Source organism: Streptomyces cavernae (assembly GCF_004023625.1).
GTDB lineage: Bacteria > Actinomycetota > Actinomycetes > Streptomycetales > Streptomycetaceae > Streptomyces > Streptomyces cavernae.
Map to the genome: position 1 here is coordinate 1 of NZ_RPDJ01000049.1, position 57,671 is coordinate 57,671.

General features: G+C 71.1%; 40 protein-coding genes and 1 rRNA gene (1 of these 41 running past the window's edge). 20 read left to right on the forward strand and 21 right to left on the reverse strand.

The window, feature by feature from the left end; genetic code table 11:
- Positions 1 to 116 (forward strand): 5S ribosomal RNA (gene rrf / locus EF387_RS40465).
- Between the two features lie 103 nt (positions 117 to 219).
- Here the strand turns inward: rrf and EF387_RS40470 are convergent.
- From EF387_RS40470 to EF387_RS40490, 5 genes are read right to left on the reverse strand one after another with little or no spacing between them, the layout of a single operon-like run.
- A complete protein-coding gene (locus tag EF387_RS40470; RefSeq protein WP_128381604.1) occupies positions 220 to 1,530 on the reverse strand; it encodes a DUF58 domain-containing protein in 1,311 nt (436 codons plus the stop codon).
- Complete coding sequence (locus EF387_RS40475; RefSeq protein ID WP_128381640.1) at positions 1,530 to 2,519, reverse strand: AAA family ATPase; 990 nt, start codon at positions 2,517 to 2,519, stop codon at positions 1,530 to 1,532. The genes EF387_RS40470 and EF387_RS40475 overlap by 1 nt, the downstream gene beginning before the upstream one ends.
- Positions 2,519 to 3,718: a DUF4350 domain-containing protein gene (locus EF387_RS40480; RefSeq protein WP_128381605.1), complete on the reverse strand. Its 1,200-nt coding sequence runs from the start codon at positions 3,716 to 3,718 to the stop codon at positions 2,519 to 2,521. The genes EF387_RS40475 and EF387_RS40480 overlap by 1 nt, the downstream gene beginning before the upstream one ends.
- Positions 3,715 to 4,434, reverse strand: coding sequence for a DUF4129 domain-containing protein (locus tag EF387_RS40485; RefSeq protein WP_128381606.1), 720 nt, complete (start codon positions 4,432 to 4,434; stop codon positions 3,715 to 3,717). Before EF387_RS40485 ends, EF387_RS40480 begins: the two co-directional genes overlap by 4 nt.
- A 4-nt stretch (positions 4,435 to 4,438) precedes the next feature.
- The gene (locus EF387_RS40490) at positions 4,439 to 5,797 is read right to left on the reverse strand and encodes a glycerophosphoryl diester phosphodiesterase membrane domain-containing protein (RefSeq protein WP_128381607.1); all 1,359 of its coding nucleotides are present in this window, start codon (positions 5,795 to 5,797) and stop codon (positions 4,439 to 4,441) included.
- Between the two features lie 162 nt (positions 5,798 to 5,959).
- Between EF387_RS40490 and mtnA the strand changes: the two genes are divergently transcribed.
- The 7 genes from mtnA (at position 5,960) to EF387_RS40525 (ending at position 15,202) form a co-directional block, all read left to right on the forward strand.
- Positions 5,960 to 7,105, forward strand: a complete 1,146-nt coding sequence (gene mtnA / locus EF387_RS40495; RefSeq protein WP_128381608.1) for an S-methyl-5-thioribose-1-phosphate isomerase — start codon at positions 5,960 to 5,962, stop codon at positions 7,103 to 7,105.
- Between the two features lie 8 nt (positions 7,106 to 7,113).
- The gene (gene mtrA / locus EF387_RS40500) at positions 7,114 to 7,803 is read left to right on the forward strand and encodes a two-component system response regulator MtrA (protein ID WP_187283109.1); all 690 of its coding nucleotides are present in this window, start codon (positions 7,114 to 7,116) and stop codon (positions 7,801 to 7,803) included.
- Position 7,804: 1 nt separating this feature from the next.
- On the forward strand, positions 7,805 to 10,258 hold the full coding sequence (mtrB, locus tag EF387_RS40505; RefSeq protein ID WP_238431978.1) for an MtrAB system histidine kinase MtrB: 2,454 nt from the start codon (positions 7,805 to 7,807) through the stop codon (positions 10,256 to 10,258).
- On the forward strand, positions 10,248 to 12,092 hold the full coding sequence (locus EF387_RS40510; RefSeq protein WP_238431979.1) for an LpqB family beta-propeller domain-containing protein: 1,845 nt from the start codon (positions 10,248 to 10,250) through the stop codon (positions 12,090 to 12,092). The genes mtrB and EF387_RS40510 overlap by 11 nt, the downstream gene beginning before the upstream one ends.
- 133 nt (positions 12,093 to 12,225) lie before the next feature.
- The gene (locus EF387_RS40515) at positions 12,226 to 13,239 is read left to right on the forward strand and encodes a ComF family protein (protein ID WP_128381609.1); all 1,014 of its coding nucleotides are present in this window, start codon (positions 12,226 to 12,228) and stop codon (positions 13,237 to 13,239) included.
- Between the two features lie 314 nt (positions 13,240 to 13,553).
- Positions 13,554 to 14,246, forward strand: coding sequence for a ribosome hibernation-promoting factor, HPF/YfiA family (hpf, locus tag EF387_RS40520; protein WP_420802684.1), 693 nt, complete (start codon positions 13,554 to 13,556; stop codon positions 14,244 to 14,246).
- 209 nt (positions 14,247 to 14,455) lie between these two features.
- Entirely contained in the window at positions 14,456 to 15,202 is a 747-nt protein-coding gene (locus tag EF387_RS40525; protein WP_128381611.1) for a response regulator, read from the forward strand.
- 62 nt (positions 15,203 to 15,264) lie between these two features.
- On the opposite strand, the gene EF387_RS40530 is transcribed toward EF387_RS40525, so the two are convergent.
- Both EF387_RS40530 and EF387_RS40535 read right to left on the reverse strand, forming a co-directional pair.
- Positions 15,265 to 16,455, reverse strand: coding sequence for a winged helix-turn-helix domain-containing protein (locus EF387_RS40530; protein ID WP_128381612.1), 1,191 nt, complete (start codon positions 16,453 to 16,455; stop codon positions 15,265 to 15,267).
- A 417-nt stretch (positions 16,456 to 16,872) separates the two neighbouring features.
- Complete coding sequence (locus EF387_RS40535; protein WP_128381613.1) at positions 16,873 to 17,457, reverse strand: GNAT family N-acetyltransferase; 585 nt, start codon at positions 17,455 to 17,457, stop codon at positions 16,873 to 16,875.
- Positions 17,458 to 17,693: 236 nt separating this feature from the next.
- On the opposite strand from EF387_RS40535, the gene secA reads away from it, so the two are divergent.
- Positions 17,694 to 20,510, forward strand: a complete 2,817-nt coding sequence (gene secA, locus EF387_RS40540; RefSeq protein ID WP_128381614.1) for a preprotein translocase subunit SecA — start codon at positions 17,694 to 17,696, stop codon at positions 20,508 to 20,510.
- A gap of 671 nt (positions 20,511 to 21,181) precedes the next feature.
- On the opposite strand, the gene EF387_RS40545 is transcribed toward secA, so the two are convergent.
- Positions 21,182 to 21,841: an Rv3235 family protein gene (locus EF387_RS40545; RefSeq protein ID WP_420802685.1), complete on the reverse strand. Its 660-nt coding sequence runs from the start codon at positions 21,839 to 21,841 to the stop codon at positions 21,182 to 21,184.
- Between the two features lie 275 nt (positions 21,842 to 22,116).
- Between EF387_RS40545 and EF387_RS40550 the strand changes: the two genes are divergently transcribed.
- Positions 22,117 to 22,632 carry a DUF6912 family protein gene (locus EF387_RS40550; protein ID WP_128381615.1) on the forward strand — a complete coding sequence of 172 codons (516 nt, stop codon included), beginning with the start codon at positions 22,117 to 22,119 and terminating at the stop codon, positions 22,630 to 22,632.
- Between the two features lie 159 nt (positions 22,633 to 22,791).
- The gene (locus EF387_RS40560; RefSeq protein ID WP_128381616.1) at positions 22,792 to 23,457 is read left to right on the forward strand and encodes an HAD family hydrolase; all 666 of its coding nucleotides are present in this window, start codon (positions 22,792 to 22,794) and stop codon (positions 23,455 to 23,457) included.
- A gap of 243 nt (positions 23,458 to 23,700) precedes the next feature.
- On the opposite strand, the gene EF387_RS40565 is transcribed toward EF387_RS40560, so the two are convergent.
- Positions 23,701 to 24,267: a DJ-1/PfpI family protein gene (locus tag EF387_RS40565; RefSeq protein WP_128381617.1), complete on the reverse strand. Its 567-nt coding sequence runs from the start codon at positions 24,265 to 24,267 to the stop codon at positions 23,701 to 23,703.
- 633 nt (positions 24,268 to 24,900) lie between these two features.
- Between EF387_RS40565 and EF387_RS40570 the strand changes: the two genes are divergently transcribed.
- Positions 24,901 to 29,844, forward strand: a complete 4,944-nt coding sequence (locus tag EF387_RS40570; RefSeq protein ID WP_128381618.1) for an NAD-glutamate dehydrogenase — start codon at positions 24,901 to 24,903, stop codon at positions 29,842 to 29,844.
- 231 nt (positions 29,845 to 30,075) lie between these two features.
- Positions 30,076 to 30,621 carry a GtrA family protein gene (locus EF387_RS40575; protein WP_128381619.1) on the forward strand — a complete coding sequence of 182 codons (546 nt, stop codon included), beginning with the start codon at positions 30,076 to 30,078 and terminating at the stop codon, positions 30,619 to 30,621.
- Positions 30,622 to 30,679: 58 nt separating this feature from the next.
- Here the strand turns inward: EF387_RS40575 and EF387_RS40580 are convergent, their stop codons facing one another.
- On the reverse strand, positions 30,680 to 31,435 hold the full coding sequence (locus EF387_RS40580; protein WP_128381644.1) for an ABC transporter ATP-binding protein: 756 nt from the start codon (positions 31,433 to 31,435) through the stop codon (positions 30,680 to 30,682).
- 127 nt (positions 31,436 to 31,562) lie between these two features.
- Complete coding sequence (locus EF387_RS40585; RefSeq protein ID WP_128381620.1) at positions 31,563 to 32,477, reverse strand: ABC transporter permease; 915 nt, start codon at positions 32,475 to 32,477, stop codon at positions 31,563 to 31,565.
- A gap of 260 nt (positions 32,478 to 32,737) precedes the next feature.
- On the opposite strand from EF387_RS40585, the gene EF387_RS40590 reads away from it, so the two are divergent.
- On the forward strand, positions 32,738 to 33,364 hold the full coding sequence (locus tag EF387_RS40590; RefSeq protein WP_128381621.1) for a TetR/AcrR family transcriptional regulator: 627 nt from the start codon (positions 32,738 to 32,740) through the stop codon (positions 33,362 to 33,364).
- A 225-nt stretch (positions 33,365 to 33,589) separates the two neighbouring features.
- Here the strand turns inward: EF387_RS40590 and EF387_RS40595 are convergent, their stop codons facing one another.
- The 3 genes from EF387_RS40595 to EF387_RS40605 all read right to left on the reverse strand — a co-directional run bounded on the left by EF387_RS40595 (position 33,590) and on the right by EF387_RS40605 (position 36,816).
- Positions 33,590 to 33,982: a hypothetical protein gene (locus tag EF387_RS40595; RefSeq protein WP_128381622.1), complete on the reverse strand. Its 393-nt coding sequence runs from the start codon at positions 33,980 to 33,982 to the stop codon at positions 33,590 to 33,592.
- Between the two features lie 340 nt (positions 33,983 to 34,322).
- The gene (gene galE, locus EF387_RS40600) at positions 34,323 to 35,327 is read right to left on the reverse strand and encodes a UDP-glucose 4-epimerase GalE (RefSeq protein ID WP_128381623.1); all 1,005 of its coding nucleotides are present in this window, start codon (positions 35,325 to 35,327) and stop codon (positions 34,323 to 34,325) included.
- A gap of 163 nt (positions 35,328 to 35,490) precedes the next feature.
- Entirely contained in the window at positions 35,491 to 36,816 is a 1,326-nt protein-coding gene (locus EF387_RS40605) for a glycosyltransferase 87 family protein (RefSeq protein ID WP_420802686.1), read from the reverse strand.
- Positions 36,817 to 37,049: 233 nt separating this feature from the next.
- Here EF387_RS40605 and EF387_RS40610 point away from each other — a divergent pair, with 233 nt between their 5' ends.
- Complete coding sequence (locus EF387_RS40610; protein WP_238431981.1) at positions 37,050 to 38,858, forward strand: glycosyltransferase family 39 protein; 1,809 nt, start codon at positions 37,050 to 37,052, stop codon at positions 38,856 to 38,858.
- Positions 38,859 to 38,923: 65 nt separating this feature from the next.
- On the opposite strand, the gene EF387_RS40615 is transcribed toward EF387_RS40610, so the two are convergent.
- On the reverse strand, positions 38,924 to 39,829 hold the full coding sequence (locus EF387_RS40615) for a class I SAM-dependent methyltransferase (RefSeq protein ID WP_420802687.1): 906 nt from the start codon (positions 39,827 to 39,829) through the stop codon (positions 38,924 to 38,926).
- Between the two features lie 538 nt (positions 39,830 to 40,367).
- Positions 40,368 to 40,841: a MarR family winged helix-turn-helix transcriptional regulator gene (locus EF387_RS40620; protein WP_420802688.1), complete on the reverse strand. Its 474-nt coding sequence runs from the start codon at positions 40,839 to 40,841 to the stop codon at positions 40,368 to 40,370.
- 116 nt (positions 40,842 to 40,957) lie between these two features.
- Between EF387_RS40620 and EF387_RS40625 the strand changes: the two genes are divergently transcribed.
- A complete protein-coding gene (locus EF387_RS40625) occupies positions 40,958 to 41,371 on the forward strand; it encodes an organic hydroperoxide resistance protein (RefSeq protein WP_128381625.1) in 414 nt (137 codons plus the stop codon).
- 96 nt (positions 41,372 to 41,467) lie between these two features.
- On the opposite strand, the gene EF387_RS40630 is transcribed toward EF387_RS40625, so the two are convergent.
- The 5 genes from EF387_RS40630 to EF387_RS40650 form a co-directional block, all read right to left on the reverse strand.
- Positions 41,468 to 43,693 carry a bifunctional glycosyltransferase/CDP-glycerol:glycerophosphate glycerophosphotransferase gene (locus EF387_RS40630; protein ID WP_128381626.1) on the reverse strand — a complete coding sequence of 742 codons (2,226 nt, stop codon included), beginning with the start codon at positions 43,691 to 43,693 and terminating at the stop codon, positions 41,468 to 41,470.
- 149 nt (positions 43,694 to 43,842) lie between these two features.
- A complete protein-coding gene (locus EF387_RS40635; RefSeq protein ID WP_128381627.1) occupies positions 43,843 to 44,763 on the reverse strand; it encodes a carbohydrate ABC transporter permease in 921 nt (306 codons plus the stop codon).
- Positions 44,760 to 46,130, reverse strand: a complete 1,371-nt coding sequence (locus EF387_RS40640; RefSeq protein WP_202918529.1) for a carbohydrate ABC transporter permease — start codon at positions 46,128 to 46,130, stop codon at positions 44,760 to 44,762. The genes EF387_RS40635 and EF387_RS40640 overlap by 4 nt, the downstream gene beginning before the upstream one ends.
- 6 nt (positions 46,131 to 46,136) lie before the next feature.
- Positions 46,137 to 47,573 (reverse strand): ABC transporter substrate-binding protein, encoded by a 1,437-nt coding sequence (locus EF387_RS40645; protein WP_128381648.1) that lies wholly within the window; start codon positions 47,571 to 47,573, stop codon positions 46,137 to 46,139.
- A gap of 207 nt (positions 47,574 to 47,780) precedes the next feature.
- A complete protein-coding gene (locus EF387_RS40650) occupies positions 47,781 to 51,419 on the reverse strand; it encodes an FHA domain-containing protein (protein ID WP_128381629.1) in 3,639 nt (1,212 codons plus the stop codon).
- Between the two features lie 472 nt (positions 51,420 to 51,891).
- Here EF387_RS40650 and EF387_RS40655 point away from each other — a divergent pair, with 472 nt between their 5' ends.
- The 4 genes from EF387_RS40655 to EF387_RS40670 form a co-directional block, all read left to right on the forward strand.
- Positions 51,892 to 53,691, forward strand: coding sequence for a serine/threonine-protein kinase (locus EF387_RS40655; RefSeq protein WP_128381630.1), 1,800 nt, complete (start codon positions 51,892 to 51,894; stop codon positions 53,689 to 53,691).
- Between the two features lie 412 nt (positions 53,692 to 54,103).
- Positions 54,104 to 55,408: a serine/threonine-protein kinase gene (locus EF387_RS40660; RefSeq protein ID WP_128381631.1), complete on the forward strand. Its 1,305-nt coding sequence runs from the start codon at positions 54,104 to 54,106 to the stop codon at positions 55,406 to 55,408.
- A gap of 398 nt (positions 55,409 to 55,806) precedes the next feature.
- Positions 55,807 to 56,913, forward strand: a complete 1,107-nt coding sequence (gene prfB / locus EF387_RS40665) for a peptide chain release factor 2 (protein WP_128381632.1) — start codon at positions 55,807 to 55,809, stop codon at positions 56,911 to 56,913.
- Between the two features lie 290 nt (positions 56,914 to 57,203).
- Positions 57,204 to 57,671 carry the 5' portion of a hypothetical protein gene (locus tag EF387_RS40670; protein ID WP_128381633.1) on the forward strand. It continues 150 nt past the right edge of the window, so only the first 468 of its 618 coding nucleotides appear in the window; it begins with the start codon at positions 57,204 to 57,206; the stop codon falls past the right edge of the window.

Genomic DNA, 57,671 nt, shown 5'->3' on the forward strand with positions numbered 1-57,671 from the left:
TCGGTGGCCATAGCGTGAGGGAAACGCCCGGTTACATTCCGAACCCGGAAGCTAAGCCTTACAGCGCCGATGGTACTGCAGGGGGGACCCTGTGGGAGAGTAGGACGCCGCCGAACAAATATTGAGAAAGGCCCCGCACCCTTTACGGTGCGGGGCCTTTCTGCGTTTTACCGCCTGCCTTTGCGGCCTTTTCCAGGACCCTCGCGGGCCCTGGCTCGTTCACAGACGTCCTGCGGCCTTCAACGCCAGATACGCGTCCGCCAGTGCCGGCGCCAGATCCTCCGGGGTGGCATCGACGACGGTGACGCCGTGACGGCGGAGCTGCTCGGAGGTGCGTTGGCGTTCCGTCTGGGCCTGCGCCGCGGCAGCGGCTTCATACACGGCATCCGGGGTGCCCCTGGCCGTCGCCATACGGGCGATGTGGGGATCGGCGACGGAGGCCAGCAGCACCGTATGGCGTTGCGTGAGCCGGGCCAGTACGGGCAGCAGGCCCTCCTCCACGGGAGCTGCGTCGAGGGTTGTGAGCAACACGATCAAGGAGCGGCGCGGAGCCGTGCGGAGTGCTGTGGCGGTGAGGCCGCGGGCATCCGTCTCGACGAGTGCCGGCTCGAGCGGTGCCATCGCATTGACCAGGGAAGGCAGGACGTCGCCCGCCGCGCGGCCCTGGACCCGGGCTCGTACACGGCGGTCGTAGGCCAGCAGGTCCACGCGGTCGCCGGCCCGGGAGGCGAGGGCGGCCAGGAGCAGGGCCGCGTCCATGGAGGCGTCGAGGCGGGGGATGTCACCGACCCGTCCGGCCGACGTTCGGCCGGTGTCCAGGACGAGGAGGATGTGCCGATCGCGTTCCGGGCGCCAGGTGCGGACGGCCACCGATGACTGGCGGGCGGTGGCGCGCCAGTCGATCGAGCGGGTGTCGTCACCCGGGACGTACTCGCGGAGACTGTCGAACTCGGTGCCCTCGCCGCGGGTGAGGACACTGGTGCGCCCGTCGAGTTCGCGGAGGCGCGCCAGCTTGGAGGGGAGGTGCTTGCGGCTGGTGAACGGCGGCAGGACGCGTACCGTCCAGGGGACCTTGTGGGTGCCTTGCCTGGCGAACAGGCCGAGTGGGCCGAAGGAGCGGATGGTGACGCGGTCCGCCTCCCGGTCGCCGCGGCGGGTGGGGCGCAGCCGGGTCGTGACGCGTCGGCGTTCCCCGGGCGGAACGGTGAGGCGGTGGCGGGAGGCCACGACTTCGGTGCCGGGCTGCCAGCTGCTCGGCGGCCAGGCGTCGCGGAGGTGAGCCCTCAGCGGTCGGGTGGTGGGGTTGGCGACGGTGAGCGTGACGTCCGCGGCTTCGCCGAGGCGTACGGAGGTGTCGCCGGAGCGGGTCAGGCCGAGACGGCGCACGGGCGCGGCCAGCGCGACGTCGCAGGCGCAGGCCAGAGCCAGCGGTGCGTTCACGGCGAGGATGCCCGTCCAACTGGGTTCCCAGATGCCGACGGGGAGGGTGCCGAGTGCCGCGAGGAGCGCGGCGCGTCCGGTGAATGCCATCAGCGGGGTACAGGGACGTGGGCGAGGATCGCGTTGATGACGGAGTCGGCCGTGACGCCCTCCATCTCCGCTTCGGCCCGCAGCTGCACGCGGTGACGGAGCGTCGGCAGGGCGAGGTTCTTCACGTCGTCGGGGATGACGTAGTCACGGCCCGTCAGCCAGGCCCAGGCGCGGGACGTCGCGAGGAGCGCCGTGGCGCCGCGCGGTGAGACACCCAGGCTGAGGGACGGGGACTCACGGGTGGCGCGGCAGATGTCGACGACGTAGCCGGTGATCTCGGGAGAGACGGTGGTCTTGGCGACGGCGGCGCGGGCGGCCTCGAGGTCGGCCGGGCCGGCCACGGGGCGCAGGCCGGCGGCGCGCAGGTCTCGCGGGTTGAAGCCTTCCGCGTGACGGGTGAGGACGTCGATCTCGTGCTGGCGAGACGGCAGAGGGATCGTCAGTTTGAGGAGGAACCGGTCCAGTTGGGCCTCGGGGAGGGGGTATGTGCCCTCGTACTCGACCGGGTTCTGGGTCGCGGCGACGAGGAACGGCTCGGGGAGCGGTCGCGGGGTGCCGTCGACGGTGACCTGGCGTTCCTCCATGGCTTCGAGGAGGGACGACTGGGTCTTGGGCGGGGTGCGGTTGATTTCGTCGGCGAGGAGCAGGTTGGTGAAGACCGGGCCGGGCTGGAAGGAGAACTCGGCGGTGCGGGCGTCGTAGACGAGGGAGCCGGTGATGTCGCTCGGCATCAGGTCCGGGGTGAACTGGACGCGCTTGGTCTGGAGTTCGAGTGCGGATGCGAGGGCGCGGACGAGCAACGTCTTGGCAACCCCGGGGACTCCTTCCAGCAGTACGTGTCCGCGGCAGAGGAGGGCGACGACGAGACCGGTGACTGCGGCGTCCTGGCCGACCACGGCTTTGGCGATCTCGGTGCGCAGGGCTTCCAGGGCGGTGTGGGCGGTGCCCGGATCCCCGGAATGTCCGGCGTTGTCAGTGGTCGGGTCCATCATGAACGGCGTACCTCTCCTTCGAGGGCGTCGAGTTGGTCGGCGAGGGCGATCAGTGCCGCGTCGTCGTGGGGCGGCGGTCCGAAGAGGAGGGAGTGCAGAGCTTGTCCGTCCTGGTGGCCGGTGAGTCCGGCGGGCAGGGCGGGCAGCAGGGCCTCGGGCGCGTGTGCCTGGGCCGGGGGGACGCCGACGAGGGGGGCGAGACGGGTGCGGGTGGTGGAGCGCAGGGCCGCTGCGGCGCGGTCGCGGGCGGTGGCCTTGCGATAGAGGCGGGCGCGGCCTTCGACGGTTTCGGAGGCGCGGATCGCCACGGGAAGCCGTTCGGGTACGAGGGGACCGAGGCGGCGTGCCCGCCAGAGGGCGACCAGGGCGACGGCGATGGTGAGTTGGAGGGTGCCCCAGAGCCAGCCGGACGGGATGAGGTCGAAGAAGCTGCGGTCGCCGGAGCCGGTGACGGCCGAGTCGGAGAGCGTGGGGAGGTACCAGACCAGATGGGGGCGGGAGCCGAGCAGTTGGAGGGCGAGCGAGGCGTTGCCCTCCTCCTCGAGGCGGTTGTTGAGCAGGATGTCGGGTGCGCCGAGCAGTACGGTGTCGCCGCCCTCGGAGGCGTCGGGGATCCGCACCAGGGTGGGCAGCCCGTCGCTGGGGTAGCAGGTGTCGGCGCCCGGGGCGCTGGTGCGGTAGCGGATGCCGCCGGTGTCGGCCCGGCCGGCGCGCTCGGCGGCGGGCAGCGAACAGCCCGGGGAGAGCGTGGAGTTGAAGCTCGTCGTGGGGTCGGCGGTGACTCCGGGCGCGAGGGTGCTGATGGACGGGGGGCCGGGCGCGACGAGGACGGTGCGGCCGCCGGAGCGGCGGGTCGCCGTGTGGAGGAGGGACTGCTGACGGTCGGTCAGCAGGTCGGGTACGGCGACCAGGAGGGTGCTGTCGGGGCCGGCGGCGGCGCGCGCCTCGTCGACGGTGGTGACCACGCGTGTGGACACGCCCCGGTCGCCGAGGAGTTCGGCGACGGCGCGGCTGCCGTAGGGGTCGGCGGAGCGCGGGTCGAGGTTGCCGTGCTGGGCGCCGGAGCGGACCACGGCGATGACGACGGCGGCGGCCAGCAGGAACACGAGGGCGAGCAGGAGGCCGCGGGTGCGGGTCCACAGCAGGCGGGCGGTGGGCGAGACCGAGGTGGTCGGGAGCGTGGCCTCCGTGGTCATTCGGCGGCTCCCTGGCGGGAGTTGTGGGCCGTGCTGTGGGCGTTGGCGGTCACGAGCACGGGTTTGGTGCGTTCCAGGTCGCGGTCGAGATCGGTGAGGCGTTGGTATGTGGCTTCGGTGGAGGTGCGGCCACCGTATGTGACGTCGTCGAAATCCCGGGCGGCGGCGCGTAGTCGGTCGGTGTGCGCGGGCAGTGAGCGGCCCGCTTCGGCGGCGGCCTCGTCGGCGGTGCGGCCTGGGCGTGGGTCGAGGAGGGCCCGTTCTTCGAGGGAGCGCACGATGGCGCGCATGCGTTCCTGGACGGCCTGGTTCCAGTGGCCCTGGGCCGCGTGGGCTTCGGCGGCTGAGCGGTGCTCCGCGGCGGTGCGCGGCCGGTCGTCGAAGAGCGGGGCGGCCGAGGTGGGGGTGCGGCGGGGGGTGCCCATGCGCCACCACAGGGCGGCCAGGACCGCGATGACGGCCAGCGCGATCACGACGAGGCCGAAGGTGCCGCCGGGGGCGGCGCCCGAAGCGGCCGTGAACAGCTTGTCGACCCAGTCCCAGAACGCGTCGAGGGCGCGTTGGAAGAGGCTGGGGTCGTTCTCGTGGTACATCCGCTTGGACAGTTCACGTCTGGCGGCCTCCCGCGCGGGGTCGCGCGGGATCGTCACCGGCGGTTCGTCGCCGGAGCGCAGCAGCGCCGGAAGCGCCGAGCGGACTCCCCCCGTCACCCCCACCCCGTCAGCCCCCCGCGGTGGTGCCGGGGGCTCCGCCGTAGCCCTGGATACCGGCGGCGCGGGCCAGGTCGAGGTCGAGTGCCTCGCGGCGGATGCGCTGGTCGATGTAGAGCAGCACGGTGACGCCGGCGTTGATGGGGAACGTGAGCATGGACCCGACCACCGAGCCGATCCCGCTGACGATGAGGAAGGTCCATCCGACGTTGCCGGTGCCGCTGGAGAGGAAGCCGGTCATGGTGTCACCGCTGAGCGCGGCGGCGGCGAAGGTGAAGGGGATGACGATGATCGACGCCACCACGTTCGCGATGATCGCCGCGAGCAGCTGGATGCCGCAGACCCGCCACCAGGAGCCGCGGACGAGTTTGGCGGAGCGGGCCATCGACTTGAAGACGCCCTGTTTTTCCAGCATCAGGGCGGGCGATGCGAGCGAGAAGCGGATCATCAGCCAGACGGCGACGATGAAGGTGACGAGGGCGCCGAGGACGGCGATGGGTACGCCCGCGTCGCCGTTGCCGGCGACGGCGATGATCACGCCGGGAACGGCGCCGACGCCGACGATCAGCCCGGCGATGAGCGGCAGCAGCAGGGTCAGGCCGAACAGCCCGGGCAGTTGTGGCCGCGCGTCGCGCCAGGCCTCGGCGGTGGTGACCGATCTGCCGAGCACGGCGCGGCTGGTCACGGTCGTGAGGAGGGCCGTGGCCACGATGGTGCCGAGCAGGGTGATCAGCAGGACGACGGCCGAGCTGACCAGGGTGCTGCCGAGGGCTCGGGAGACCTCCTCGAAGGAGGCGCTCGGGTCGTTGAGGGTGTCCACGGTGCCCGTGTCGTTCAGGACGAGGCCCTGGAGCAGGATGACGGCGATCTGCGTGACGACGGCGACGGTCAGCGAGATGCCGAGGACGGTGCGCCAGTGGGTGCGCATGGTGGAGACGGCGCCGTCGAGGATCTCGCCGACGCCGAGGGGGCGCAGGGGGATCACACCGGGCTTGGCCGCGGGCGGGGGACCGCCCCAGGGGCCGCCCCAGCCGGCGGTACCGCCGGGTCCGCCGTAACCGCCGCCCCAGCCCCCGGGGCCGCCGCCCTGACCGCCGGGTGCGCCGTAACCGCCGCCGGGACCTCCGTAGCCGCCCGGGGGTTGGCTTCCCCAGCCCGGGCCGGGGGGAGGCGGCGGGGCCTGGCCGGGGCCTTGAGGGCCCGGCGCGGACCACTGGCTGGGCGGGGGCTGCTCCTTGGACCACTTCGACGGGGGCTCGCCCTGGCCCGTGCCCGGCTGGTCGGACGGCTGAGTGGGACCGGGGCTGTCCGGTTCCTGTCCGTCGGACGGGGCAGATCCGGGCGAGGCCCAGCCCGGAGTGTCGTTCATCGTCGCTCCTTCACGGTGCCCGTCCGCGGTCGCGGCGGCAGGTTGGCTGCCATCGTGCCACGGTGTGCCGGTGGAGTGACCGGCCGCCGTAGGGCGTATGGACTGCACACCTTTGGCCTGCACTCCTTCAATTGTCCGCCCGGCACGGGGCAGACTGGTCGAATGGCTGATCAGTACGCGCAAGCCCGCGACGACAGTGCGCCGGCGGAGACTCCCGCGATCCGTTGGGACGAGCCTCCCGAAGGGCCGGTGCTGGTCCTTCTCGACCAGACGAGGCTGCCGGCGGAGGAGGTGGAGCTGGTGTGCACGGACGCACCGGCGCTGGTGGAGGCGATCCGTACGCTCGCGGTCCGCGGTGCGCCGTTGCTGGGGATCGCCGGGGCGTACGGGGTGGCGCTGGCGGCCGCGCGGGGGTTCGACGTGGATGACGCCGCGCGGGCGCTGGAGCATGCCAGGCCGACCGCTGTGAACCTCTCCGTGGGGGTGCGCAGGGCGCGGGCTGCGTACCGGGCGGCGATCGCCGGGGGTGCCGGGCCGCAGCGGGCGGCCGAGGCCGCGCTGGCCGCGGCGCGGGCGCTGCACCGGGAGGACGCGGAGGCGAGCGCGCGGATGGCCGCGCACGGGCTGGCGCTGCTCGACGAGCTGCTGCCGGGTGGTGGGCACCGGGTGCTCACGCACTGCAACACCGGGGCGCTGGTGTCCGGTGGTGAGGGCACGGCCTTCGCGGTGGCGCTGGCGGCGCACCGGAACGGGCGGCTGCGCAGACTGTGGGTGGATGAGACGCGGCCGTTGCTGCAGGGTGCCCGGCTGACGGCGTACGAGGCGGCGCGCGGCGGGATGCCGTACACGCTGCTGACGGACAACGCGGCGGGTTCGTTGTTCGCGGCGGGTGAGGTGGACGCCGTGCTGGTGGGGGCGGACCGGATCGCGGCCGACGGTTCGGTGGCGAACAAGGTGGGGACGTATCCGCTCGCGGTGCTGGCCCGGTACCACCATGTGCCGTTCGTGGTGGTGGCTCCGGTGACGACGGTGGATCCGGACACCCCGGACGGTTCGGCCATCGAGGTCGAGCAGCGGGCCGGTCATGAGGTGACCGACATCGCGGTGCCGCAGGCGCCGGTGGTGGGCCCGGAAGCGGGCGCAGGGATTCCCGTGGCACCGCTGGGGACCCAGGCGTACAACCCGGCGTTCGACGTGACGCCGCCGGAACTGGTGACCGCGATTGTCACAGAAGAAGGTGTTGTGTCTCCGGTGACTGCCGAGGCTCTCGAGGAGCTGTGTGCCAGTTCACGCCAAGTAACGATTTAGCTAATGGGATGATGTCGTTTATGAAGGGACGAGTCCTTGTCGTCGATGACGACACCGCACTTGCCGAGATGTTGGGCATCGTGCTGCGTGGTGAAGGTTTCGAGCCGTCTTTCGTGGCCGACGGCGACAAGGCGCTGGCTGCATTCCGGGAGGCCAAACCCGATCTGGTGCTGCTGGACCTGATGTTGCCCGGCCGGGACGGCATCGAGGTGTGCCGGCTGATCCGGGCCGAGTCCGGGGTGCCGATCGTGATGCTCACCGCCAAGAGCGACACCGTCGACGTGGTCGTCGGCCTGGAGTCGGGGGCGGATGACTACATCGTCAAGCCGTTCAAGCCGAAGGAGCTGGTGGCCCGGATCCGGGCGCGGCTGCGCAGGTCCGAGGAGCCGGCGCCGGAGCAGCTCGCCATCGGCGATCTGGTGATCGACGTGGCCGGTCATTCGGTGAAGCGGGACGGTCAGTCGATCGCGCTGACGCCGCTGGAGTTCGATCTGCTGGTGGCGCTGGCACGCAAGCCGTGGCAGGTGTTCACCCGTGAGGTGCTGCTCGAGCAGGTGTGGGGCTATCGGCACGCCGCGGACACCCGGCTGGTGAACGTGCATGTGCAGCGGCTGCGCTCGAAGGTCGAGAAGGACCCGGAGCGGCCGGAGATCGTGGTGACCGTACGTGGCGTCGGTTACAAGGCGGGACCGAGCTGACGTGACCCGGGACAGTGCCGCTTCGGCGCCCGGCCGGCCCGGGGACCGCGCGGGGCGGCCTGTCGGCCGTGAGACGACAGGCTCGCGCTGGGCGCGGTTCCTGGACGGCGGGCTGCTGCAGGGCGGGGTGCAGGGCAGCCCCGTCCTGAGGCTCTTCGTGCGCTGGGCGCGGCGGCCCGTGCTGCCGGTCGTGCGGCTGTGGCGGCGCAACATCCAGCTCAAGGTCGTCGTCACCACGCTGCTGATGTCGCTGGGCGTGGTCCTGCTGCTGGGCATCGTGGTGATCGGCCAGGTGCGCAACGGTCTGCTGGACGCCAAAGTGAAGGCCTCGCAGAGTCAGGCCACCGGCGGGTTCGCGGTGGCCAAGCAGCGGGCGGACGACGATGCCGTCTCCCGCGGCGGCGATGCCGCGGGCGAGGACGGGCCGCCGTCGCGGAACGTGAGTGTCTGGCTGAACGACCTCGTGTCCTCGCTGTCCAGTGGCGGCCAGGGTGCGTTCGACGTGGTGACGCTGAGCTCCGTCGCGGCCGAGGACAACAGCGGCAATCGCGGGCCGCGTGCTTCGGGTGGCGTGGACGCGGTGGCGAGCGTGCCGGAGGATCTGCGCCGCCGGATCGACCGGAGCATCGTGCCCGCACAGAGTTACACCCGCGTCTTCTACAAGGACGACGAGAAGGCCTCCCAGCCGGCGCTGGTCATCGGCAAGAAGGTCAATGACCCGCACAGCAACCCCTACCAGCTGTACTACATCTTCCCGCTCACCCAGGAGGAGAAGTCGCTCAGCCTGGTGAAGGGCACGTTGGCGACGGCGGGGTTGTTCGTGGTGGTGCTGCTCGGGGCCATCGCCTGGCTCGTGGTGCGCCAGGTCGTCACGCCGGTGCGGATGGCCGCGGGGATCGCGGAGCGGCTGTCCGCGGGGCATCTGCAGGAGCGGATGAAGGTCACCGGGGAGGACGACATCGCCCGGCTCGGTGAGGCCTTCAACAAGATGGCGCAGAACCTCCAGCTGAAGATCCAGCAGTTGGAGGAGCTGTCGCGGATGCAGCGGCGGTTCGTGTCGGACGTGTCGCACGAGCTGCGCACACCGCTGACGACCGTGCGGATGGCCGCCGACGTCATCCATGAGGCGCGCGAGGACTTCGATCCGGTGACCGCGCGTTCCGCGGAGCTGCTGGCCGACCAGCTCGACCGTTTCGAGTCGCTGCTCGCGGATCTGCTGGAGATCAGCCGGTTCGACGCGGGCGCGGCCGCGCTGGAGGCCGAGCCGATAGACATCAGGGAAGTCGTACGACGGGTGGTCAGCGGCGCCGAGCCGCTCGCCGAGCGCAAGGGCACGACCATTCGCGTCGTCGGCGACCAGCAGCCGGTCGTGGCCGAGGCGGACGCCCGGCGCGTGGAGCGGGTGCTGCGCAATCTCGTCGTCAACGCCGTGGAGCACGGCGAGGGCAAGGACGTCATCGTCAAGCTCGCCGCGGCGGGTGGTGCGGTCGCGGTCGCCGTGCGCGACTACGGTGTGGGGCTCAAGCCGGGCGAGGCCACCCGGGTGTTCAGCCGTTTCTGGCGGGCGGACCCGGCACGCGCGCGTACCACGGGCGGGACGGGGCTCGGTCTGTCCATCGCCCTGGAGGACGCGCGGCTGCACGGCGGCTGGCTGCAGGCGTGGGGTGAGCCGGGCGGCGGTTCGCAGTTCCGGCTGACGCTGCCGCGGACGGCGGACGAGCCGCTGCGAGGTTCGCCGATACCCCTGGAGCCCAAGGACTCGCGGCGCAACCGCGGCCTCAACGACGCCGGTCTGCCGCTCGGCGGGTCGGACAAGGTCGCGACGGTGCCGGCGTCGTCGATCGCGGGCCGGGGGGTTCCGCCGTTGCTGCCGCCGACGGCCGGGCCGGTCGATCCGGCGGCGCTGCCGGGCAACGGGGCACGCGTGGTGCCGCGTTCGGTGACCCGGCCGGCGAGTGGCACGTCCGAGCCGTCCACGGCCGAGTCCGGACCCTCCGCGGCCCGGACCGCCCCGAGCGGGCAGCCGGGCGGGCCGGAGCGGGCCGAATCGGCCACTTCGCGAGACGACGGTGGCGGAGACGGAGACGGCGGGGCGTCGCCCGGACCGGCCGGACGCGGCGAACCCGACGGACTTGGGCAACCCGCCGGACGGGGCGAACTCGCCGGACGGGGCGAACTCGCCGGACGGGGCGAACTCGCCGGACGGGGCGAACTCGCCGGACGGGGCGAACTCGCCGGACGGGGCGAACCCGCCGGACGGGGCGAACCCGCCGGACGGGGCGAACCCGCCGGACCCGTCGGGCCGGATGGCCGGGGGCCGGCCGCCGAAAGCGGGGGGACCCGTGGGAGAGGGCAGGAGTCGTCGGACGTGGCGGCGGAATCGACCGGGAACGGCCGTGTGACCGGCGCGGAGCCGGAGCAGGTGAAGCAAGGGGAGGCATTCCGTGGGCGCTGAACAGGGCCGCCGTCGGCGAACCCTGCGCGCGGCGGCGTACATCGGCTGCGGCGCCCTGTTGTTGGGCGGATGCGCGTCGATGCCCGACAACGGTGATCTGCGCGACGTCGACGCCTCGCAGCGGCCGGACCCGCAGGTGCGGGTCGTCGCGGTACCGCCGCGCGACAAGGCGGGCCCGACGGAGATCGTGCAGGGTTTCCTGGAGGCGCTGGTCAGCGACGAGCCGCGGTACGAGACGGCACGCAAGTACCTGACGAAGAAGGCCTCGGCCGGCTGGCGTCCGGACGACTCCGTCACGGTGCTCGCGGACGGGCCGAACACCGTGGCGCAGCCGGGGGGTGCCCGCGACGGCGACAACGAGAACACCTACGAACTCCGGGGCACCAAGGTCGCGCGGGTGGACGCGCAGAACGCGTACTCACCGGACGACAGCTCCTACAAGCAGGCGGTGCACCTCAGCCTGCAGGACGTGCCCGGAATGAGCGGCAAGCAGTGGCGGATCGATGTGGTGCCCCAGGGTGTGGTGATGGGGAAGTCCGACTTCGAGCGCATCTATGTGTCGGTCAACAAGTACTACTTCACCTCCGACACCACGGACGCCACGAGCGGGCAGCTGGCCACCGTCGCCGACCCCGTCTATGTGCGTGATCAGGTGGACCCGTTGACGGAGATGGTCCGCTCGCTGCTGGAGGGGCCCACGAAGTGGCTGCGGCCGGTGGCACGCTCCAGCTTCCCCGAGGGCACCACGCTGAAGAGCGGCGTCACCTCGCTGACCCCTGATGACCAGGGCAAGCTGAAGGTGCAGCTGAACTCGAAGGCGGACGGCGTCGTCTCGCGCAAGTGCGACCGGATGGCGGCCCAGCTGCTGTTCACCCTGCAGAACCTCACGCCCACCGGGGTCGACGAGGTGGAACTGCAGCGCTCGAACGGCACCCAGCTGTGCGTGCTCACCAACGAGCGGGCCGCGGTCATCGCGTCCCACGGCACGGGCAGGGAACCCAACTACCAGTACTTCCTCGACCCCAAGGGCCAGCTCGTCCGGGTCCCGGGCGGCGGCAACGACACCGATCCCGAGCCGGTGCCGGGCGCACTGGGCGAGGGCAGCAAGCCGCTGCGGTCGGCGGCGGTCGCGCTGGACGAGGACAGTGCCGCCGGCGTGTCCGTCGACGGGCACGAGCTGTACGTGGGGTCGCTGGTGTCGGGGAGTTCCCTGGGCGAACCGGTGCTGGAAAGCAAGTCCAAGTCGGAGAAGGACGGCCTGGCGACGCCCAGCTGGGACGTGCGCGGTGATCTGTGGGTGGCCGACCGGGATCCCGAGGATCCCCGGCTGTTGCTGCTGGAGAAGGGCGCCGGGGAGCCGATACAGGTCCGCACGCCGGGGCTCGAGGGACGCGTCCAGGCCGTGCGGGTGGCCGCGGACGGCATTCGGATCGCACTGATCGTGAACGACGGTGGCAGGACCTCGTTGCAGATCGGGCGGATCCAGCGGCAGACCTCCCAGACGGGTGGGAGCCCAGTGGTCACCGTTCACGATCCGCGGCCCGCGGCACCGCATATGGAGGAGGTCACGGCCATGTCCTGGGCGGGGGACAGCCGTCTGGTCGTGGTCGGGCGCGAGTCCGGCGGGGTCCAGCAGATGCGGTACGTGCAGTGCGACGGCTCCACGCCGGACACCCAGCCGCCGTCCGCTCTCACGGGGGTGAAGGAGATCGCCGCGTCCGATGACGAGGGCATGCCGCTGGTGGCGCACTCGGAGGACGGGATCGTACGGCTGTCCTCCGGAGCGCAGTGGCAGAAGATGGTCGACGGGACGGCGCCGGTCTACCCGGGGTGAGTGGTCCGCTCTGGGTCGGCGCACCGCTCCGTCACCCGTGTGGGGGATGACCTGCCGCCGGTGCCCGGAGTTGTCCACAGGCGGTTTTCCACAGGCCTGGCCGGGCCGCCCGCGTGTTGGCACAGTGGTGCGCATGCGGGGGTGGTGGCGGGACCTCACCGACCTGGTCCTGCCGGCCGAGTGCTCGGGCTGCGGAGAGCCGCGCACGGCGCTGTGCACGCGATGCCGTGGCGCGTTGTACGGCGCCGCGCCGCGCCGGGCGCGACCGGCACCGGGGGCGACGGGCCTGCCCACGGTTCATGCGGCCGCCGTGTACGAGGACGAGGTGCGGGCGATCGTGCTTGCGCACAAGGAACGGGGGGTACTGGGTCTGGCGCGGCCGCTGGGGCGTGCGCTGGCGGGCGCGGTCTGGGCCGGTGTATGCGCGGAGCCCGGACGGACGGCAGGGGACTGGCCGGCGCAGGGCATGGTGGCGCACCGGACCGCACACGACATGGTGCTGGAGGGGACGGCGCAGGACACGATGCCGAAGGGGACGGTGCACAGCCGGACGGCGCGGGGCCGGGCCGCGCCGCTGGTGCTCGTGCCGGTGCCCTCGGCGCGCAGTGCCGTACGGGCCCGGGGGCACGACCCGGTGCGCCGGATCGCGCTCTGTGCGGCGGGGGAGCTCCGGCGGGCCGGAGTGGCGGCCCGGGTGCTCGGGGTGCTGCGGCAGCGCCGGCTCGTCGCCGACCAGGCGGGGCTCGACGCAGGACAGCGACTGGCGAACCTCGCGGGTGCCCTTGAGGTGCCGGCCGGAGCCGGTCGGCTGCTGGCCGACGGTGGGCGGATCGTCGTGGTCGACGACGTGATGACGACCGGGGCCTCGCTGGCGGAGGCCGTGCGGGCGGTGCGTGCCGTATTCACCGATCGGGGCGCGGACGGCGGTACGGGATGGCGCCGGGACACGGGTTCTTACGCCGGTGCCGATACCTACGGCGAAGTAACCGGATGCGCGGCTCGGGAAGGGACGGTAGAAGCGGCCGGACTGTGGGAAGGTCGGACAGCAGCGAACGCTGCAAATGCGGAGGTGAACGGCCTCGGGGACCAGATCGGAGCAGCCGTGGTCGCCGCCCCGCCGGATTCTTCGGAAATGAATCGGAACTGACTACGAACTTGCGTCGTTGCAGGTAGCGAGAGGGTCAATTCACCTGAACGGAGGTACGCCGCAGTAGAGGGTGACGACATCCGTCCGGGCGAGATATGTTCGGTTGTGAGGGAAAGGCGCAGGCCGTACCTCGCAAATCGGAATGCCGTGCCATGGGTTTCTGCAATCACCCGGGCCGGCGGGGTGGAGATCTTGCCCATGGGGGAGGAGGAGGTGGAAGTCACCGAGTCCGAGGCTCCGGGGCGTACCGGGGCCTGGTGCACAAGGGAGATGCTCCGCCGTCGAAGCGGAGCGATCCGGGAACGGAGTTCTGCGTGGACATCGTCGTCAAGGGCCGCAAGACCGAGGTGCCGGAGCGGTTCCGTAAGCACGTGGCCGAGAAGCTGAAGCTGGAGAAGATCCAGAGGCTCGACGCCAAGGTGATCAGCCTCGACGTCGAGGTGTCCAAGGAGCCCAACCCCCGACAGGCCGACCGCTCAGACCGAGTGGAGATCACGCTCCGCTCCCGCGGTCCGGTGATCCGGGCGGAGGCCGCGGCCAGCGATCCGTACGCGGCGCTCGACTTGGCGACCGACAAGCTGGAGGCGCGACTGCGCAGGCAGCACGACAAACGGCACACCCGGCGCGGCGCCCGCAGGCTCACGGCCGCGGAGGTCGCCGACCACGTACCGGACGCGGCGACGCTGAACGGCAACGGGAAAGCGGTCCGGGAGGAGGAGCCGGACGGCGTTCCGACGAGGAGGATCGGCTCGCTCGAAGTGAAAGGCGAAGGCCCCCTCGTAGTCCGTGAGAAGACACATGTCGCATCCCCGATGACCCTCGACCAGGCCCTCTACGAGATGGAGCTGGTCGGACACGACTTCTATCTGTTCATCGACTCCGAGACCAAGGAACCGAGTGTCGTCTACCGGCGGCACGCCTATGACTACGGCGTGATTCACCTCAGTACGGACCCGATGGTCGCCCAGGCGCAGTCACCCGGCGGGGGCGGCGCACTCGGCGGCTGACGACCTCTTCGATGACCGCTGGACCGGTGCCCCTGGAGTGCGCGTGCGCCCCCAGGGGCACCGGCGTGCGACCACTTCTCGTGGCGCTCTGTCACCATGGCGACGGCCAGGCATGGAATCATGGCCGCACCGGCCCCAACCGGCGGGCCACCGCTCCGCGTTGGGTGCGGCACGCGACCCAGGGCCGACGGCCTTCAGGGGGAGGAACGATGGCGGACAGCTTCGGACCGATGCATGACGAGGATGCCGACGACGGCGTCGTCGGCATGGGCCCGGACGCGGGCTCCCCGCGCAAGGAGCCCATCAGGGTCCTCGTCGTGGACGACCACGCCCTCTTCCGCCGGGGCCTGGAGATCGTGCTCGCCGCCGAGGAGGACATCCAGGTCGTGGGCGAGGCCGGAGACGGGGCCGAGGCGGTCGACAAGGCGGCCGACCTGCTGCCCGACATCGTGCTGATGGATGTGCGGATGCCCAAACGCGGTGGGATCGAGGCGTGCACCTCCATCAAGGAAGTCGCCCCCAGCGCCAAGATCATCATGCTGACGATCAGTGACGAGGAGGCTGATCTCTACGACGCGATCAAGGCGGGTGCGACCGGTTATCTCCTGAAGGAGATCTCCACCGACGAAGTGGCCACCGCGATTCGCGCCGTGGCCGACGGGCAGTCGCAGATCAGCCCTTCCATGGCGTCGAAGCTGCTCACCGAATTCAAGTCGATGATCCAGCGCACGGACGAGCGCCGGCTCGTGCCGGCGCCCCGGCTCACCGACCGTGAACTCGAAGTCCTCAAGCTGGTGGCCACCGGGATGAACAACCGCGATATCGCCAAGGAGTTGTTCATCTCGGAGAACACCGTGAAGAACCACGTGCGCAACATCCTGGAGAAACTGCAACTGCACTCCAGGATGGAGGCCGTTGTGTACGCGATGCGGGAGAAGATCCTCGAAATCCGGTAGGGATCGGCCGGGGTAGGGGGACAGCCGAGGGGCACCAGCCGAAGGGCATCAGTCGAGCGGCCTCAGGCGAGGGCCAGGGCCAATTCCCTTGTGAGGGGCTCACGGAGCTCCGGTGGGTCCACCCGGTCCACGCGTACGGCCGTGCAGTCCACCCAGCCCGCCGCCTCCACCAGGGCCCGGGCCACCGCCGGAGCGGACTTGGCGCCGTCCAGAGTCACCTGCTTCGCCACCAGGGTGCGGCCCTCACGGGCCGGGTCCACGCGGCCGACCAGCCGGCCACCGGCCAGGACGGGCATCGCGAAGTAGCCGTACACCCGCTTCGGCTTGGGGACGTAGGCCTCCAGGCGGTGGGTGAAGCCGAACATCCGCTCCGTACGCGCCCGTTCCCAGATCAGCGAGTCGAACGGCGACAGCAGCGTCGTACGGTGTCGGCCGCGCGGGGGAGACGCCAGTGCCGCCGGATCGGCCCAGGCGGGCTTGCCCCAGCCCTCGACCGTCACCGGAACCAGGCCCGAGTCCGCGATCACCGCGTCCACCTGTTCGCCCTTGAGCCGGTGGTAGTCGGCGATGTCCGCGCGGGTGCCGACACCCAGTGACCGGCCGGCGAGCAGGACCAGTCGGCGCAGACACTCCGTGTCGTCCAGTTCGTCGTGGAGCAGTGTCTCGGGGACGGCGCGCTCGGCGAGGTCGTACACCCGCTTCCAGCCGCGCCGTTCGACGCACACCACCTCGCCGTGCATCAGCGCGCGTTCGACGGCCACCTTCGCACCCGACCAGTCCCACCACTCGCTGGTCCGCTTCGCACCGCCCAACTCCGTGGCGGTGAGCGGGCCCTCGGCGCGCAACTGCTTGATCACCTGCTCGTACGCGCCGTCCGGCAGCTCGTGGTTCCAGTGCGGACGGGCACGGTAGGCGCGGCGGCGGAAGGCGAAGTGGGGCCACTCCTCGATGGGGAGGATGCACGCGGCATGCGACCAGTACTCGAAGGCGTGCGGGGCTCCGCCGGGGCCCGGTGTCCAGTATGCGCGGTCCACCGTGGCGCGGCCCACCGCGCCCAGGCGGGCGTAGGGGACGAGTTCGTGGGAGCGGGCCAGGACCGAGATCGTGTCGAGCTGGACCGCACCCAGGTGTCGCAGGACTCCACGCACACCGCCCTTGCGGTCGGGAGCGCCCAGGAAGCCCTGCGCCCGCAGCGCTATGCGGCGGGCCTCGTCGGCGGAGAGTTCGGTGGTCGGCGGCGGGAGACTCGTCATGGCCGCACGATAGGCGGTGGCACTGACAACGCGGTGTGAACTGCGCTTTGGCCGCCCGCATTCCGGCCGCCCCGCGTCCGGCCCCCGGCGGGGTGCGCGCCCGGCATTCCGGCCCGCCCGGCGTCCGGTCGTCCCGTGTCGGGGTTTCCGCCCGCATTCCGGCCGCCCCGCGTCCGGCCCCCGGCGGGGTGCCGGCCCGGCATTCCGGCCCGCCCGGCGTCCGGTCGTCCCGTGTCGGGGTTTCCGCCCGCATTCCGGCCGCCCCGCGTCCGGCCCCCGGCGGGGTGCGCGCCCGGCATTCCGGCCCGCCCGGCGTCCGGTCGTCCCGTGTCGGGGTTTCCGCCCGCGCCCGGCCGCCCCGGCGGCAGGGCGCTCGCCCGCGGCAGGGTGCCCGCCCCGTGTCGGAGTGCGGGGCTGCTACCGGCGGGCCGGCAGGTACGGTGCCGTGGATGGCAGACCCAGATCGGACGGGAGCAGCGAGCCCACCCAGCAGTCGCGGCGTACGCCCTTGTTGTTGATGCCGGAGCGCAGGACGCCCTCCACGGTGAAGCCCGCGCGTTCGGCCACCGCGCGGGAGCCTTGGTTGCCCACCTCGGCCAGCCACTCCACCCGGTCCAGGCCGACCTCGGTGAACGCCCAGCGCGCGGCGAGGACCGCGGCCTCGGTCACGTAGCCGTTGCCCCGGTGTTCCTTCGCCGCCCAGAAGCCGATCTCACCGGTCCCCAGGGAGCGCATGGAGATGCCCAGCATCGCCACCAGGTCGCCGCCGCGGGCAGTGCCGTCGTGGAGGAAGACGCCGAAGTTCAGCATGGAGCCGTCGGCCCAGCCGTCCGGGGCCAGTTGCCCGGTGAAGCTCTCCGCGTGCTCGCGCAGATAGGGCGACGGGATGGTGGTCCAGCGCTGGATGTCCGGATCCTGGCAGGCGTCGTACACGGCGTCGGCGTCGGACGGATCCACGGTGCGCAGCAGCAGCCGCCGGGAGGTGAGGGTTACGGGTTCCATCGCCTGATTCTCCTCGGGGGCCCGACTGGGGTGCCATCCGTTTGGCGCTCCGTGAGAGGACGATTACATTTCGCGGCCGGAACGCGGCACCAACCGTGAGGCCCGTCCGTTCTCCTATTGACTGTCGTGCGGGCGCATCTCCCGGCGTGCCGGGGTCCTCGCTTACGATGGCCGTTGCTCAGTAAGTCAAAGGAAACCGACCGTCCCAGGCCCGACCGCCAAGGAGACCAACCCCCGTGTCCGTCCTCTCGAAGATCATGCGTGCAGGCGAAGGCAAGATCCTGCGCAAGCTGCACCGCATCGCGGACCAGGTCAACTCCATCGAAGAGGACTTCGTCGACCTCTCCGACGCCGAGCTGCGGGCCCTCACCGATGAGTACAAGCAGCGGTACGCAGACGGCGAGAGCCTCGACGACCTGCTTCCCGAGGCGTTCGCGACCGTGCGCGAGGCGGCCAAACGCGTGCTCGGCCAGCGGCACTACGACGTGCAGATCATGGGCGGTGCCGCGCTCCACCTCGGCTATGTCGCCGAGATGAAGACCGGTGAGGGCAAGACGCTGGTCGGCACGCTGCCCGCGTATCTGAACGCCCTCTCGGGTGACGGCGTCCACCTGATCACGGTCAACGACTACCTGGCCGAGCGCGACTCGGAGATGATGGGCCGCGTCCACCGGTTCCTCGGCCTGAGCGTGGGCTGCATCCTCGCGAACATGACGCCGTCCCAGCGCCGCGACCAGTACAACTGCGACATCACGTACGGCACGAACAACGAGTTCGGTTTCGACTACCTGCGCGACAACATGGCCTGGTCGAAGGACGAACTGGTCCAGCGGGGCCACAACTTCGCGATCGTCGACGAGGTCGACTCCATCCTCGTCGACGAGGCGCGTACGCCGCTGATCATCTCCGGCCCGGCCGACCAGGCCACCAAGTGGTACGGCGACTTCGCCAAGCTGGTCACCCGTCTGAAGCGGGGCGAGCCCGGCAACCCCCTCAAGGGCATCGAGGAGACCGGCGACTACGAGGTCGACGAGAAGAAGCGCACCGTCGCCATCCACGAGTCCGGTGTCACCAAGGTCGAGGACTGGCTGGGCATCGACAACCTGTACGAGTCGGTGAACACCCCGCTGGTGGGTTATCTGAACAACGCCATCAAGGCCAAGGAGCTCTTCAAGAAGGACAAGGACTACGTCGTCCTGGACGGCGAAGTCATGATCGTCGACGAGCACACCGGCCGTATCCTCGCCGGCCGCCGCTACAACGAGGGCATGCACCAGGCGATCGAGGCGAAGGAAGGGGTTGACATCAAGGACGAGAACCAGACCCTCGCCACGATCACCCTGCAGAACTTCTTCCGCCTCTACAAGAAGCTGTCCGGCATGACCGGTACGGCGATGACCGAGGCCGCCGAGTTCCACCAGATCTACAAGCTCGGCGTCGTCCCGATCCCGACCAACAAGCCGATGATCCGCAAGGACCAGTCGGACCTGATCTACCGCACCGAGGTCGCGAAGTTCGAGGCGGTGGTCGACGACATCGCCGAGAAGCACGAGAAGGGCCAGCCGATCCTCGTCGGTACGACGTCGGTCGAGAAGTCCGAGTACCTCTCGCAGCAGCTGAGCAAGCGCGGCATCCAGCACGAGGTGCTCAACGCCAAGCAGCACGACCGTGAGGCGACGATCGTCGCCCAGGCCGGCCGCAAGGGCGCCGTCACCGTGGCGACCAACATGGCCGGCCGTGGTACGGACATCAAGCTCGGCGGCAACCCCGAGGATCTCGCCGAGGCGGAGCTGCGTCAGCGCGGCCTCGACCCCGAGGAGCACATCGAGGAGTGGGCCCACGCCCTGCCCGCCGCCCTGGAGAAGGCCGAGCAGGCGGTCAAGGCCGAGAAGGACGAGGTCGAGTCGCTCGGCGGGCTCTACGTGCTCGGCACCGAGCGGCACGAGTCGCGGCGTATCGACAACCAGCTGCGCGGTCGTTCCGGACGTCAGGGCGACCCCGGCGAGTCCCGCTTCTACCTCTCGCTCGGCGACGACCTGATGCGGCTGTTCAAGGCGCAGATGGTCGAGCGCGTGATGTCCATGGCCAACGTGCCCGACGACGTGCCGATCGAGAACCGCATGGTCACGAAGGCGATCGCCTCCGCCCAGTCGCAGGTCGAGACGCAGAACTTCGAGACACGCAAGAACGTCCTGAAGTACGACGAGGTGCTCAACCGGCAGCGTGAGGTCATCTACGGCGAGCGCCGCCGTGTGCTGGAGGGCGAGGACCTGCAGGAGCAGATCCAGCACTTCATGGACGACACGATCGACGCGTACATCGCGGCCGAGACCGCGGAGGGCTTCGCCGAGGAGTGGGACCTGGACCGGCTGTGGGGCGCCTTCAAGCAGCTCTACCCGGTGCGGGTGACCATCGAGGAGCTGGAGGAGGCGGCCGGTGACCGGGCCGGTCTGACGGCCGAGTTCATCGCGGAGTCGATCAAGGACGACATCCACGAGCAGTACCAGGCCCGTGAGGCGCAGCTCGGCTCGGAGATCATGCGTGAGCTGGAGCGCCGCGTGGTGCTGTCCGTGCTGGACCGCAAGTGGCGCGAGCACCTCTACGAGATGGACTACCTCCAGGAGGGCATCGGCCTGCGCGCGATGGCGCAGAAGGACCCGCTGGTCGAGTACCAGCGCGAGGGCTTCGACATGTTCACCGCCATGATGGACGGCATCAAGGAGGAGTCCGTCGGCTATCTGTTCAACCTGGAGGTCCAGGTCGAGCAGCAGGTCGAGGAGGTCCCGGTTGAGGACGCCAAGCCCGTGCTGGAGAAGAAGGAAGACACCGTGCCGGCGCAGGCCAGCGTCCGGCCGGAGATCCGCGCCAAGGGTCTCGAGGCACCGCGCCGCCCGGACCGCCTGCACTTCTCCGCGCCGAAGGTGGACGGCGAGGGTGACATCGTCGAGGGCGACTTCGACAACGGCGGCGAGCGGGTGCGGTCCGAGGCCGATGGGCTCACCCGTGCGGAGCGGCGCAAGCAGCAGAAGAGCCGGGGGCGGCGCAAGAAGTAGCGCTGCGCTCGCTTGAGCGGATTCGAGGGGCCGGGCGCCTTGGGCGCCCGGCCCTTCGCGTGCCGCGTGCCGCGTGCCGCGTGCCGGCCCGACCGGACGGGGTCGGGACTCGGCGGACGGCTCGCCGGACTCCGCTGCACACGGCTGTCCCGGAGGCGGGAGCCGCCGTGCGCGGAGGCCTGCGGGTTGCTCCGTGCGGCGGTTCGCGTGCCGGCGGGCTGCTTTGGGTGGCCCGTCGGGTGGTCGCGGTGTGGCCTGGCGTGGCCGGCCCGCCCGAGAGGACTGGCTGTTCCTGGGGAGTCTCCTGCTCGTCGGCGAAGGGTTTGCTCCGTTCGGCGTGGCATGGTCGTGGTGCTCTGTGTGTCCGTCGGGTGGTCGCGGTCTGGTCTGTGCGGTCCGTGGGGTGGTCGCGGTTTGGTCCGTGTGGTCCGTCGGGTGGTCGCTGTGTGTGCCTCGCGTGGCCGTGGTTTGCTCCATGCGGCTTCGCGTGGTCGGGGTTGCTTCGTTGTGGCCCTTCTCGTGCCCTCAGGTTTGCTCCCTCCGGCCCTGGTGGGCCTCCTGGGGGTTGTCGCTCAGGCCGGCCGTTGTCGGCCTTGTGAGGCCTTGTCGGCCTCGTCGTCGAGCGTCGGACGGCTTGTGCGTGTCCGCAGGTGCTGGACGTCTGATCGGCCTCAGTCGTCCTTCGGGCGCGGCATGCGTTCGCCGCCGAGTTCCACCGCTGTGCAGCGCCAGCGCAGGTCCTGGCCGCGTTCCAGGCGGAAGGCCATGGCGCGCAGGCGGTCCCCCGCCGCGATGCGGGCGAAGACCTCCAGGGCGCCCTTGCGGGGGACGTAGTAGCCGATGTCGTGGACGACCGGGCGGGCGCCGTGGGTGCGCAGCGGGCTGCGCTCCGCCAGCCAGGCCAGCTCGTCGTAGGCGCGGCCCACGGTGTGGCGGAGCATGCAGTGGACGGGGCGCTGACCGCTGAGGACCGCCAGGAGGCGCTCGGCGAAGACGTCGGTGGGGCGGGCGGGGACGGGTGGGGCGGTCGCGGGCGCCGCTCCTGCCCCACCGACCGGGGCTGCGTCCGCGGTCGCGGACGACGGCGGGGCCGGGGACGCCGCTGGGCCTGCGGCTGGGGCGGGGGCCGAGGGCAAGGCCGGGGCCGAGGACCGGGCCGGGGTTCGGCGGGACGGGCCCGGGCGTCGAGGGTCGCGGCGGTTCGGCGGGCGGGTGCCCGCGCCCGGTGCGCCGGCTGTCGGCCGTGGGCGGGGATTCGTCCTGGTCATGACCTTGTTCATGGTGGTGTGGCCCCGTGTCTCGCCCGGTTCTCTACCGGGAAGTAACTTCATGTCGGGGATCTTGTACGAGGCGGGAGGCGCGGAATGCAAGGACCTCGGGGACGCGGGGAAGCGCGGTGGGGGTTCACCTATCAGGGTGGTCCGCTGGAGTGGAATCGTTGGGGGACCTGGGCGGGGGTGGGTGACAACCGGGCGTGGGGTGGACGGTGCCCGGGGGTGTGGGTACGGGCCCGATGGGGGACCTCCCGCACGTATCCTGAAGGCCCTCTCGACCACTGAAGGCCCTCTTCGGACCAGAAGGCTCTCGACGACGAAAGCGATCGGTCATGCGCGTGTACGTTCCCCTGACCCTCCCCGGGCTCGCCGAGGCGTACAAGGCCGGAGAGATCGGTCCGGCACCGCTGGTCGCCTACGCCGTCACGCCCGGTATGCGCGAGTGGTACCTGTCCGACGACATCGAGGAACTCGAGTACGCGGCGCTGAGCCGGGCCGCGCTGGCGTCGCTTCGACTGCTCGCGGCGGAGACCGGGGCGGTGCGGCGCAGGGTCGTGGTCGCCGTCGACGTACCCGACGGGACGGCCGTAGCCGACCCCGACCGCGGGCTCGACCCGGCAGCACTCGGCGAGGTACGGGTCGCCGGGCCGATCGCGCTGGCCAAGGCCGCGGCGGTGCACATCGACGCGGACGACGCGGAGCAGGACGTGGCCGCGGCGGTGGCGGCACTGCCGGCGGCGGACGCGGGCGACGACGACGCGCAGTTCACCGTGGACGGCGCCGAGGACCATGAACTGCTGTGGTACGCCACGCAGGAGATTCCCAACCTGGTTGAGCGCGGGGACTGAGCGGCTCCCTGCCGCTGCCGCCGACGCTGGAACCGCCGTTGCCATTACCGCTGCCGCTGCCGCTGCCGCTGCCGCTGGCACTGCCGTTACCGCTGCCCCGCCCGCTCCGGTCCGGATGCCCCGACTGGACTGTCGGTGGTGGTGGGTACCGTCTCTGTCATGGGGAAGCACGGAGCAGCGCACATCGTGTGGGACTGGAACGGGACCCTGTTCCACGACACGGACGCGATCATCGGCGCCACCAACGCGGCCTTCGCGGAACTCGGGATCGCGCAGATCACCCTGCAGCAGTACCGGGAGCTCTACTGCGTGCCGGTGCCGAAGTTCTACGAGCGGTTGATGGGCCGACTGCCCACGGACGCCGAGTGGGAGCAGATGGACTCGGTGTTCCACCGGTACTACGCGGAGCACCGGGTGGCCTGCGGGCTCACCGCCGGTGTGCCGGCGTTGCTCGCCAGGTGGCGGTCGGAGGGGCGGAGCCAATCGCTGCTGAGCATGTACGTGCATGACGAACTGATCCCGCTGGTGCGCGGGTTCGGGATCGAACGGCACTTCGTCCGGGTGGACGGGCGGACGGGACCGTCCGGGGGGAGCAAGGCGGAGCACATGGTGCGGCACATACGCGAGATCGCCGGGGTGGTGCCCGGGCGCACGGTGGTGATCGGTGACGCCGCCGATGACGCGGTGGCGGCACGGCGGGTCGGGGCGCGGGCCGTGCTCTACACAGGGGGGTCGCACAGCCGGGCCAGTCTGGAGGTGGTGGGTGTGCCGGTCGTGGACAGCCTGGAGGAGGCCGTGGAGGAGGCCGAGCGGTTGGTGGCCTGAGCTGCGGCGCTGCTCGGGCCGGGGGCCGGCTGATCGGGCCGGGGGCGTTGCCCCGGCTGGCGCGCTGCCGGTGTGCGGCGCTGCTCGGGCTGGCGCGCTTCTGGCATACGCGCTGCTCGGGCTGGCGCGCTGCCGGTGTGCGGAACTGCTCCGGCTGTGGCGCCGTTCCCGGGGGCCGGCGGCGCAACCGGAGCGGCGCTCGCGGCGCGCGGCGCTCCGGGTACGGCGCCGGCATGTGCTGACTCAGCTCACCGGGGCCTTGGCGCGGAGCACCTCGAGGAACTCACGCATCCAGCCTGAGTGGTCCGGCCAGGCGCGGGACGAGACCAGTGTGCCGTCGACCACCGCCTCCGCGTCCTGGTAGACGGCGCCGGCCGCCTGCATGTCCAGTTCCAGCGCGGGGTAAGCCGTGACGCGCCGGCCGCGCAGGCTGTCCACGGCGGCGGTGAGCAGGGGGCCGTGGCAGATCTGGGCCACCGGCCTGTCGGTCTCGAAGAAGGCTTTGAGGATCTTGCGCAGTTCGGGGTCGTTGCGCAGATACTCCGGGGCCCGGCCGCCGGGGATGACGAGGGCCACGTACTGGCCCGGGTCGACCTCCGAGAAGGCCAGGTCGGCGGGCCAGGTGTAGCCGGGCTTCTCGGTGTAGGTGTCGAAGCCGGGTTCGAAGTCGTGGACGACGAACTGGAGGGTCTTGCGGGCGGGGGCCGCGATGTGGACCTCGTAACCCTCCTCGCGCAGTCGCTGGTACGGGTAGAGGACCTCCAGTGACTCCGCCGCGTCGCCGGTCACGATCAGGATCTTGGCTGCCATGGCGCTGCGCTCCCTCTGCTGTGCGTCGCCTTCGGCCGGGTGTCGTGTGCCCCCGTGGGTCTGCCTCATCTCAACGTCTCTCTTCGGTGGGCTCTTGCCAAGGGGGCTTGAGCCGAATGGGCAGGTAGGGGCAGTGGAAGCGGGGTTCTTTCGCCCGCACGCCCCCACCCGGCGCTCCCTCACCGCGGCTTCCGCCGGGAAACCCTCCGCCCCGGCCCGCCGGGGATGTGCGGCTGCGGGCCGAAAAGCATGCTCTCGTCCGGCTCGCCCCTGTGCAGACTGTCAAAGTTGCACCCAGTGTTTTGTACACATACGGCTCATGACGGGGCCCCCGGATCGAGCGATAGCCTGGTGGCGTGATCAGCGCGATAGTTCGCGGGGGCCTCGACGTCCCTGCTCCGCGCCCGGTCTGTGCGGAGCACATCCGCGGCCGGGCGGACGCTGGTCCCCGCGGGCGGGAACGAGCGCCGAGAGCAGCGTCACAGGCCTCCCGAGCGCCGAGAATGGCCGATAAGCCCCCGCTCAACTCTCACTGCGGCATAGCGTCGGAACAGACCGGACACCCCGCGTCGCGGCGTTACGTCGTTTCACCACCTACGTCACGCAACGGCGCGCGACAGGAGCCAGAGGACAATGCAGACCAAGCTGGACGAAGCCAAGGCCGAGCTGCTCGAACGGGCCGCTCGGGTAGCTGAGAACAGCCCGGTCGGGGGGCACCTACCGACTGGGACGACGGACGAGGGCACACCGGACCGGGACACCGTCCTCGCGTTTCTCCAGCGCTACTACCTGTACACGGCACCGGAGGACCTGGCCGACCGTGACCCGGTCGATGTGTTCGGCGCCGCCTTCTCCCACTTCAGACTGGCCGAGAAGCGCCCCCAGGGGACGGCCAACGTGCGGGTCCACACCCCGACCGTCGAGGAGAACGGCTGGACGTGCAGCCACTCCGTGGTCGAGGTCGTGACGGACGACATGCCGTTCCTCGTCGATTCGGTCACCAACGAGCTGACCCGGCAGGGACGCGGCATCCACGTCGTCATCCACCCGCAGATGACCGTACGGCGCGATGTGACCGGCAAGCTGCTGGAGGTGATGGCGGGCGGTGCCGGCGGCGGTGAGCTCCCGCACGACGCGAGCGTCGAGTCGTGGATCCACGTCGAGTTCGACCGCGAGACCGACCGCGGCGATCTGAAGCAGATCACCAGTGACCTGCTGCGCGTCCTGTCCGACGTCCGTGAGGCCGTCGAGGACTGGGAGAAGATGCGGGACGCCGCGCTGCGCATCGCCGAGGACCTGCCCGCCGAGCCGACCGCCGACGACCTGCCCGAGCAGGAGCTGGAGGAGGCCCGGGAGCTGCTGCGCTGGCTGGCGGACGACCACTTCACCTTCCTGGGGTACCGCGAGTACCAGCTGCGGGAGGACGACTCCCTGGCCGCGGTCCCCGGCACCGGGCTCGGCATACTGCGCTCCGACCCGCACCACCACGCCGACGAGAGCCACCCCGTCAGCCCCTCCTTCGAGCGGCTGCCCGCCGACGCCCGCGCCAAGGCCCGCGAGCACAGGCTGCTCGTCCTGACGAAGGCCAACAGCCGGGCGACCGTGCACCGGCCCTCGTACCTGGACTACGTGGGCGTCAAGAAGTTCGACGCCAACGGCAACGTCGTCGGTGAGCGGCGCTTCCTTGGGCTGTTCTCCTCGGCCGCCTACACGGAGTCCGTGCGGCGGGTGCCGGTGATCCGGCGCAAGGTCGACGAGGTGCTCAGGGGCACCGGGTTCTCGCCCAACAGCCACGACGGGCGGGACCTGCTGCAGATCCTGGAGACCTACCCGCGCGACGAGCTGTTCCAGACCCCGGTCGACGAACTGCGGTCCATCGTCACCTCCGTGCTGTACCTGCAGGAGCGCCGGCGCCTGAGGCTCTACCTGCGGCAGGACGAGTACGGGCGCTACTACTCGGCCCTCGTCTACCTCCCCCGTGACCGCTACACCACCGCCGTTCGCCTCAAGATCATCGAGATCCTGAAGGAGGAGCTGGGCGGCACCAGCGTCGACTTCACCGCCTGGAACACCGAGTCGATCCTGTCCCGGCTGCACTTCGTGGTCCGTGTCCCGCAGGGCACCGAACTGCCGGAGCTGTCCGACATCGACAAGGAGCGCATCGAGGCCCGGCTGGTCGAGGCCGCCCGCTCCTGGGAGGACGCCTTCGCCGAGGCGCTCAACGCCGAGCTCGGCGAGGAGCACGCGGCCGAACTGCTGCGCCGCTACGCCCACGCGTTCCCAGAGGGCTACAAGGCCGACCACACCCCGCGTTCCGCTGTCGCCGACCTGGTCCACCTGGAAGGCCTCAGCGACGCCGACGGCGGCCAGGACTTCGCGCTCAGCCTGTACGAGCCGGTGGGCGCAGGGCCGGACGAGCGGCGCTTCAAGATCTACCGTAACGGCGCCCCCGTCTCGCTCTCCGCGGTGCTGCCGGTGCTCAGCCGGCTGGGCGTCGAGGTCACCGACGAGCGGCCGTACGAGCTGCGCTGCGCGGACCGTTCGACGGCCTGGATCTACGACTTCGGGCTGCGGCTGCCCAGGTCGCTCAGCGGCAACGGCGACTACCTCGGCGACGACGGCCGCGAACGGTTCCAGCAGGCGTTCGCCGCGACCTGGACCGGACAGGCCGAGAACGACGGCTTCAACGCGCTGGTGCTGAGCGCGGGACTGACCTGGCGGCAGGCGACGGTGCTGCGCGCGTACGCCAAGTACCTGCGTCAGGCCGGGTCGACGTTCAGCCAGGACTACATGGAGGACACCCTCCGCCACAACGTCCACACCACCAGGTTGCTCGTGTCGCTCTTCGAGGCCCGGATGTCCCCGGACCGCCAGCGGGCGGGCACCGAACTCACCGACGCGCTGCTGGAAGAGGTCGACGCGGCGCTCGACCAGGTCGCGAGCCTGGACGAGGACCGCATCCTGCGCGCCTTCCTCAATCTCATCAAGGCCACCCTGCGCACCAACTTCTTCCAGGAGGCGCAGGGCGGCAAGCCGCACGACTACGTCTCCATGAAGTTCGACCCGACGGCCATCCCGGACCTGCCGGCGCCGCGGCCCGCGTACGAGATCTGGGTGTACTCCCCGCGGGTCGAGGGCGTGCACCTGAGGTTCGGCAAGGTCGCGCGCGGCGGACTGCGCTGGTCCGACCGCAAGGAGGACTTCCGTACGGAGATCCTCGGCCTGGTCAAGGCGCAGATGGTGAAGAACACCGTCATCGTGCCGGTCGGCGCCAAGGGAGGCTTCGTCGCCAAGCAGTTGCCGGACCCGTCCGTGGACCGGGACGCCTGGCTCGCCGAGGGCATCCGCAGCTACCGGACGTTCATCTCCGCGCTGCTCGACATCACCGACAACATGGTGGCCGGTGAGGTCGTACCGCCCGCCGACGTCGTACGGCACGACGAGGACGACACCTATCTCGTGGTCGCCGCCGACAAGGGCACGGCGACGTTCTCGGACATCGCCAACGAGGTCGCCGAGTCCTACAACTTCTGGCTCGGGGACGCCTTCGCCTCCGGCGGCTCGGCCGGTTACGACCACAAGGGCATGGGGATCACCGCCCGCGGCGCCTGGGAGTCCGTCAAGCGCCACTTCCGGGAGCTGGGCGTGAACACCCAGGCCGAGGACTTCACGGTGGTCGGCATCGGTGATATGTCCGGTGACGTGTTCGGCAACGGCATGCTGCTGAGCGAACACATCCGGCTGGTGGCGGCCTTCGACCACCGGCACATCTTCATCGACCCGAACCCGGACGCCGCGACCTCGTACGCCGAGCGCCGCCGGCTGTTCGAACTGCCGCGCTCCTCGTGGGAGGACTACGACAAGGAGCTGCTGTCGCCGGGCGGCGGTGTCTTCCCCCGCACGGCCAAGGCGATCCAGCTCAACTCGCACATCCGCGAAGCCCTCGGGATCGAGTCCAAGGTCGCCAAGATGACCCCGGCCGACCTGATGAAGACGATCCTCAAGGCGCCGGTCGACCTGCTGTGGAACGGCGGCATCGGCACGTATGTGAAGGCCTCGACCGAGTCGAACGCGGACGTCGGCGACAAGAGCAACGACGCGATCCGGGTCGACGGCGCCGACCTCAGGGTCAGGGTCGTCGGCGAGGGCGGCAACCTCGGCCTCACCCAGCTCGGCCGGATCGAGTTCGCGCTGGGCGGCGGCCGGATCAACACCGACGCCATCGACAACAGCGCGGGCGTGGACACCTCCGACCACGAGGTGAACATCAAGATCCTGCTCAACGGCCTGGTCTCGGAAGGCGACATGACGGTCAAGCAGCGCAACAAGCTGCTCGCCGAGATGACCGACGAGGTCGGCCGGCTGGTACTGCGCAACAACTACGCGCAGAACACGGCGATCGCCAACGCCCTCGCCCAGTCCAAGGACATGCTCCACGCGCAGCAGCGCTTCATGCGCCACCTGGTGCGGGAAGGGCACCTCGACCGGGCCCTGGAGTTCCTGCCGACCGACCGCCAGATCCGGGAGCGGCTCGGCTCCGGGCAGGGCCTGACCGGACCGGAGACCGCGGTACTGCTGGCGTACACCAAGATCACCGTCGCGGACGAGCTGCTGCACACGCCGCTGCCCGACGACCCGTATCTGCGCAGCCTGTTGTACGCGTACTTCCCGACGGCGCTGCGCGACCAGTTCGCCGAGCAGATCGACGCACACGCACTGCGCCGCGAGATCATCACGACCGTCCTGGTCAACGACACGGTCAACACCGGTGGGACGAGCTTCCTGCACCGGCTGCGGGAGGAGACCGGGGCTTCGTTGGAGGAGATCGTCCGGGCGCAGACCGCGGCCCGCGCGATCTTCGGCTCCGGTGCGGTGTGGGACGGGGTCGAGGCGCTCGACAACCAGGTCGAAGCGGCCGTGCAGACCCGGATCCGGCTGCACTCGCGCCGGCTCGTCGAACGCGGCACCCGCTGGCTGCTCAACAACCGGCACCAGCCGCTGGAACTCACCGAAACCATCGCCTTCTTCAAGGAGGGCGTGGACCGGGTCTGGGGCGAGCTGCCGAAGCTGCTGCGCGGTGCGGACGCCGAGTGGTACCAGAAGATCTTCGACGAACTGACGGGCGCGGGAGTCCCGGAGCAGCTCGCCACCCGGGTGTCCGGCTTCTCCTCCGCCTTCCCGACGCTCGACATCGTCCAGGTGGCCGAACGTATGGGCAAGGATCCGATGGACGTCGCCGAGGTGTACTACGACCTCGCCGACCGGCTGCGGATCACCCAGCTCATGGACCGTATCGTCGAACTGCCGCGCGCCGACCGCTGGCAGTCGATGGCCCGGGTCTCCATCCGTGAGGACCTGTACGCGGCGCACGCGGCGCTGACGGCCGACGTGCTCGCGGCGGGCAACGGCACCTCGACGCCGGAGCAGCGGTTCAAGGCCTGGGAGCAGAAGAACGCGGCGCTGCTGGGCCGGGCCCGGACGACCCTGGAGGAGATCCAGACCTCCGAGTCGTTCGACCTCGCCAACCTGTCCGTCGCGATGCGCACCATGCGGACGCTGCTGCGTACGCATTCGTAGGGATCGGCGTCCGGGAGTTTTCGGTGTCTCGGCGTTTCCCGTAGGAGGACGGGGCCACCCCTTCGCAGCATGGGGTGGCCCCCTTTTTCGTGCGCCGGGGTTCTCCTGGGATTTCTTTCCTGCCCGCTCCCAGGCTGATTCAGGCGCGTAATTTACCTATCCGCACTGAATGCGGCGACTGGGCCAGGGTGGCCCGAGGGTGTGACGGCGAAAGTGTGGAGAAGCGGAACCGTGACGGTGAATCTCTTCGAGGGTCGCGTCGGCGCCCCGACTCCTGTGCCCGTCCTGGTGCGGACCCGGCGGATCGCTCTTGAGGTCGTCAAGTTCGCGGTGGTGGGTGGCAGCGGAGTGGCGGTCAATTTCCTCGTCTTCAATCTTCTGCTGCACGGGGTGGGTTCGGGCGCCATGGTGGCCACCGTCGTCGCGAGCTGCGTGGCTATGACCAACAATTACCTGGGCTTCCGGTTCTTCGCCTACCGCGACCGGGCCTCGCGCAGCCGGCAGCAGATCGTGCTGTTCTTTGTTTTCAGCGGACTCGGCGTGGTCATGGAAAGCGTGCTGTTCTACATGCAGTACCACGGCTTCGCCATGAATGGCCCGCTCGGCTCCAACATGGCCAAAGCCGTCTCGATCATGCTGGCCTCGGCGTTCCGGTTCCTCGTGTACCGGACGTGGGTTTTCCAGCACAATGCGCGTCGCGGCTGGTCGGGGCACTGGAACCGGACTTCGGGCTGCCGCCGTGCTGGTTGTCGTCCTTCTGCCCACTGCTCGCCGTGAACGGATTTTGTCGGGTGGCTCAGCGGGCCGGCGGGTACCACGGCCGTGCCGCCGCCTACTACCCGCCGCTCCTGGTGAACTTCTCGTACTCCCGGATGACCTCGGCCGTCGGCCCGTCCATGCGGAGTTCGCCGCGTTCCAGCCACAGCACCCGGTCGCAGGTGTCCCGGATCGACTTGTTGTTGTGGCTGACCAGGAACACCGTGCCGGCGTGCTTGCGCAGTTCGCGGATGCGGGCCTCGGAACGCTGCTGGAAGGAGCGGTCGCCGGTGGCGAGCGCCTCGTCGATCAGCAGGACGTCGTGGTCCTTGGCGGCGGCGATGGAGAAGCGGAGCCGGGCCGCCATGCCGGAGGAGTAGGTCCGCATGGGGAGCGTGATGAAGTCGCCCTTCTCGTTGATGCCGGAGAACTCGACGATCTCCTGGTAGCGCTCCTTGATCTGCTCGCGGGACATGCCCATCGCCAGGCCGCCGAGGTAGACGTTGCGTTCGCCGGTGAGGTCGTTCATCAGGGCCGCGTTGACACCGAGCAGCGAGGGCTGGCCGTCCGTGTAGATCCTGCCGCTCTCCACCGGCAGCAGTCCGGCGACCGCCTTGAGCAGGGTGGACTTGCCCGAGCCGTTGGTGCCGATCAGGCCGATCGCTTCGCCCTTGTAAGCGGTGAAGGAGACGCTCCTGACCGCGTGCACCGTGCGGACGCCCGCCGTCTTCTCGGCCTGCCCGCGGCGCAGGATGCGGTTGAGGGCGGCGGTGGCGGTGCCGCGGCCGGCTCCCGTGCCGTTGACGCGGTAGACGATGTCGACGCGGTCGGCGATGACGGTGGGAACGGGTCCGCGGCGGTCGCGGCCGTGGTCTCGGTCGTCGTCGTGGTCGCGGTGGTTGTGGTGGCGGTCGCCGTCGGGGTGGTGGCGGTCGGCCGGCCGTGCGGGGGTTTGCAGGATGTCAGCCACGACCGTAGGTCTCCTCGGCCTTCCAGAAGTAGACGAAACCGCCGACGCCGGCGAGCAGCGCCCAGCCCAGGGCGATCGCCCAGACGTGGTGCGGCAACTGGCCCGCGTCGAAGCTGTCGATGAGCGCGTAACGCATGAGGTCGATGTAGACCGCGGCCGGGTTGGTCTCCAGCGCGAGGTACACGGCGTGCGGCAACCGGTGGTTCCTCATGATGTGCTCCAGGCTCCACATGACGCCCGAGACGTACATCCACGTCCGCAGCAGGAACGGCATCAGCTGGGCGATGTCCGGCGTCTTGGCGCCCATGCGCGCCATCACCATCGCGATGCCCGCGTTGAAGGTGGACTGCAGCAGCAGAGCCGGGACGCACAGCAGCCAGGAGGCGGCGACGGGCACCCCGAAGCAGAGCAGGATCACCACCAGCGCGGCCATGGAGAACAGCAGTTGCTGGAGCTGCTGCAGTGCGAAGGAGATGGGGAGTGCGGCGCGCGGGAAGTGCAGCGCGCGGACCAGCCCCAGGTTGCCGGAGATGGCGCGGGTGCCGGCCATGATCGAGCTCTGTGTGAACGTCCACACGAACACGCCGGTGACCAGGAACGGGACGTAGTCGGGCACGCCGTGCTTGGTGCCCATCAGGACGCCGAAGATGAAGTAGTAGACCGCTGCGTTGAGCAGTGGGGTGGCCACCTGCCAGACCTGGCCCAGCTTGGCCTGGCTGTACTGGGCGGTCAGCTTTGCGGTGGCGAAGGCGGTGATGAAGTGGCGGCGCGCCCACAGTTGGCGGATGTACGCGGGCAGGGAGGGGCGGGCGCCGCTCACCGACAGGCCGTACCGGGCGGCCAGGGCGGCGGGGTCGTCGTCGGTCACTGTCTGGGCCGGAGGCGGTGTGGAGAGGACCTGGCTCACATCCGCTGCTTTCGCTCAGGGGTCGGGGGGCTGGAGCTGGGGCTGGGGGCTGGAGGGCTGGAGCTGGGGGCTCACGCAGGGAGGCCGCGGTGACTCGGAGCCCTGCAGCGACCTTCCGCTTCTCGACGGGACCGCCGCCTTCTTACGGTGCTCTTGCCCAGCTCTTACGTCGGGACGGTCCCGTATCGTCGTAACGTGAGCGTACGGCGATCTGACGTCGGAACGCAACCGTCTCGTCGTAACGCCCCTATGCTGAGGCCATGACGACCAATGCCGACGTCCCCGGCCCGCGGCCGCGCCGCCGGGCCCCCGCCGGAGCGGCCGTGCTCAGGGAGGACGTGACGGAGGCCATCCGGGCCGCCGTCTTCGAGGAACTCGCCGCCGTCGGCTATGCCCGGATGTCGATCGAGGGCATCGCCCGCCGGGCGGGCGTCGGCAAGACCGCGGTATACCGGCGCTGGCGCTCCAAGCTGCACCTGGTCCTCGACCTGGTCTCGGCGGTCGCGGTGCAGGGGCTGCCGGCGCCCGACACGGGCTCGCTGGAGGGGGACCTGCGGCTGCTGTACGAGGTGACCTCGCGGGCCCTGCGCCATCCCGTGGCCGGGCAGATCATCCCGGACCTCCAGGCGGAGGCGGCTCGCAACCCGGAGATCGCCGAGGCCTTGCAGAAGGCGCTGCGCGAAGGGCAGCAGGGGGTCGCGAGCGGAATCGTGTCGGCGGCGGCCGCGCGCGGGGAGCTGCGTGAGGGGCTCGACCAGGAGCTGGCCCTGGATCTGATCTCGGGGCCCCTGTACTGGCGCTCGGTGGTCGTGCGCGGCCCCAGGCCGCCGAAGGACTACCTGGAGAGCCTGGCGCGGGCGACGGCGGGGGCGCTCAGGGCGCTGTAGCGACGCCGTTGGCCGCCGCGTATGCCGAGGACCGCGGGTCGAGCACGACCGTGGGAGCCCGCTCGGCACCAACTGTCGGCCGAACCGGAAAAGGAGACTGACGGGGTTTTTCGGCGCAGTGTGTTCGGCGGATTCAGCCGATTGCAGGTGAATTACCGAACGGCTTGGTCCCGGGTGGCGCCAGCCGCCCCGGGACCAAGACAGATGCGGTTCAGTAAATGCGGTTCAGCAGGCCTTCCAGCCCGTCCACTTGTTGTTCGAGTACCAGAGGGTGTTGCAGTAGTGGTTGCCCGACGATGTCACGAAGTCGACGATCTTGCCATCCGGGTTGTCGCCCCAAGCAGCGAGTCTCAGCGCCTTGCCGTTGCCCGGCATTTCCTTCCAGCCGCCCGCGCCGTCCCAGGTGTGCCAAATGCTGCCGGAGGGGGCCACGCCGAAACATTCATCCGGTCCGTTTTCCCACTTGACGAAAGTCGCGCCGTATTGGTTGAAGTTCCCCTTGTAGCCGAAGCATGTGGCCTCACCCGCGGATGCGGGTGAGGCGGCCAGGCCTACCGCGCCGATCGCTGCCAGTGAAACCGCGGCGGCAGCGGCCGACAGGCGGAAACGAGACTTCATGAGCTCTCCTTCGCTATGGCCGACGGTGCCGGCTCGCAAACCGCATGTTATGGAAATGCAAGATCATTTCACAAGAACGGTTTCGGCTTTCCGGGACGGGCGGAGCGGCGCGCTCCGTGCGGGCGTGAAGTAAGTGGGATTCAGCTTCGCGTAACCCGCTCTTCTCTTGCCCTCGGTGCACAATATGGACAAACGGTCGGAAAGGGTGGCGTTGCGAGGTGTGGTCCCGTGTTCACGGCGCTCGGGCAGAACAGCGGAAAAGGGCGGCATGATTTCTGGCCGGAAAGGTGCGAGAGGAATTCTCCGCGGGGGGTTTAATGATGCGCGCCGTGCAATCTTTCTAAGAAGGTCCGCGTCCGCCGGCCTGGGCGCGGCCCGCCTCCGGGTGGTGGTGGAGCCAGCCCGCCCAGGCCGAGGTGATCATGCCGTGGATGCCGTGGCGGGCCTTCCAGCCCAGTTCCGTTGCGGCGCGGTCGGCCGAGGCGACGACGCGGGCGGGGTCGCCGGGGCGGCGGGGGGTGACGACGGGCGGGAGGGCGTGGCCCGTGACCGCGGTGATGCGGTCGATCATCTCCCGTACGGAAACGCCCTCGCCGCGGCCGATGTTGAGGGTGAGGTCCGTACCCGGGACGGCGGTCAGCCGGCGGGCCGCCGCCACATGGGCCTCGGCCAGGTCGACCACATGGATGTAGTCCCGGACACAGGTGCCGTCCGGAGTGTCGTAGTCGTCCCCGAAGATACGGGGCGCCGCCCCCTCGGTGAGCCGTTCGAAGACCATCGGCACCAGGTTGAAGACGCCCACGTCCGCGAGTTCCGGCCGGGCCGCGCCCGCCACGTTGAAGTAGCGCAGCGACGCCGTCGCCAGCCCGTGCGCCCGCCCCGTCGCCCGGACCAGCCACTCACCCACGAGTTTCGTCTCGCCGTACGGGCTCAGCGGCACGCAGGGGGTCTCCTCGGTGACCAGGTCCACGTCCGGCATCCCGTAGACCGCCGCCGAGGAGGAGAACACGAAGGAGGGCACCGAGGCGGCCGTCACCGCCTCCAGCAGCACCCGCAGGCCCTCCACGTTCTCCTGGTAGTAGCTCAACGGCAGCTCGACCGACTCGCCCACCTGTTTCTTCGCCGCCAGATGCACCACCCCGGTCACCCCGTGCTCCCTCAGCGCGTCGGCGACCCGCTCCCCGTCGAGCGTCGAGCCCACCACCAGCGGCACCCCGTCGGGAACCCGTGCGGCGATCCCGGTGGACAGGTCGTCGTACACCACGGCGCGTTCGCCGGCAGCGGTCATCGCCCGCACGACGTGCGCCCCGATGTATCCGGCTCCGCCGGTGATCAGCCAGGTCATGCGGCATTTCCTCCTGTGGTCGGTCGGTTCCTCACATGTCCGGAGAGATCAGTGAAGCAGGTGGCGGCGCCGGCCGACGCAGTACCCAGGCAGCCGGCCCGGCCCCGCGGTATCCAGGTAGCCGGCCCGCAGTACCCAGCCAGGGGATGTGCCGGCAGGTGCTTCAAGTCTCGCCCTCTGAAGGTCGTTCTACGGTGCGCGGTGCCACGGTGCGCGGCGCCCCCGCGGCCCGCCACAGCCGTACGAACGACAGCGCCGCAGCCGCGGCCAGCAGCCCGTTGCGGACGACCATCAGCAGACAGCCCGCCCAGGTGCAGCGGATGACCTCTCCGTAGAACGCCGGATAGGCGACCGTGCTCAGCGCTGTCGCCGCCATGAGCAGCGCGGCCACCGGGCGCTGGGTGGTGTGCCGCGAGGTCAGACAGACGGCGGCCAGGCCGACCAGCCAGATCATGTACTGGGGGCTGATCACCCGGCTGGTGACGGTGAAGAGCAGCACCGCCGCGAGTGCCGCGTCGTACGGCGTCGCCTCGGTCCACCGGCGGGCGCGCAGCCGCCACAGCACGAGCAGCCCGAAGGCGGCCACGGTCAGCACCATTGAGACCATCGCGACCTGACGGACGTACGGGCCCGTGAACTCCATGGCGCCGTACTGGTGGCGCGCCTTCCCCGGCCAGCCCGCCCGGCTGGCCAGGGCGAGGGCCGTGCCGCCCAGCGACTCGATCTGCACTCCCCGGCCGCTCTGCTGGCGCAGGAAGTCGAAGGGATGCGTGAAGAAGGCCGTCAGCAGGGCGAGCAGCGCGGTCGCGGTGACGGCCGCGGACGTCCAGATCTCCTTGCTGGAACGGCCCTTCGGCGTGCCGAGCAGCACCAGCGCGGGCCAGACCTTGACCAGCGCCCCCACGGCGGCGAACGCGCCGCACGCGCGCGTGGAGCGCGTCAGCGTCAACAGGGAGAGGACGGCGAGGGCCGTGGCCGGCAGGTCGTACCGGGCCATGGGCAGGTGCAGGAGCAGCGGGAGACCGGCGACCCAGAAGAGTGCGCCCAGCGCCGAACGGCCTTTCCGCATACCCGCTCCGAGCACGGCGAGAGCGACCACGGCGTCCGCGGCGAGGGCGAGCAGCACGAAGCCCTGGAAGTAGGTCGGGCCCGGCAGCAGGGCCGGCAGGAGCAGGACGGCGCCCGCGCCCGGAGGGTACTGCCAGAGCTGGTCGCCCACCGGGAAGCCGCCGTGCAGCAGCACTTCGGACCAGCGCTGGTACAGGTGGTGCACCTCGCGAGCCACACCGCCCCCGCCCAGCCACCTGCTCTCGTCGTGAGTGACGAGCCACAGCATGAGAGCGCGCGTGACGATCCAGAGGGCGGTCAGGGCGGTCAGGGCGATGACCGGGGGCCTCCGTAACCGCTTGAGGCGGCGAAGCGCGGCGGGGGCGCTGCCGGGGATGGCGGGCCCGGTCCGGGTTCCGGAGGTGAGCGTGGGGGGTGTCACGGGATGGAGCGTAGGACGTTTTCCGGCTGATACGCGGTCAATGCAGAGCGAAGACTGAGCAATAGCAAAAAATCGGGCCCATGGTGGTCAAAGCCAAGGTAACGGGCAAGGCCTGGGGCGAAGGCGGGGGCAAGGCTGGGAACAAGACCGGGGGCAAGGCTGGGAACAAGCCCGGGGGCAAGGCTGGGAGCGAGGCCGGGAAGAGACCCGCGCGCGAGGCCGATGGTTCGAGGGTGCCCCCTGTGACTGCGGGGGCGGCGACGACTGAGCGCGCGGGAGCGGTCCGTATGGGAGTGGCCGGGGCGGCGCGGGCGGGGACGGTGCGCGCGGGAGCCGGGGCGGCGCGGCCGGGGGCGTTGCGCGCGGGAGCCGTGGCGGTGCCCGTGGTCGCGATGCTCGCCGTCGGGCTGTGCGGGATCGACCGGGGCGGGATGTGGCGCGACGAAGGAGTGACGTACCAGGTCGCACAGCGGTCGGTGCCCGAGATCTGGCGGCTGCTGCACACCGTCGACGCCGTGCACGGGCTCTACTACCTGCTGATGCACGGCGTTCTCGCCCTCGCCCCCGGTGCCGGGGAGGTCGTGTTGCGGCTGCCGTCGGTGCTGGGGGCGTGCGTGGCGGCCGGGCTGGTTGCGGCGCTCGGTGTGCGGCTGGGACGGCCGCGGGTGGGGCTGTGGGCCGGGCTGCTCTACGCCGCCACGCCCATGGTCGGGTACTACGCGCAGGAGGGCCGGTCGTACGCGCTGGTGGCCGCCGGGGTCGCCGGGGCGACGCTGCTCCTCGTGCGGTGCGCCGACGGGCGGGGCCGGTGGTGGGCGTACGGGCTGGTCGTCGCGGTGACCGCGGTGCTGCACGAGCTGGCGGTGCTCATGGTGGCGGCGCACGCCGTGACGCTGGCGGTGGGACGCGTGCCGGGGCGGGCGTGGCGGGGCTTCGTGTGTGCGGTCGGGGGTGCGGTGGGGGTTCTGCTGCCTCTGGTGCTGGTCTCGCACGGGCAGTCGGAGCAGGTCGCCTGGCTTCGGGCGCCGGGGTGGGAGGCGACCGAGGCGCTGGGACGGCGGTTCGCGGGGCCGCTGCCGCTGGGTCTGGCCGGGGCGCTTGCCGCTGCGGCCCTGTGGGGCGGGGCCTTTCGGCGGGGCGGGTTGTCGCTCGCGGGCGTCGCGCTGCCGCTCGCGGTGGTGCCGCCGGGAGCGATCTTGGTGGCGTCACAGTGGTCGCCCCTCTACACCGAGCGCTATGTGCTCTACGCGCTGGCGGGGGTGCAGTTGCTGGTGGCCGCGGGCGCTGATCGCGTGGTGGCGGTGGCGGCGACGGTGGGGACGGACATGGGGGTGGGGATCGGCCGTGTGGTCCGGGCCCGGCTCCCTCGCGCGGGCGGGCTGTGTGCCGGTCGTAGGGACGTCAGGGGTGTCTCGCTCGTGCGAAGGCTGGGGATCCGTGGTGGGGGCGTCACTCTTGTCGGTGTCGTCGTCATCGCCCTTGCCTTCTGCACGAGGCTCCCCTCGCTGCAGCGGGACCGGAGCACGGACGGGCGGCCCGACGATCTCGCCCCTGTCGCCGCCCTCGCCGCACGGCAACTGCGGGGCGGCGACCCGGTCCTCTTCCTGCCCGCCATCGGACGGCGGATCGCTCTCACCTATCCACGGGGCTTCCGCAAGGGGAAGGACATCGCGCTGCGGGTGCCGGGGGACAGGTCCGGGACGCTGTACGGGACGGAGGTCGGCGGCACGGAGCTGCGGCGCCGACTCACCGCCGTGACACGGGTCTGGGTGATCGCGCAGCCCTTCGCCGAGCGGGCCGGCTGGTGTCCCGACGACGCAACCGAGCGGACCAAGTTGACCGTGGTGAACGAGGAGTTTCGGCCCCGGGCGGAGTTCGTGAGAGGGGGCGTCGTGCTGCGACTGTACGTACGCCGGACGTTCATCGCACCCGCCTCGGTACCCGTTGCCCCTCCGTCCGGCCGGACGGCTGCTGCTCCGGATGCCGGCCCGCCTTGTGCAGCGCTGCCTTCAGCCGGTCCAGCCTCCCGCCCGGTCCCCTGATCTCCTCCCGTTCGAATCCGCCGTCCGCCGCCCCCCGCATCCCGCCCGGCACCAGCAGCGCGCTGTCACGCCTCCGCGCGCAGATAGGCCGAGTTCGCCACCTGGCCGAGGAACGTCAGCCGGGTGTCGGTGGCCATGTGCTTGTCGAAGGCCTCTTTGATGCCGGGCCACTTGGCGTGTCCGAAGTCGTCGAGTACGACGATGCCTCCGGGCGCGACGATCTGCTCGGCCCACTCCAGATCCGCGCTGACACCGGCGGCGGAGTGGTCCCCATCGACGATGATCGTTCCGTAGGACCGGTCAGAGACCTTGGCGCGCACCTCGGGGTCCTCGGAGAAGCCCTGCTGGACACGGGCCGCGGCTCCGGCGACGCCGGCCAGGGCCAGATTGGTGCGCACCGCGGCCTCGCGCGCGGGGGTGCCCGTCGGGTCGTCTCCCTCGGTGGTGCCCGGCTGCAACTGCAGGCCCGCGAGCGGGTCCACGATCGTCAGGCTCGGGTTGCGCCCCGCGCGCTCCATCATCCGGATCAGGGCCGCACCGAACATCCCGTACAGGGTGCCGATCTCCAGGATCTCGTCGTTCGGCGGGTCGAGCAGCGGCACGGCGGAGAGCTTGCCGCAGATGTTCATGGTGCCGCCGGCGATACGGCCGACCCCGAGGGACTCCAGGGCGATGAGCAGCCGGAACGCCTGGGCGATGTTGCGCTCCGCGCCGTCCCTGTCCCCGGTCACGGCTGCCAACTCGTCGATGGCGCGGTTGAGATGGACCTGGGCAGGGAGTCGGGACACGCCGCGGCCCGTTCCGTCGAGCAGGAGCTCGAGGGGGCGCTGACGGTCGCGCAGCACCGTCAGTTCGCGCCGCAGTCCGCTTTTTGAGTCTTCCTCGATGGAGCGGCGGATCTGCCGCTCGATGCGCTGATCGATGAGGTCGGCGATCGGACGCAGGGCTCGCCGGGCAGCTTTCGTGGTCATTAGCGCTCGCATGGCTCTGTGACCCTCACAGGAGTAGGGGAGTGCTGCGTAAGTGGGGGGGAGGGCGTGCATGCCTCGCCTGCGACGGGCGGACACGGGTCCGGTGTGCTCCGGTCAGGGGACAGTAACGGGTAAGGAGCCCACGGAACAAACATGGCAAACGATGCACTCTGTGCAGGGAACGCTGGGGTAAATCCGGGACTACACAAGGGCTTTGTGCGTGGCGGCCCACCTGGTGCCCCGACAGGCAACGTTCGCCCGTCGCGACGCCCGGCACGCTCCCCCAAGCTCTTCGAGCAGGGGGTACCCCCACTCGCCGCACCGGCCGAAAGCCCAAGTACGTCCAGTACGAGGACTTCCGGCCGGCACTCCCCAAGCTCTTCGAGCAGGGGGTACCCCCCAGAGCGCGCTCCCCCAAGCTCTCGACTTCTCCGCCACTCTCGGCTGCGCTCGAGCGGGGGGACCCCCATGAGCAGGGGGATCCCCATGACGCCGCTCCTTTACGGGCGAACGTTGCCTGCCGCGGCACTAGCCCCGGCTACTCCTCCAGGTGTCGCGCCGCCTCGTCCAGTGCCGCGGTCAGCCGGTCCAGCCTCGCGCGCAGCTCTCTGAGCTCCTCCAGTTCGAACCCGGTCGCCCCGGCGATCCGTCGCGGTACCCGCAGCGCGCGCGAGCGCAGTTCGGTGCCGGTCTCGGTCAACCGCACCAGCACCGAGCGCTCGTCGGCGGCACTGCGCTCGCGCTGTACGTAGCCGGCCGCCTCCAGCCGCTTCAGCAGCGGCGACAGCGTGCCCGAGTCCAGGCGCAGATGCTCGCCCAGCGTCTTGACCGGCAGTTCGCCGTGTTCCCACAGCACCAACATCACCAGGTACTGGGGATAGGTGAGTCCCAGGTCCTTCAGAAGCACGCGGTAGACGCCGTTGAAGGCGCGGGAGGCGGCGTGCAGCGAGAAGCAGATCTGGCGGTCGAGGCGGAGGAACTCCGCCTCGGCGGGAGTGGGCATGACGGTCATGTCTCCAGGATAACTCTGCCGCAACTTAGTTGTGCACAATTGAATTGTATGCTTCACTTCCATCCGTAGGGCGGCCGAACGGGACGCCGATACGAACCTGAGAGGGATGGTCTTTCATGGACGCGCTGTACACCGCCGTCGCCACCGCCACGCATGGCCGCGAGGGGCGCGCCGTCAGCTCCGACGGCAAGATCGACCTTCAGCTCGCCATACCGGTGGAGATGGGCGGCAGCGGCAACGGCACCAACCCGGAGCAGCTGTTCGCCGCGGGGTACGCCGCTTGTTTCGCCAGCGCGCTCGGGCTCGTCGGCCGGCAGGCCAAGGTCGACGTCAGCGAGGCCGCAGTGACCGGCGAGGTCGGTATCGGCAAGCAGGGCGAGGGTTTCGGTCTCGCGGTCACGCTGCGTGTGGAGCTGCCGGACTCCGTGGACGCCGAGACGGGCCGCAAGCTGGTCGAGCAGGCCCATCAGGTGTGCCCCTACTCCAACGCGACCCGTGGCAACATCCCGGTCGAGCTGGTCGTCGAGTAGACGTCCAGTCGTCGTCGGACGGCGGGCGAAGCGGTCCGCGAGACTTCCCAGGAGAGGGGCGCACCCGGGCGGGTGCGCCCCTCTCCTGGGATGTTCCTACGGTGTGCACCAGCGGGCGCTCACGCTCGTCAGGGGTGTGGTCGCCGGCTCCGCCGCCGGCGCCGGACGGCGTTCGGCGAGCGGCACGACCGACGGCAGAGCCGCCGTCCCGCCCAGGACGCGGCGTACGACACGCTCGGCGGCGCGCCCGTCGTCGTACGGGCAGAAGCGCTCCCGGAACGTGGCCCGCAGCCGCGCGGAGCGCGCGTCGTGCCAGTGGCCGGTGGCGAAGACGTCGATCAGTTCGTCCTCGCCGTTGGCGACTGCGCCCGGCGGGAACTCCCGTACGTCGACATACAGGCCGTGGACCGCCTCGTACGCCTCCCAGTCCCCGGTCTCGATGACGATCGGCCGGTCGAGTCCCGCGTAGTCGAACATCAGCGGCGAGTGGTCCGTGAGCAGCGCGTCCGCGGCGAGACAGAGCGAGGCGACGTGCGGATGGCCCGAGACGTCGATGACCCTCGGGTGCCGCCAGGCGGGCACGGGCGGTGCGTAGCGGGTTCGGGCCAGCACTACGAACCTTGGGCCGAGGCGGCGGGCCACCCGGTCCAGGTCGAGCATCGGGCGCTGGGCGCGGCGGTAGCCGCGGTCGGCGGGCGCGTACAGCAGTGCCACCGCGCCCTCGGGGATGCCGAGGCAGTCCCTGAGCCGGGCCACGTCCGCCTCCCCCGCCCGCTGGAGACGGTCGTTGCGCGGGCTGCCGTACTCCAGGGTCGTGTAACGGGACGGGAAGACCCGCTCCTGCACGAGGGTGGCGTGGCGGTTGCCCGACAGGCAGTAGTCCCACTGGTCGGCGTCGCGCAGCAGCGCTGCGAAGTCCGTGTCGCGCGCGGTGGCCGGGTGCTCCCTCAGATCGAGGCCGATGTGGTCCAGCGGGGTGCCCCGCTGGGCCCGGACGACGATCTGGCCGGGCCGTTTGACCAGTCGGGGATCGAGGTCGACGTCGCTGACCAGGTACATGGAGCGGGCCAGCGCCGTCCAGTACGCCGCCGTACCGGGCCGCAGTCTTCTGGTCGCCGTCGGCACCGTGTGGTGGTGGCGGTCGTCGGCGATCCATGCCGTGCGGATGTGCGGTGCGAGGTCGCGGAACGCGGACTCCAGCGCGCCGGGGTCACCGTCGTAGCCGCCGGCGGAGGTGAAGACGGCGAGGTCGGCCCGCAGCGGGAGACGCCGCTGGAGGCCGTAGTGCGCCCGCAGGGCCGTGGTGCGGGTGTGCCGGAGCGCCGCACGCAGGGACCGGGTCAGACGTCCGCGCAGGCGCAGTGCGGCGCACAGGGTGCGGTAGGTGCGGTGGGCGCCCAGCCGGACCATGGCGTGCCGCAGCCGGGTACGCGGCTGGACCGGGGCGCCGGGCGCGCGGTGCAGCAGACAGGCGGCGCGGGCGCGGCGCAGGAACTCGGCGCGGGAGCCGCGCGGCAGCCGGTCCCCGGTGAAGACGGCACTGAAGTCGTCGGCCATCCGGCGGTACAGCGGGGGGCGCCACTGCCTGAGTTCGGGTCGCGCGTCGACGTATGCGAACAGTCGTTCGTATTGATGGAGGATGTCGAAGTGCTGGAGAGAGGTGGTGCCGAGGACGCTGCCCTGACGTCGTCGCCGGTGCTGAACGCAAGAACGATCCAGCGTTGCGATCGTCTCTGCGGCCATGAGAACGGGATAGGTCCACGGGATGTCCTCGTAGTGCCCGGTGGGGAAGCGGAAACCCTCCCGCTCGATGAACTCCCGGCTGAACGCCTTGTTCCACACGAACGCGGGCGCCGACAGCAGACCGGGCCGGTCGGACGGCCGGAACGGGGCCGGGCCCGCCTCGGTGAGCAGCCCGGTGTCCTCGTCGCGGACGGCGGTGGCCCACCAGTCGACGCGCAGATGGCCGTAGACCAGGACGTCCGGCTCCGAGGTCTCCTTCAGTCGGTCCGCGATCGCCCCGAGCGCGCCGGGGACGAGCGTGTCGTCGGCGTCGAGGAAGACGACGTAGTCGCCGCCCGCGTGCGCCAGGCCGGTGTTCCGGGCGGGGCCCGGGCCCTGGTTGGCGCTGTGGCGCAGCACCCGCACCCGTGGGTCGCGGGCCGCGCACTCCTCGAGCAACGTGCCGCAGGAGTCCGGTGAACAGTCGTCGACGGCGAGCAACTCGAGGTCCCCGCAGGATTGTTGGAGTACGGAGTCCAGACAGGCGGGCAGGAACGCCTGTGCCTGGTACACGGGGACGATGACACTGAACCGGGGCACGGGACATCCATGGGTCGGTGCGGGCGCTGGGCGTACTGCCCGCCCGAACGGCCGATGGAGTGACCCGGTTACGTCGGGTGCGGCCGAACGGGCGAATCCCCGGCGCACCGGAGTGGGCCGGGGATCCGCGAACGGCCTTGCGGGACCGCCTACTTCACCGCTCCCGCCATCACCCCCGACACGAACTGCCGCTGGAACGCGAAGAACACGGCCAGCGGGATCACCATCGAGATGAACGCGCCGGGCGCCAGCACGTCGACGTTGTTGCCGAACTGCCGTACCTGGGTCTGCAGCGCGACCGTGATCGGCTGGCTGTCCGCGTTGGTGAAGATCAGCGCGACCAGCATGTCGTTCCACACCCACAGGAACTGGAAGATGCCCAGTGAGGCGATGGCCGGACCGCCGAGCGGCATGACCACCCGTGCGAACAGCCGGAGTTCGCCCGCGCCGTCCAGCCGGGCCGCCTCCAGGAGTTCACGCGGGATCTCCGCGAAGAAGTTCCTGAGCAGGAAGATGGCGAAGGGCAGCCCGAAGCCCGTGTGGAACAGGATCACCCCGAAGATGGAGCCGAACAGGCCGAGTTCCCCGAAGAGTTCGGCGATCGGGATCAGCGCCACCTGCACCGGCACCACGAGCAGCCCCACCACGCCGAGGAACCACCAGTCGCGGCCGGGGAACTCCATCCACGCGAAGGCGTAGCCCGCGAGGGAGCCGATCACCACCACGAGGAGCGTCGCCGGGACCGTGATCAGCACCGTGTTCACCAGCGAGCCGGTGATGGCGTCGTTCTCCAGGAGCTTCTGGTAGCTGTCGAAGGTCAGTTGCGAGGGTTTGCTGAAGACCTGCCACCAGCCGCTCGCGCCCATCTCCTCGGGGGTGCGCAGCGAGGAGAGCAGTAGACCGAGCGTGGGCACCAGCCAGAACAGGCCGACCACGATCAGGAACACCCGCATCACACCGCCGCTGACCCGGCTAGCGAGCCGTGAGCCCAGCGACTGCCTGGCCTTGCCCGAACTGACGGCCGGAGTGGACGCCGCCGTCCCGGTGAGCTTGCCGGCATGCGTCGTCATCGCCGCGCCTCCCGCCTCAGCCGACGGATGTTGAACAGCATCATCGGGATGACGAGCAGCAGCAGGAACACCGCGATCGCGCTGGCGATGCCCGGCTGGTCCTCCGAGAAGCCCTTGCGGAACAGCTCCAGGGCCAGCACGTTGGCGTCGTCCTGGGAGGAGCCCGGCGGGATGATGAGGATCAGGTCGAAGATCTTCAGCACATTGATCATCAGCGTGACCAGGACGACCGCGAGGACCGGCGCCAGCAGCGGCACCGTGACCCTGCGGAACACCTGCCACTCGGTCGCGCCGTCCACCCGGGCCGCCTCGAGGAGTTCCCGAGGCATACCCGCGAGCCCCGCCGCGATCAGCACCATCGCGAAGCCGGCCCACATCCAGACGTACGCCCCGATGACCGCCGGAGTGATCAGCGACGGGCCCAGCCAGTCGACCCCGTTGTAGGGCTCCCGGAAGTTGCTCGCGGGCAGCCGGAGTTGGGCGCCGTCGGCCTTGTCGGAGAGGGTGAACGTGCCGTCGCCGCCCACCTTCGCGGAGTCGACGACCCGGCCGTCCTTGACCGCCTCGACCTTCATGCCCGGGTAGCCGAGTTCGCCCGCGTCGACACCGCCCAGCTTGCCCACGCCCTTGCCACGCGTGAAGTCCTGCCAGGCCGTGCCGGTGACCTTGCCGGGCTCGGACGGCGGTGCCTTGGCGTCCTTCGCCCCGGAGGGCATCTGGTCCGGTGCGACGCCCACCAGCGGGAGCAGCACCGGCTGCCCGGCCCGCACCGGCTCCTTGGTGATGAACGCGCCCTTCGCGCCGCTGTCGCCCTTCAGCGGCGACTCCCGACCGGGGTGCGCGTTCGGGAACGCCGACGACTCGGCGAAGGTGTCGTGCACCCCCACCCACACCGCGTTGGCGACCCCCTTGTCCGGGTCCTGGTCGTACACCAGCCGGAAGATGATCCCCGCCGCCAGCATCGAGATCGCCATCGGCATGAAGACGACCAGCTTGAACGCCGTTCCCCAGCGCACCCGTTCGGTGAGCACCGCGAAGACCAGACCGAGCGCGGTCGCGACCGTCGGCGCGAACACCACCCAGATCACGTTGTTCTTCAGCGCGGTCCGGATGCCGTCGTCCGTGAACAGCGCCTTGTAGTTGTCGATGCCGGCGAAGGAGTCGCCGGACTGGTTGAGGAAGCTGCGCAGGACCGAGTACCCGATCGGGTAGACCACGAGCGCGCCCAGCAGCACCAGCGTGGGCAGCAGGAACAGCGCTGCCACGGTCTTTCGGGTGCCGGTCACGCTCTTGCGTTTGGCTCCGTCGCCCTGTTCGCCAGACGCGGGCGGAGCCGGAGCGACTCCGCCCGCCGCGGCCGACGCCATGACGGATCAGTTCCCGTACGCCTTGGCCGCGTCGGCCTCCAGTTTCGCCTGGGTGCCCCCGACGTCCTTCGGGTTCTTCAGGAAGTCCTGCAGCGCCTTCCACTCGCCCTTGCCCGGCGTGCCACCGTAGGCCTGCGGCGCCTGGTCGGACATGTCGAAGCGGAAGTCGTCACCGGCCGCGACGAGCGCCTCGGCCATCTTGCGCTGCACCTCGTTCGGATACACCGACGGGTCCACGTTCTTGTTCGGCGAGAGGTAACCGCCGAGCTTCGCCTGGACGGTCGCCGCGTCGGGCGAGGCCAGGAAGGTGGCGAGGGCCTGGGCCGCCTCGGAGTCCTTCAGGATGACGGCCGCGTCGCCGCCGCTGACCACGGGCGCGGTGTCGCCCACGGCCGGGAACGGGAACACCTTGGCGTCCGTGCCCACCTTGGCCTCGGTGTCCGCGATGTTGACCTGCACGAAGTCGCCCTCGAAGACCATGCCCGCCTTCGGCTGGTCGCCGCCGGTGAAGGTCTGGGTGACCGACGTGGGGAACTCCGTCTGCAGCGCGCCGTCGGCACCGCCCGCGACGAAGCCCTTCTTGCCCCACAGCTCACCGAGGGTCGTCAGCGCCTCCTTGACGCTGGGGTCCGTCCACTTGATCTCGTGCTCGGCGAGCTGGTCGTACTTCTCGGGGCCCGCCTGGGAGAGGTAGACGTTCTCGAACCAGTCCGTCAGCGTCCAGCCGTCCGCGCCGCCCACCGACAGCGGGGTGACACCGGAGTCGTAGATCGTCTGGGCGGCGGTGGTGAACTCCTGCCAGGTCTTGGGCTCGCTCGCCCCGGCGTTCTCGAAGACCTTCGCGTTGTACCAGACCAGGGACTTGTTGGCGGCCTTGTAGTAGACGCCGTACTGGGTGCCGTCGACCTTCCCGAGGTCCTGCCAGCCCTGCGAGTAGTTCTTGGCGAGCTGCGCCTGGGCCTCCTTGCCGATCGGTTTGGCCCATTTCTTGTCCACGGCCTGCTTGATCGCGCCGACCTGCGGCAGCATCACCACGTCCGGTGGCTGGCCACCCGCCACCTTCGACCCGATGAAGTTGATGATCGGATCCTGGGCCGGTACGAACGTGACCTTGGCGCCCGTGCGCTTCTCGAACTCCTCCAGCACCTTCTTGAAGTTCTCCTGCTCGGGGCCGGTCCACACGGCGGCGACCTCGAGGCTGGAGCCGTTCAGTTTGGGGAGGGCGAGGGTGGCGGCGGTCTCTTTCGCGCCGTCGTTCTCCTTGCCGCTGCCCTTGCCGTCGTCCCCGCCGCCGCACGCGGTGAGCGACAGGGCGAGTGTTCCCGCGGCGAGCGCGGCTGCGGCCCTTGATGTCTTCCTGCTTGTCGCGCTGGTCCTGCTTGCACCGCTTGCGCTTTTCGTCCTTCTTGCGATGCCTTTGCGAATATTGCTGGTGCTGCGCATCATTGCCCCGTTCTTTCCTACCCGATCGAACGTCACGAGCGCTGTCCCGTCCGACTGGTCTACGCCCGGCCTGTGGGGGCGGCAAGAGCGCCTGCCCTGTCAACTGGGCGATCGTGACGGCGTTGTGACGTGGAATCGGGTGGCAGGGGCGGTTCCGGGGTCTGTTCCGGGACGGTCCCGGAGCTGTTCCGGGACTGTTCCGGGGCTCTAGAGGAGCGACGGAACCTCCGTCGCGGAGACGGAGCGGGCGGCGCGCTCCAGCGCGCTGGCCAGGAGCGCCAAGTCCGTGGGCCCGTTGCCCAGTTCCCGGACCGACCGACGGGCCGGCGGATCACCCATGCGCTCCCACTCCAGCGGCACCACCGTCGGCCGCAGCGTCGCCGTACGGGGGATACGCCCCGTGACCCGCCCACCCTGGAAGGGCGTGACCCGCCCGTCCCCGTGCGCCAGCCGGCCCCGCCCGGCCGCCGGCTCCTCCGGACCCGTCGCCACCGCGTCCAGCACGACCCGCAGCGGGGCCCGCCGCGCCAACTCCGTCTCGGCGGTACGACCCCCCTCCCCGGTCGCCGCCACCAGGTGCACCCCGAGCCGTTCCCCGTCGCGGGCCACCGCCTCCAGCGCCCGGACGACGGAACCGGCGGCGGGCCGCCCGGGAGAGCCCAGCGCCGGAGACAGCAGCGCGTCGAGGTCGTCGACCAGCACCACCAGCCGCGCCAACGGCGGCCCCGGTTCCGTGCGGTCCCGTGCGCCGGGCGGTCGCAGCCGCAGGGTGGAGCTGGACGGGGTGTCGAGGTCCCCGCCGGACCGCTGGCCCACGAGCCGTCCGGAGACCTGGCGCTGTGCGTGCCACTCGGTGAAGTCGAGTCGCCCGAGCAGTTCGGCCCGCCGCTTCAGCTCGGCCGACAGGGACTGGGCGAACTCCCGCATGCGTACCGGGTCGTTCGCACCGAGATGGGTGGTGACGTGCGGCAGGTCGGTACAGACCCGCAGGCCGTCACCCCGCGAGGCGGACCCGCCGGCCGTCGCACCGTCGCGGCCGTCCATGAGAACCATTCCGAGCCGGTCGGGCCGCTCCGCCGAGGCGAGCGATGCGGCGACGGAACGCAGCAGCTCCGTACGGCCGCTGCCCGCCGGCCCTTCGATCAGCAGATGCGGCCCCTCGGTGACGAGGTCCGCGCAGACCGGGCCGCGCGGTCCGGCGCCGAGGACGGCCCAGGCCCGTCCGCCGAGCGCGTCGGTGTCGTCCGCCGCGTCCGCCCAACGAGCCATCAGCGAGGCGGGCGTGGCGCGGGCGAGGCCCAACTCGTCGAGCAGCCGCGCCGACTGCGGCAGCGGAGTGGACACGCGGGCGAGCTGGTCGCCGGTGCCGTCCGTGCGCAGCGGGGCCAGCGCCCGGGCGAAACGCTCGGCCCACGCGGCCGACACCGCGTCCACCGCGGCGACGGTGCCGTGCCCGGCGGGGCCGCCCTGCGCGACCCGCACCAGCCGGAGCGCGGTGGCGACATCGCCGCTGAGCAGCGCGACGGCCCCGCAGGCCCGGAACGCGGGCACCGCCGCGCAGGCCGCCTCGTACGTCTCGGCCACCGGCGACGCGGGCGACGCGGCCGGGGTCTCGGCGAGGCACACGACGTGGATCCCGGCCCGCGGTCCCTCGGTGGTCAGCCGTGCCACGGCCTCCCGCAGATCGGCGGCACCGGGGTCGCCGTCGACGACGACCACGACGAACGGTCCGCCGTGCGCGCCTTGTTCGGCCGTGTCGTCGCGGGCCCAGGAGGGCTGGTGGGCGGCGCCGCCGCGGCCGGATCCCGCTCCGCCGGCGGCCGGGTCGGCGGCGGGCGGGCGGAGCACACCGATGTGCGTGGAGGCGGCGTCGTCGGCGACGGCACCGGACCGCCGCGGGACGGAGGAGTGGGAGGCGGAGGCGTGGGTGGCTGACGGGTGGGAGGTGGACGGGTGGGTGTCCGACGGCGGGGCGGTGGGGCCGTGGCCGTCGGTGCGGTCCGGGCTCGTGGCCGTGCCGGCCGGCCCGCCGCCGTCGGACCCGTGCGGGCCCCCCGCGGCAAGGCTCGCACGGGCGGATGCCGTAGTGCGGGGCGTGATGTCGTCCAGGCGGCGCAGCAGTTCCTCCGTGCGTGCCGTGGCCTGCTCGCGGTCGTAGGCGAGCAGGAGACGGCAGTCCTGGCCGTGGGCCGGACGGAGGTGGGGGAGCCAGCCCAGCCAGGACCACTCGGCCGTGCGCTCCGCCAGGGTGCGCGAGCGGTCCGTGCTGAGCAGGACTATCTCCAGGGTGTCCGGGGAGTGCAGCGCGGCGAGCTGGGCCAGGACGGCACGGGCGAGCCCGGGGAGCCGTACGCGCGGGCCCGCGATACCGAGAGCGCCCACCTCCCGCAGCCCCGCCGTCACCGGCACCGCCGGCAGCAGCCCCGAGCCGTCGGGCACCGGCCGGTCGGCGGTGCCCAGCCGCACCACGAGCGCCTCCGGATCCCCCGGCCCGCGCTCCCACAGCCGCGGCCCCGGGCCCAGCGCGGTGAGCAGCAGCGCGGCGGGATCGGGCCACCGCTCGGGCGCCGGATCGGCCGCCGCCACGGGCTCGTGGAGGGCCGGGGCGCCCTCGTCATACGCGTCATACGCGTCGTACGGGGCGTGGTTGTCGTCCGCCGCCCCGCGTCCGCCCCCGGCAAGTCTTCGGGCCCACGCGGTGAACCCCCGCTTGCGCAGTTCGCGCGGCACCGCGGTGCCTCCGGGCGCTGTCCCCTTGCGTGCGGACCGGGGTGGAGCCCCGTGCCCGGTCGCGGGCTCCGGCGCCCCGCCCCGCTCCGGCGCCGCGCGCGGAGTCCCGGGCCCGTGGCCGCGCACCTCGGACGCTCCCCCCGCGGCACCCCATCCGGCGGTCCCGAAGCCGTGGTGCGTCTCTTCGGGCGGGTGCACCGGTGCTCGGCGGGCCGTGGCGGCCCCTTCGCCGACGGCATCCGCTCCCTGCGCGTACGGCACGCCGCGCGCCTCGGACGGGTCCTCGCCGGGAGCCCCCACCGACGGGCCACCGGCCTCCTCGCGCGCGTGGGGGCCCTCCTCGCCCCGCTCCGCCCGGCCCTGGACGTCGACGGCCCGCGATCCCCGCAGTCCGCGCGAGTCCTCGGCCGGCGCCGCGGGGCCGGGGCGCGCCGGGGACATGCCGTGGGGCAGGCTGTCGGCCGCCCGCAGCACCCGTACGCACCCCTCGCCGTCCGGCGCGGTGGCGAGCGGCTCCGTCTCGTCCGCCGCGGCCAGCCGCAGCGCAGACTCGCCGATCCGCAGCAGCGACCCCGGCGGGAAACGCACCGCGCGCCCGTCCACCGCCCTGCCGTTGAGCGACGTGCCGTTCGTGGAGCCCAGGTCCGCGACCGTGACCCGGCCGTCGTCCGAGAGGGTCACCGCGCAGTGCAGACGGGAGACGTCCGGATCGTCCAGCGGGACGTCCGCGTCGGCCGAACGGCCCACGCGGATCTCGCCGCCGTGCAGCAGATGCACCCCGCCCGCGTCCGGTCCCGCCACGACGTGGAGCTGGACCGCCGCGCCGTCCTCATCGGGACCCGGCTCCGCCGGGGCACCGAGGTGCAGCACCGCGCCGTCGGTCAGCGGGGGCTCGCCCAGCGTGGCGCGCTGTGCGTCCAGGCGCTCCACGCCCGCGTACAGCACCGCGGCCGGGCCGTCGCCCCCGGCGACCGCCGAGACCAGGGCGGAGGCCACTGCCGCGAGCGCCGTCCCGGCGGGGGCGGTGACCAGTACGTCGCGGCGCACGTCGCCGGACGCGGCGCGTCCCTCGGAGCGCGTCCCCAACGGGTCAACCACGGTCAGCCGGATCTGCATCGCCGCCGGCGGTCCCTTCTGCGCGGGCGCCCGGCACGGGGCTCCCCCTGCGGTCCCCCACCGCAGATTCCCCCACCGCACCACGGGCGACATCGGCCAGTACTGAAGGCATCCTCGCACCTGCCACTGACAATCAAGTGACAATCAGGCACCAAGTGATCTTGATTGGTCGGCTCTGCCCGCAAAAGTGCCTGTCGGGTGCCCGCTTGAGATCAGTCACGCCAACGTCCGGGCAACCAGGAGGCCCGGGCCGGCGTCTTCCTTCGAACAGATGTGGAGCGCAACCCGATGCGTCCGTCGAACGCCCTTGGGGGCGCATACGTACTCGGATTGCGTAAGCGTGAACGGGAACACCCACGACGGTCCCCGAGGAGGCGGACCGTCCGCCCTTCGGCGGCGCGGCACTACAGTGGGTCGGAACACCCCAAAGCGGGGGTGGGACCAGGTAAGCAAGCAACAGGGAGCGCATGACGTGCGGCCGGTAGGGAGCAAGTACCTCCTGGAGGAGCCCCTCGGGCGCGGCGCTACGGGCACCGTCTGGCGCGCCCGCCAGCGGGAGGCCGCGGGAGCGGAGGCGGCCGTCCAGGGCCAGCCCGGCGAGACCGTGGCGATCAAGGTGCTCAGGGAGGAACTCGCCAGCGACGCGGACATCGTGATGCGGTTCCTCAGGGAACGCTCCGTCCTGCTCAGACTGACCCACCCGAACATCGTCCGGGTGCGGGACCTCGTCGTCGAGGGCGATCTGCTGGCCCTCGTCATGGACCTGATCGAAGGTCCCGACCTGCACCGCTACCTGCGTGACAACGGACCGTTCTCGCCGGTCGGCGCCGCACTGCTCACCGCGCAGGTCGCGGACGCGCTCGCGGCGAGCCACGCGGACGGCGTGGTGCACCGCGACCTGAAGCCCGCGAACGTCCTGCTGCAGCAGGCAGGCGGCCAGATGCACCCGATGCTCACCGACTTCGGCATCGCCCGCCTCGCCGACTCGCCCGGCCTCACCCGCACCCACGAGTTCGTCGGCACGCCCGCCTACGTGGCGCCGGAGTCCGCCGAGGGCCGTCCGCAGACCTCCGCCGTCGACGTCTACGGCGCCGGGATCATGCTGTACGAGCTGGTCACCGGCCGTCCGCCGTTCGGCGGGGGCTCCGCCCTCGAAGTCCTCCACCAGCACCTCAGCGCCGAACCGCGCCGCCCCTCCACCGTGCCCGACCCCCTGTGGACGGTCATCGAGCGCTGTCTGCGCAAGAACCCCCAGGAACGGCCCAGCGCCGAGAACCTCGCGCGCGGGCTGCGGGTCGTCGCCGAGGGCATCGGGGTGCACTCCAACTCCGCGCAGATCGCCGCGGCGGAAGGGGTCGGCGCGCTGCTCGCGCCCGACCCGGCGCCCGCCACGGTTCCCGGCATCGGCTCCGGCGAGGCGGACCCCACCCAGGTACTGCCGCACGGCGCGGGTGCGTACGACCCGAACGCCGCGACCAGCGTCATGCCGCACACCTCGGGTTCCGGCTCCAACGCCGCGGACCCCACCTCGGTACTGCCGCACCGCGGCGCGGCCGACCCGACCGCGGTGATGCCGGTGTCGGGGAACCAGCAGGGCGGGCCCGGCGGCGACCCCGAGGCCCCGCACCCCTGGCAGACCCAGCTGCGGGCGGCTCGGGACCGCAACGAACAGACCCAGGTGCAGCAGTACCTCGACCCGAGCGAGGACCCGCTGCGGCGCAGGCCCCAGCGGCAGGTCGCGCGCGGGCAGCAGGCTCCGCCCCAGCCGCAGCAGCGGCCCGGGCCCCAGCAGCCCTACGGGGGGCAGCCGCAGCCCCAGGGCTACGGCCAGCAGCCGGGTCCGCAGCAGTACGCGCCGCAGCAGCCGCCGCAGCCTCAGCCCCAGCCGCGGCAGCGGCCTCGGCAGCAGCCGCGGCCGCAACCCCAGCGGTACGCGCCGGAGCCGCCTCCGCAGCAGCCGACGCCGCGTCCCCAGCGGGAGCCCAGGCCGCAGCGCGAGCCCCGGCCGCCGCGGCAGCGCAGCGCCAACCCGATGAAGATCCCCGGGCTCGGCTGTCTGAAGGGGTGCCTGTTCACGATCATCATCCTGGTTCTGGCCGGGTGGATGATCTGGGAGTTCAGCCCACTGCAGGGGTGGATCGGGACCGGCAAGGGCTACTGGGAACAGCTGGCCTACTGGTTCGGCAAGGCGAGCCAGTGGGTCGAGGAGGTGTCCGGGGGCGGTGACGGGTCCGGGGGCGGCACCGGGACCGGGACCGGGACCGGGCAGTGATGCGCCGCGCAGCATGTGTGCGGGCCAGTGGTTTGTGCTGCGCGCAGTGCTGCGCTCAGTGATCTGTGCGCTGTGGTCTGTGCGCTGTCTGTGCGCTGTGATGTCTGCGCTGTGATGTCTGCGCTGTGATCTGTGCTGTGTTGTGTGCTTGCCGGTAGTGCGTGCCGCCGGTGATGTGTGCTGCCGATGATGTGTGCTGCGGGTACTGATCGTTTCGTGTTGTGCGCTCCGTGATGTGTGTGCGGGTACTGATGCGCTCCCCTGATGTGTCTGGTGGCACGTTTCATGGCTGGTTTCCGGCACATGAGTCTGGGGATTTGTCGACACCTGGTGGGTGATTTCCGTCTCCGAAGTGAAGGTTGGCTCTTCGGGCGCGTAGTTTTGGCGACAACACGCGTCCGTAGGAGCAGTCTTGGCACGGAAGATCGGAAGTCGGTACACCGCCAACCAGATCCTGGGGCGGGGAAGTGCCGGCACGGTGTGGCTGGGCGAGGGGCCGGACGGGCCCGTCGCCATCAAGCTGCTGCGCGAGGACCTCGCGTCCGACCAGGAACTCGTGGGCCGCTTCGTCCAGGAGCGGACGGCGCTGCTCGGGCTCGAACACCCGAACGTCGTGTCCGTGCGGGACCTGGTGGTGGACGGGAACGACCTCGCGCTCGTCATGGATCTCGTGCGCGGCACGGATCTGCGGACCCGGCTCGACCGGGAGCGGCGGCTCGCGCCCGAGGCGGCCGTCGCGATCGTCGCCGATGTGGCGGACGGACTGGCGGCGGCCCACGCGGCGGGGGTCGTGCACCGGGACGTCAAGCCGGAGAACGTCCTGCTGGACATGCAGGGGCCGCTCGGGCCGGGTGGGGCGCATCCGGCGCTGCTGACCGATTTCGGTGTGGCGAAGCTGATCGATTCGCCTCGGCGTACGAAGGCCACGAAGATCATCGGGACGCCGGACTATCTCGCGCCGGAGATCGTCGAGGGGTTGCCGCCGCGGGCCTCGGTGGACATCTACGCGCTGGCGACGGTGTTGTACGAGTTGCTGGCCGGGTTCACCCCGTTCGGGGGAGGGCACCCCGGCGCCGTGCTGCGACGGCACGTCACCGAGACGGTGGTGCCGCTGCCCGGGATTCCGGAAGAGCTGTGGCAACTCATAGTGCAGTGCCTGGCCAAGGCGCCGGCGTCGCGGCTGCGGGCGTCCGAGCTCGGGGCACGGCTGCGGGAGCAGTTGCCGGTGCTGGCCGGGATGCCGCCGTTGGACGTGGACGAGCCGGACGCGTCCTCGGAGGCGTCGGAGGCCTACGCGTCGGAGGACGCTGAGGCTGGGTTCGCCGGCCCTGGTAGGGGCGGTGGGGGCAGTCAGGCCGCCGGGGGTGCGCAGTCCGTGGTGCCGCGGGAGCGGGTGCGGCGCGGGGCCGTGCCGTTGGTGCCCGGGGCTCGGCCGGACTCCAATCGGGACACGCATACCAGCATGCGGGTGCCTGGGCCGGACGAGCTGGCGGGGGGTGCTCGGGGGACGGCCCGGGTGCCGCGTGCGGTGGGGGCGCCGCGGCCGGGGTCGGCCCGCAATCGCGCTGCCGCGGCTCGGCGACGGAGGGTCACTCTCGGGGTGGCCGGGGTGGCGGTGGCCGCGGTGGTGGGGGTCGGGGCGTGGTTGGCCACGTCCGGGGACGACTCGCAGGGGGCGCCGGGGGGTGTCGAGAGCTCGGCTCCGGCTCGTCCGTAAGAGGCCCGGCGGGGCGTGGGGCCGATTGCGTGTGGTGCCGGGGGTTGTCGCCGGTTGCGTCCGCGTGTGGTGCCGGGGCGTCGCCGGTTGCGCCTGCGGCCGGTTTCTGGGTCGGGGCCGCGCCGGACTCTCCGTCCTCGGTCTGGCGCGTTGGGTGTTTCACGTAGAGGTCTGACTGGTACGAGCGCCGGCCGCTGCGGGCGCGGAGTCCGGCGCGTCCCCTTCCGCCGTTTGCGGCTGCCGGGCTGTGGGGGTGCGCTTGCCAAGTCCGGCGCGTGCCCTTGTGTCGGTTTGCGGCTGTCATGGGGGGTGGGGGTAGCGCTGGGGAACAGTGCAGGTCAGGGGGGTGGGAGCGGCTCGGGCGGGGGGCGGTTGCCATAGCCGTTACGCTTGGTGTCGTGGCAGTCGTCGATGTATCCGAAGAGCTGAAGTCCCTCTCCTCGACCATGGAGTCGATCGAGGCCGTTCTGGACCTCGAGAAGATGAGGGCAGACATCGCCGTGCTCGAGGAGCAGGCGGCCGCGCCGTCCCTGTGGGACGACCCCGAGGCGGCGCAGAAGATCACCAGCAAGCTGTCCCACCTCCAGGCGGAGGTCCGCAAGGCCGAGGCGCTGCGCTCGCGGATCGACGACCTCGGTGTGCTCTTCGAGCTCGCCGAGGCAGAGGACGACCCCGACACCCGCGCCGAGGCCGAGACCGAGCTCGTCGACGTACGGAAGGCGTTGGACGAGATGGAGGTCAGGACGCTGCTGTCCGGGGAGTACGACTCCCGGGAGGCGCTCGTCAACATCCGGGCCGAGGCCGGTGGTGTCGACGCCGCCGACTTCGCCGAGAGGCTGCAGCGCATGTATCTGCGCTGGGCCGAGCAGCACGGCTACAAGACCGAGGTCTACGAGACGTCCTACGCGGAAGAGGCCGGGATCAAGTCCACGACCTTCGCCGTGCAGGTGCCCTATGCGTACGGGACCCTGTCCGTGGAGCAGGGCACCCACCGGCTCGTGCGGATCTCGCCCTTCGACAACCAGGGGCGGCGGCAGACGTCGTTCGCGGGTGTCGAGGTGCTGCCCGTCGTCGAGCAGTCGGACCATGTGGAGATCGACGAGTCCGAGCTGCGGATCGATGTGTACCGGTCGTCCGGACCCGGTGGGCAGGGTGTCAACACGACCGACTCCGCGGTGCGGATCACGCACCTCCCCACGGGCATCGTCGTCTCCTGCCAGAACGAGCGCTCCCAGATCCAGAACAAGGCGACGGCCATGAACGTGCTCCAGGCCAAGCTCCTCGAGCGGCGCCGGCAGGAGGAGCAGGCCAAGATGGACGCCCTCAAGGGCGACGGCGGCAACTCCTGGGGCAACCAGATGCGTTCGTATGTGCTGCACCCGTACCAGATGGTCAAGGACCTGCGGACCGAGTTCGAAGTCGGCAATCCCGAGGCCGTTTTCAACGGCGAGATCGACGGTTTCCTGGAGGCCGGAATTCGCTGGCGCAAGCAGCGGGAAAAGTAATCGTAGAGTTTTGTCGACATGGCAACTGTCGCCCGCGGGGCGGCAGTTGCCTTTGTTGTGAGGGCTTGCCCGGGTTTTACGTCACAGTCACATTGTTTTGTGAGATCAAATGCCGCTGTTGGGGACATCGCGCGCGCAACGACCTTGACGATGCTTTGAAAAGTGGGAAGTCTGAAGCGCGGCATGCGTATCTCCGGGGCGCATGTGAACCGGGGGCTCAGCCGGCCGTCCCGATGACGCGGCCCCGGGCGCTGCTCCGATGACGATGAGCTACTGGGGGTAGCAAACAGATGACCAAGAAGACGCGGATCCGGGTCGCGCGGATAGCTGCCGGTGCGGTGGTCGCCGCCGGTGCGTCGCTGACCGCCGCCGGCGCCGCCTCGGCCCTGGACATCGGTGTGGGTGGTGTGAGCGTCAGCGCCGACGCCGACAAGGACGGCCTGAACGTCGGCGTCGACGTCGCTCCGACGACCGAACCGGCGACCGACCCGGCGACGACCCCGCCGAGCACCGAGATCCCGTCCGCTCCGGCGACGCCTCCGACCAGCGAGGTGCCGTCCGACCCCACCACGGAGCCGGCCGAGCCGAGCGATGAGCCGACGGAGCCCACCGAGGTCCCGGCCGAGCCGAGCGAGGACCCGACCGAGACCAGCGGCACGGGCGGCGGCGACAACACCGACACGGACGGAGGCGGCTCGAAGCCCGTCGAGCAGGGGCAGGGCAAGGAGAGCCTCACCGGCACGGGCAACACCGGCACC

What these genes read in the sequence shown, in the direction of transcription:
- EF387_RS40470 (WP_128381604.1), bottom strand. Translation starts at nt 1,530, where the DNA reads ATGGCATTCACCGGACGCGCCGCGCTCCTCGCGGCACTCGGCACCCTC.
- EF387_RS40475 (WP_128381640.1), bottom strand. Translation starts at nt 2,519, where the DNA reads ATGGACCCGACCACTGACAACGCCGGACATTCCGGGGATCCGGGCACC.
- EF387_RS40480 (WP_128381605.1), bottom strand. Translation starts at nt 3,718, where the DNA reads ATGACCACGGAGGCCACGCTCCCGACCACCTCGGTCTCGCCCACCGCC.
- EF387_RS40490 (WP_128381607.1), bottom strand. Translation starts at nt 5,797, where the DNA reads ATGAACGACACTCCGGGCTGGGCCTCGCCCGGATCTGCCCCGTCCGAC.
- mtnA (WP_128381608.1), top strand. Translation starts at nt 5,960, where the DNA reads ATGGCTGATCAGTACGCGCAAGCCCGCGACGACAGTGCGCCGGCGGAG.
- mtrA (WP_187283109.1), top strand. Translation starts at nt 7,114, where the DNA reads ATGATGTCGTTTATGAAGGGACGAGTCCTTGTCGTCGATGACGACACC.
- EF387_RS40515 (WP_128381609.1), top strand. Translation starts at nt 12,226, where the DNA reads ATGCGGGGGTGGTGGCGGGACCTCACCGACCTGGTCCTGCCGGCCGAG.
- EF387_RS40525 (WP_128381611.1), top strand. Translation starts at nt 14,456, where the DNA reads ATGGCGGACAGCTTCGGACCGATGCATGACGAGGATGCCGACGACGGC.
- EF387_RS40530 (WP_128381612.1), bottom strand. Translation starts at nt 16,455, where the DNA reads ATGACGAGTCTCCCGCCGCCGACCACCGAACTCTCCGCCGACGAGGCC.
- EF387_RS40535 (WP_128381613.1), bottom strand. Translation starts at nt 17,457, where the DNA reads ATGGAACCCGTAACCCTCACCTCCCGGCGGCTGCTGCTGCGCACCGTG.
- EF387_RS40545 (WP_420802685.1), bottom strand. Translation starts at nt 21,841, where the DNA reads ATGAAGTTACTTCCCGGTAGAGAACCGGGCGAGACACGGGGCCACACC.
- EF387_RS40550 (WP_128381615.1), top strand. Translation starts at nt 22,117, where the DNA reads ATGCGCGTGTACGTTCCCCTGACCCTCCCCGGGCTCGCCGAGGCGTAC.
- EF387_RS40560 (WP_128381616.1), top strand. Translation starts at nt 22,792, where the DNA reads ATGGGGAAGCACGGAGCAGCGCACATCGTGTGGGACTGGAACGGGACC.
- EF387_RS40565 (WP_128381617.1), bottom strand. Translation starts at nt 24,267, where the DNA reads ATGGCAGCCAAGATCCTGATCGTGACCGGCGACGCGGCGGAGTCACTG.
- EF387_RS40570 (WP_128381618.1), top strand. Translation starts at nt 24,901, where the DNA reads ATGCAGACCAAGCTGGACGAAGCCAAGGCCGAGCTGCTCGAACGGGCC.
- EF387_RS40590 (WP_128381621.1), top strand. Translation starts at nt 32,738, where the DNA reads ATGACGACCAATGCCGACGTCCCCGGCCCGCGGCCGCGCCGCCGGGCC.
- EF387_RS40595 (WP_128381622.1), bottom strand. Translation starts at nt 33,982, where the DNA reads ATGAAGTCTCGTTTCCGCCTGTCGGCCGCTGCCGCCGCGGTTTCACTG.
- galE (WP_128381623.1), bottom strand. Translation starts at nt 35,327, where the DNA reads ATGACCTGGCTGATCACCGGCGGAGCCGGATACATCGGGGCGCACGTC.
- EF387_RS40615 (WP_420802687.1), bottom strand. Translation starts at nt 39,829, where the DNA reads ATGACCACGAAAGCTGCCCGGCGAGCCCTGCGTCCGATCGCCGACCTC.
- EF387_RS40620 (WP_420802688.1), bottom strand. Translation starts at nt 40,841, where the DNA reads ATGACCGTCATGCCCACTCCCGCCGAGGCGGAGTTCCTCCGCCTCGAC.
- EF387_RS40625 (WP_128381625.1), top strand. Translation starts at nt 40,958, where the DNA reads ATGGACGCGCTGTACACCGCCGTCGCCACCGCCACGCATGGCCGCGAG.
- EF387_RS40635 (WP_128381627.1), bottom strand. Translation starts at nt 44,763, where the DNA reads ATGACGACGCATGCCGGCAAGCTCACCGGGACGGCGGCGTCCACTCCG.
- EF387_RS40640 (WP_202918529.1), bottom strand. Translation starts at nt 46,130, where the DNA reads ATGGCGTCGGCCGCGGCGGGCGGAGTCGCTCCGGCTCCGCCCGCGTCT.
- EF387_RS40645 (WP_128381648.1), bottom strand. Translation starts at nt 47,573, where the DNA reads ATGCGCAGCACCAGCAATATTCGCAAAGGCATCGCAAGAAGGACGAAA.
- EF387_RS40650 (WP_128381629.1), bottom strand. Translation starts at nt 51,419, where the DNA reads ATGCAGATCCGGCTGACCGTGGTTGACCCGTTGGGGACGCGCTCCGAG.